This window comes from Embleya hyalina (genome assembly GCF_003967355.1).
In the GTDB taxonomy this organism is placed as follows: domain Bacteria; phylum Actinomycetota; class Actinomycetes; order Streptomycetales; family Streptomycetaceae; genus Embleya; species Embleya hyalina.
Map to the genome: position 1 here is coordinate 1 of NZ_BIFH01000050.1, position 55,038 is coordinate 55,038.

Annotated in this window: 65 protein-coding genes (1 of these 65 only partly in view); 41 read left to right on the plus strand and 24 right to left on the minus strand. The window is 71.6% G+C overall.

Annotated features, from left to right (window positions below; translation table 11 throughout):
- Both EMA17_RS45755 and EMA17_RS45765 read left to right on the plus strand, forming a co-directional pair.
- A partial coding sequence (locus tag EMA17_RS45755; protein WP_148112344.1) for a site-specific integrase occupies nt 1-550 on the plus strand: 550 nt, incomplete at its 5' end.
- Between the two features lie 1,472 nt (nt 551-2,022).
- On the plus strand, nt 2,023-2,229 hold the full coding sequence (locus tag EMA17_RS45765; protein ID WP_126643151.1) for a hypothetical protein: 207 nt from the start codon (nt 2,023-2,025) through the stop codon (nt 2,227-2,229).
- A 90-nt stretch (nt 2,230-2,319) separates the two neighbouring features.
- Here the strand turns inward: EMA17_RS45765 and EMA17_RS45770 are convergent, their stop codons facing one another.
- The gene (locus tag EMA17_RS45770) at nt 2,320-2,697 is read right to left on the minus strand and encodes a hypothetical protein (protein ID WP_126643152.1); all 378 of its coding nucleotides are present in this window, start codon (nt 2,695-2,697) and stop codon (nt 2,320-2,322) included.
- A 303-nt stretch (nt 2,698-3,000) separates the two neighbouring features.
- On the minus strand, nt 3,001-3,243 hold the full coding sequence (locus tag EMA17_RS45775) for a hypothetical protein (RefSeq protein ID WP_126643153.1): 243 nt from the start codon (nt 3,241-3,243) through the stop codon (nt 3,001-3,003).
- A gap of 377 nt (nt 3,244-3,620) precedes the next feature.
- Between EMA17_RS45775 and EMA17_RS45780 the strand changes: the two genes are divergently transcribed.
- A complete protein-coding gene (locus EMA17_RS45780; RefSeq protein ID WP_126643154.1) occupies nt 3,621-3,935 on the plus strand; it encodes a hypothetical protein in 315 nt (104 codons plus the stop codon).
- Nucleotides 3,936-4,142: 207 nt separating this feature from the next.
- On the opposite strand, the gene EMA17_RS52315 is transcribed toward EMA17_RS45780, so the two are convergent.
- Entirely contained in the window at nt 4,143-4,727 is a 585-nt protein-coding gene (locus tag EMA17_RS52315; protein ID WP_160161805.1) for a hypothetical protein, read from the minus strand.
- A gap of 319 nt (nt 4,728-5,046) precedes the next feature.
- On the opposite strand from EMA17_RS52315, the gene EMA17_RS45790 reads away from it, so the two are divergent.
- Nucleotides 5,047-5,241, plus strand: a complete 195-nt coding sequence (locus EMA17_RS45790) for a hypothetical protein (RefSeq protein WP_126643155.1) — start codon at nt 5,047-5,049, stop codon at nt 5,239-5,241.
- A 421-nt stretch (nt 5,242-5,662) separates the two neighbouring features.
- On the opposite strand, the gene EMA17_RS45795 is transcribed toward EMA17_RS45790, so the two are convergent.
- Nucleotides 5,663-5,956: a hypothetical protein gene (locus tag EMA17_RS45795; protein ID WP_126643156.1), complete on the minus strand. Its 294-nt coding sequence runs from the start codon at nt 5,954-5,956 to the stop codon at nt 5,663-5,665.
- An 874-nt stretch (nt 5,957-6,830) separates the two neighbouring features.
- On the minus strand, nt 6,831-10,745 hold the full coding sequence (gene mobF, locus EMA17_RS45800; RefSeq protein WP_218043263.1) for a MobF family relaxase: 3,915 nt from the start codon (nt 10,743-10,745) through the stop codon (nt 6,831-6,833).
- A 319-nt stretch (nt 10,746-11,064) separates the two neighbouring features.
- Between mobF and EMA17_RS45805 the strand changes: the two genes are divergently transcribed.
- From EMA17_RS45805 to EMA17_RS45815, 3 genes are all read left to right on the plus strand, one after another.
- Nucleotides 11,065-13,056, plus strand: a complete 1,992-nt coding sequence (locus EMA17_RS45805) for a pentapeptide repeat-containing protein (protein ID WP_126643158.1) — start codon at nt 11,065-11,067, stop codon at nt 13,054-13,056.
- Between the two features lie 150 nt (nt 13,057-13,206).
- Nucleotides 13,207-13,425 carry a hypothetical protein gene (locus EMA17_RS45810; RefSeq protein WP_126643159.1) on the plus strand — a complete coding sequence of 73 codons (219 nt, stop codon included), beginning with the start codon at nt 13,207-13,209 and terminating at the stop codon, nt 13,423-13,425.
- Between the two features lie 8 nt (nt 13,426-13,433).
- A complete protein-coding gene (locus EMA17_RS45815) occupies nt 13,434-13,760 on the plus strand; it encodes a hypothetical protein (RefSeq protein WP_126643160.1) in 327 nt (108 codons plus the stop codon).
- Nucleotides 13,761-15,008: 1,248 nt separating this feature from the next.
- Here EMA17_RS45815 and EMA17_RS45820 read toward each other — a convergent pair.
- Both EMA17_RS45820 and EMA17_RS45825 read right to left on the minus strand, forming a co-directional pair.
- Complete coding sequence (locus tag EMA17_RS45820) at nt 15,009-16,733, minus strand: hypothetical protein (RefSeq protein ID WP_126643161.1); 1,725 nt, start codon at nt 16,731-16,733, stop codon at nt 15,009-15,011.
- Nucleotides 16,734-17,481: 748 nt separating this feature from the next.
- The gene (locus EMA17_RS45825) at nt 17,482-17,910 is read right to left on the minus strand and encodes a hypothetical protein (RefSeq protein WP_160161807.1); all 429 of its coding nucleotides are present in this window, start codon (nt 17,908-17,910) and stop codon (nt 17,482-17,484) included.
- A 192-nt stretch (nt 17,911-18,102) separates the two neighbouring features.
- On the opposite strand from EMA17_RS45825, the gene EMA17_RS45830 reads away from it, so the two are divergent.
- Nucleotides 18,103-18,831: a GntR family transcriptional regulator gene (locus EMA17_RS45830; protein ID WP_160161808.1), complete on the plus strand. Its 729-nt coding sequence runs from the start codon at nt 18,103-18,105 to the stop codon at nt 18,829-18,831.
- A gap of 224 nt (nt 18,832-19,055) precedes the next feature.
- On the opposite strand, the gene dnaB is transcribed toward EMA17_RS45830, so the two are convergent.
- The 4 genes from dnaB to EMA17_RS45850 all read right to left on the minus strand — a co-directional run bounded on the left by dnaB (nt 19,056) and on the right by EMA17_RS45850 (nt 23,682).
- Nucleotides 19,056-20,510, minus strand: a complete 1,455-nt coding sequence (gene dnaB / locus EMA17_RS45835; RefSeq protein ID WP_126643164.1) for a replicative DNA helicase — start codon at nt 20,508-20,510, stop codon at nt 19,056-19,058.
- Nucleotides 20,511-20,524: 14 nt separating this feature from the next.
- The gene (locus tag EMA17_RS45840) at nt 20,525-21,898 is read right to left on the minus strand and encodes a hypothetical protein (RefSeq protein WP_126643165.1); all 1,374 of its coding nucleotides are present in this window, start codon (nt 21,896-21,898) and stop codon (nt 20,525-20,527) included.
- 483 nt (nt 21,899-22,381) lie between these two features.
- Nucleotides 22,382-22,918, minus strand: a complete 537-nt coding sequence (locus EMA17_RS45845; RefSeq protein ID WP_126643166.1) for a GNAT family N-acetyltransferase — start codon at nt 22,916-22,918, stop codon at nt 22,382-22,384.
- The gene (locus EMA17_RS45850) at nt 22,915-23,682 is read right to left on the minus strand and encodes a GntR family transcriptional regulator (protein ID WP_126643167.1); all 768 of its coding nucleotides are present in this window, start codon (nt 23,680-23,682) and stop codon (nt 22,915-22,917) included. The genes EMA17_RS45845 and EMA17_RS45850 overlap by 4 nt, the downstream gene beginning before the upstream one ends.
- 212 nt (nt 23,683-23,894) lie before the next feature.
- On the opposite strand from EMA17_RS45850, the gene EMA17_RS45855 reads away from it, so the two are divergent.
- The 29 genes from EMA17_RS45855 to EMA17_RS55660 all read left to right on the plus strand — a co-directional run bounded on the left by EMA17_RS45855 (nt 23,895) and on the right by EMA17_RS55660 (nt 40,429).
- The gene (locus EMA17_RS45855; protein ID WP_126643168.1) at nt 23,895-24,254 is read left to right on the plus strand and encodes a hypothetical protein; all 360 of its coding nucleotides are present in this window, start codon (nt 23,895-23,897) and stop codon (nt 24,252-24,254) included.
- Nucleotides 24,251-24,640, plus strand: a complete 390-nt coding sequence (locus EMA17_RS45860; RefSeq protein WP_126643169.1) for a phiSA1p31-related protein — start codon at nt 24,251-24,253, stop codon at nt 24,638-24,640. Before EMA17_RS45855 ends, EMA17_RS45860 begins: the two co-directional genes overlap by 4 nt.
- Nucleotides 24,637-24,915 (plus strand): hypothetical protein, encoded by a 279-nt coding sequence (locus tag EMA17_RS45865; protein ID WP_126643170.1) that lies wholly within the window; start codon nt 24,637-24,639, stop codon nt 24,913-24,915. Before EMA17_RS45860 ends, EMA17_RS45865 begins: the two co-directional genes overlap by 4 nt.
- Nucleotides 24,912-25,328: a hypothetical protein gene (locus EMA17_RS45870; RefSeq protein ID WP_126643171.1), complete on the plus strand. Its 417-nt coding sequence runs from the start codon at nt 24,912-24,914 to the stop codon at nt 25,326-25,328. The genes EMA17_RS45865 and EMA17_RS45870 overlap by 4 nt, the downstream gene beginning before the upstream one ends.
- On the plus strand, nt 25,325-25,960 hold the full coding sequence (locus EMA17_RS45875) for a hypothetical protein (RefSeq protein ID WP_126643172.1): 636 nt from the start codon (nt 25,325-25,327) through the stop codon (nt 25,958-25,960). The genes EMA17_RS45870 and EMA17_RS45875 overlap by 4 nt, the downstream gene beginning before the upstream one ends.
- Complete coding sequence (locus EMA17_RS45880) at nt 25,957-26,151, plus strand: hypothetical protein (protein ID WP_126643173.1); 195 nt, start codon at nt 25,957-25,959, stop codon at nt 26,149-26,151. Before EMA17_RS45875 ends, EMA17_RS45880 begins: the two co-directional genes overlap by 4 nt.
- Nucleotides 26,148-27,686, plus strand: coding sequence for a DUF2637 domain-containing protein (locus EMA17_RS45885; protein ID WP_126643174.1), 1,539 nt, complete (start codon nt 26,148-26,150; stop codon nt 27,684-27,686). The genes EMA17_RS45880 and EMA17_RS45885 overlap by 4 nt, the downstream gene beginning before the upstream one ends.
- Complete coding sequence (locus tag EMA17_RS45890; protein WP_126643175.1) at nt 27,686-27,925, plus strand: hypothetical protein; 240 nt, start codon at nt 27,686-27,688, stop codon at nt 27,923-27,925. Before EMA17_RS45885 ends, EMA17_RS45890 begins: the two co-directional genes overlap by 1 nt.
- Before the next feature lie 95 nt (nt 27,926-28,020).
- On the plus strand, nt 28,021-30,267 hold the full coding sequence (locus EMA17_RS45895; RefSeq protein ID WP_126643176.1) for a P-loop NTPase family protein: 2,247 nt from the start codon (nt 28,021-28,023) through the stop codon (nt 30,265-30,267).
- Between the two features lie 248 nt (nt 30,268-30,515).
- Entirely contained in the window at nt 30,516-31,253 is a 738-nt protein-coding gene (locus tag EMA17_RS45900) for a hypothetical protein (protein WP_126643177.1), read from the plus strand.
- Nucleotides 31,250-31,450 (plus strand): hypothetical protein, encoded by a 201-nt coding sequence (locus tag EMA17_RS45905; RefSeq protein WP_126643178.1) that lies wholly within the window; start codon nt 31,250-31,252, stop codon nt 31,448-31,450. Before EMA17_RS45900 ends, EMA17_RS45905 begins: the two co-directional genes overlap by 4 nt.
- Nucleotides 31,451-31,586: 136 nt before the next feature.
- Nucleotides 31,587-31,874 carry a hypothetical protein gene (locus EMA17_RS45910; protein ID WP_126643179.1) on the plus strand — a complete coding sequence of 96 codons (288 nt, stop codon included), beginning with the start codon at nt 31,587-31,589 and terminating at the stop codon, nt 31,872-31,874.
- Nucleotides 31,875-31,976: 102 nt separating this feature from the next.
- A complete protein-coding gene (locus EMA17_RS45915; protein WP_126643180.1) occupies nt 31,977-32,729 on the plus strand; it encodes a DUF4097 family beta strand repeat-containing protein in 753 nt (250 codons plus the stop codon).
- Nucleotides 32,730-32,845: 116 nt separating this feature from the next.
- Nucleotides 32,846-33,094, plus strand: coding sequence for a hypothetical protein (locus tag EMA17_RS45920; RefSeq protein WP_126643181.1), 249 nt, complete (start codon nt 32,846-32,848; stop codon nt 33,092-33,094).
- A gap of 289 nt (nt 33,095-33,383) precedes the next feature.
- The gene (locus tag EMA17_RS45925; RefSeq protein WP_126643182.1) at nt 33,384-33,593 is read left to right on the plus strand and encodes a hypothetical protein; all 210 of its coding nucleotides are present in this window, start codon (nt 33,384-33,386) and stop codon (nt 33,591-33,593) included.
- 2 nt (nt 33,594-33,595) lie between these two features.
- Nucleotides 33,596-34,297: an NUDIX domain-containing protein gene (locus EMA17_RS45930; protein WP_126643183.1), complete on the plus strand. Its 702-nt coding sequence runs from the start codon at nt 33,596-33,598 to the stop codon at nt 34,295-34,297.
- A 98-nt stretch (nt 34,298-34,395) separates the two neighbouring features.
- Entirely contained in the window at nt 34,396-34,605 is a 210-nt protein-coding gene (locus EMA17_RS45935; RefSeq protein ID WP_126643184.1) for a hypothetical protein, read from the plus strand.
- 167 nt (nt 34,606-34,772) lie between these two features.
- On the plus strand, nt 34,773-35,420 hold the full coding sequence (locus EMA17_RS45940) for a DUF6919 domain-containing protein (RefSeq protein WP_126643185.1): 648 nt from the start codon (nt 34,773-34,775) through the stop codon (nt 35,418-35,420).
- On the plus strand, nt 35,417-35,920 hold the full coding sequence (locus EMA17_RS45945; protein WP_126643186.1) for a hypothetical protein: 504 nt from the start codon (nt 35,417-35,419) through the stop codon (nt 35,918-35,920). The genes EMA17_RS45940 and EMA17_RS45945 overlap by 4 nt, the downstream gene beginning before the upstream one ends.
- On the plus strand, nt 35,917-36,402 hold the full coding sequence (locus EMA17_RS45950) for a hypothetical protein (RefSeq protein ID WP_126643187.1): 486 nt from the start codon (nt 35,917-35,919) through the stop codon (nt 36,400-36,402). The genes EMA17_RS45945 and EMA17_RS45950 overlap by 4 nt, the downstream gene beginning before the upstream one ends.
- Nucleotides 36,399-36,551 carry a hypothetical protein gene (locus tag EMA17_RS52320; RefSeq protein WP_160161809.1) on the plus strand — a complete coding sequence of 51 codons (153 nt, stop codon included), beginning with the start codon at nt 36,399-36,401 and terminating at the stop codon, nt 36,549-36,551. Before EMA17_RS45950 ends, EMA17_RS52320 begins: the two co-directional genes overlap by 4 nt.
- Nucleotides 36,552-36,562: 11 nt before the next feature.
- A complete protein-coding gene (locus tag EMA17_RS45955; RefSeq protein ID WP_126643188.1) occupies nt 36,563-37,051 on the plus strand; it encodes a hypothetical protein in 489 nt (162 codons plus the stop codon).
- A 491-nt stretch (nt 37,052-37,542) separates the two neighbouring features.
- Nucleotides 37,543-37,830 carry a WhiB family transcriptional regulator gene (locus EMA17_RS45960; RefSeq protein ID WP_170222366.1) on the plus strand — a complete coding sequence of 96 codons (288 nt, stop codon included), beginning with the start codon at nt 37,543-37,545 and terminating at the stop codon, nt 37,828-37,830.
- A gap of 13 nt (nt 37,831-37,843) precedes the next feature.
- Nucleotides 37,844-38,287 (plus strand): Lsr2 family DNA-binding protein, encoded by a 444-nt coding sequence (locus EMA17_RS45965; protein WP_126643189.1) that lies wholly within the window; start codon nt 37,844-37,846, stop codon nt 38,285-38,287.
- On the plus strand, nt 38,284-38,865 hold the full coding sequence (locus tag EMA17_RS45970; RefSeq protein ID WP_126643190.1) for a hypothetical protein: 582 nt from the start codon (nt 38,284-38,286) through the stop codon (nt 38,863-38,865). The genes EMA17_RS45965 and EMA17_RS45970 overlap by 4 nt, the downstream gene beginning before the upstream one ends.
- A gap of 57 nt (nt 38,866-38,922) precedes the next feature.
- Nucleotides 38,923-39,357, plus strand: a complete 435-nt coding sequence (locus EMA17_RS45975) for a Pycsar system effector family protein (RefSeq protein WP_126643191.1) — start codon at nt 38,923-38,925, stop codon at nt 39,355-39,357.
- A gap of 22 nt (nt 39,358-39,379) precedes the next feature.
- Nucleotides 39,380-40,036 carry a hypothetical protein gene (locus tag EMA17_RS45980; protein WP_126643192.1) on the plus strand — a complete coding sequence of 219 codons (657 nt, stop codon included), beginning with the start codon at nt 39,380-39,382 and terminating at the stop codon, nt 40,034-40,036.
- Nucleotides 40,033-40,236, plus strand: coding sequence for a hypothetical protein (locus EMA17_RS45985; RefSeq protein WP_126643193.1), 204 nt, complete (start codon nt 40,033-40,035; stop codon nt 40,234-40,236). The genes EMA17_RS45980 and EMA17_RS45985 overlap by 4 nt, the downstream gene beginning before the upstream one ends.
- 70 nt (nt 40,237-40,306) lie before the next feature.
- Complete coding sequence (locus EMA17_RS55660) at nt 40,307-40,429, plus strand: hypothetical protein (RefSeq protein WP_281290620.1); 123 nt, start codon at nt 40,307-40,309, stop codon at nt 40,427-40,429.
- Between the two features lie 140 nt (nt 40,430-40,569).
- On the opposite strand, the gene EMA17_RS45990 is transcribed toward EMA17_RS55660, so the two are convergent.
- The 8 genes from EMA17_RS45990 to EMA17_RS46025 form a co-directional block, all read right to left on the minus strand.
- Complete coding sequence (locus EMA17_RS45990; RefSeq protein ID WP_126643194.1) at nt 40,570-41,430, minus strand: hypothetical protein; 861 nt, start codon at nt 41,428-41,430, stop codon at nt 40,570-40,572.
- The gene (locus EMA17_RS45995) at nt 41,427-42,434 is read right to left on the minus strand and encodes a ParA family protein (protein ID WP_281290621.1); all 1,008 of its coding nucleotides are present in this window, start codon (nt 42,432-42,434) and stop codon (nt 41,427-41,429) included. The genes EMA17_RS45990 and EMA17_RS45995 overlap by 4 nt, the downstream gene beginning before the upstream one ends.
- A 12-nt stretch (nt 42,435-42,446) precedes the next feature.
- Nucleotides 42,447-42,695 (minus strand): type II toxin-antitoxin system RelE family toxin, encoded by a 249-nt coding sequence (locus EMA17_RS46000; RefSeq protein ID WP_126643195.1) that lies wholly within the window; start codon nt 42,693-42,695, stop codon nt 42,447-42,449.
- Complete coding sequence (locus EMA17_RS46005; RefSeq protein WP_126643196.1) at nt 42,692-42,979, minus strand: hypothetical protein; 288 nt, start codon at nt 42,977-42,979, stop codon at nt 42,692-42,694. The genes EMA17_RS46000 and EMA17_RS46005 overlap by 4 nt, the downstream gene beginning before the upstream one ends.
- Nucleotides 42,980-43,353: 374 nt before the next feature.
- Nucleotides 43,354-43,686: a hypothetical protein gene (locus EMA17_RS46010; RefSeq protein ID WP_126643197.1), complete on the minus strand. Its 333-nt coding sequence runs from the start codon at nt 43,684-43,686 to the stop codon at nt 43,354-43,356.
- A gap of 121 nt (nt 43,687-43,807) precedes the next feature.
- A complete protein-coding gene (locus EMA17_RS46015; protein ID WP_126643198.1) occupies nt 43,808-44,137 on the minus strand; it encodes a hypothetical protein in 330 nt (109 codons plus the stop codon).
- Entirely contained in the window at nt 44,134-44,505 is a 372-nt protein-coding gene (locus EMA17_RS46020) for a hypothetical protein (protein ID WP_126643199.1), read from the minus strand. Before EMA17_RS46020 ends, EMA17_RS46015 begins: the two co-directional genes overlap by 4 nt.
- 121 nt (nt 44,506-44,626) lie before the next feature.
- The gene (locus EMA17_RS46025) at nt 44,627-45,316 is read right to left on the minus strand and encodes a hypothetical protein (RefSeq protein WP_126643200.1); all 690 of its coding nucleotides are present in this window, start codon (nt 45,314-45,316) and stop codon (nt 44,627-44,629) included.
- Nucleotides 45,317-45,532: 216 nt separating this feature from the next.
- Between EMA17_RS46025 and EMA17_RS46030 the strand changes: the two genes are divergently transcribed.
- Nucleotides 45,533-45,943 carry a RapZ C-terminal domain-containing protein gene (locus tag EMA17_RS46030; RefSeq protein ID WP_126643201.1) on the plus strand — a complete coding sequence of 137 codons (411 nt, stop codon included), beginning with the start codon at nt 45,533-45,535 and terminating at the stop codon, nt 45,941-45,943.
- 64 nt (nt 45,944-46,007) lie between these two features.
- Here the strand turns inward: EMA17_RS46030 and EMA17_RS46035 are convergent, their stop codons facing one another.
- Complete coding sequence (locus EMA17_RS46035; RefSeq protein ID WP_126643202.1) at nt 46,008-47,585, minus strand: hypothetical protein; 1,578 nt, start codon at nt 47,583-47,585, stop codon at nt 46,008-46,010.
- 227 nt (nt 47,586-47,812) lie between these two features.
- On the opposite strand from EMA17_RS46035, the gene EMA17_RS46040 reads away from it, so the two are divergent.
- On the plus strand, nt 47,813-48,202 hold the full coding sequence (locus EMA17_RS46040) for a hypothetical protein (RefSeq protein WP_126643203.1): 390 nt from the start codon (nt 47,813-47,815) through the stop codon (nt 48,200-48,202).
- A gap of 132 nt (nt 48,203-48,334) precedes the next feature.
- On the opposite strand, the gene EMA17_RS46045 is transcribed toward EMA17_RS46040, so the two are convergent.
- Entirely contained in the window at nt 48,335-49,540 is a 1,206-nt protein-coding gene (locus EMA17_RS46045; protein WP_126643204.1) for a competence protein CoiA family protein, read from the minus strand.
- A 224-nt stretch (nt 49,541-49,764) separates the two neighbouring features.
- Between EMA17_RS46045 and EMA17_RS46050 the strand changes: the two genes are divergently transcribed.
- Nucleotides 49,765-51,306, plus strand: coding sequence for a UvrD-helicase domain-containing protein (locus tag EMA17_RS46050; protein ID WP_126643205.1), 1,542 nt, complete (start codon nt 49,765-49,767; stop codon nt 51,304-51,306).
- 1,017 nt (nt 51,307-52,323) lie between these two features.
- Nucleotides 52,324-52,455 (plus strand): hypothetical protein, encoded by a 132-nt coding sequence (locus EMA17_RS55665; RefSeq protein WP_281290623.1) that lies wholly within the window; start codon nt 52,324-52,326, stop codon nt 52,453-52,455.
- A 288-nt stretch (nt 52,456-52,743) separates the two neighbouring features.
- On the opposite strand, the gene EMA17_RS46055 is transcribed toward EMA17_RS55665, so the two are convergent.
- The 3 genes from EMA17_RS46055 to EMA17_RS46065 form a co-directional block, all read right to left on the minus strand.
- Nucleotides 52,744-53,253, minus strand: a complete 510-nt coding sequence (locus EMA17_RS46055) for a DUF4145 domain-containing protein (RefSeq protein WP_246127321.1) — start codon at nt 53,251-53,253, stop codon at nt 52,744-52,746.
- Between the two features lie 444 nt (nt 53,254-53,697).
- On the minus strand, nt 53,698-54,453 hold the full coding sequence (locus EMA17_RS46060) for a hypothetical protein (protein ID WP_126643207.1): 756 nt from the start codon (nt 54,451-54,453) through the stop codon (nt 53,698-53,700).
- Nucleotides 54,450-55,038, minus strand: partial view of an RNA polymerase sigma factor gene (locus tag EMA17_RS46065; RefSeq protein ID WP_126643208.1) — the 3' portion only. Its footprint extends 11 nt past the window's final position; only the last 589 of its 600 coding nucleotides appear in the window; the start codon falls outside the window, past its right edge; its stop codon occupies nt 54,450-54,452. Before EMA17_RS46065 ends, EMA17_RS46060 begins: the two co-directional genes overlap by 4 nt.

The window sequence follows — 55,038 nt, forward strand, 5'->3', positions numbered from 1 at the left end:
GCCGCGCACGCTGCCGGAGATCAGCCTGCAGCGCGACCGCGCCATCGCCGCGATGGCGTTCGCGATCGCCGGCCGCTCCTCCGAGGTCTCCGCGCTCACCGTCGCCGGCATCCGCCGGGTCGCCGAGGGCCTGGAGGTGCACGTGCCCTCGGTGAAGGGCCGGCCCGCCCGCGACGTGGCGGTCCACCACGGCGCCAACCCGCTCACCTGCCCGGTGCGTTGCTGGCTCGCCTGGCAGGCCGCCGCCGATCTCGTCGACGGCCCCGCGTTCCGCGCGGTCGACCAGGTCGGCCGCGTCGGCGCCGGCCCCCTGTCCCCGGACGGCTGTCGCATCGCCATCACCCGCGCCGCCGAACGCGCGGGCTTGGACGTGAAGTTGACCGGCCACTCCGCCCGGCGCGGACTGATCACCACCGGCCGCAAGCGCGGCAAGAAGCCCGAGAAGCTGCGCAAACAGTCCGGACACGCCGCGAACTCGCCGGTGTTCTGGTCCTACGTCGAGGAAGGCGAGATGTGGGAGGACGCCGCCACCGAGGACATCGGGCTGTAGGGCCGTCCGCGGGCCGTCGGTACCGAGCCCAGCGGTCACCGCTGGTCCTGCCGCTGTTTCCGGGTTCGGGACGCAGCGTCGAGGGTGGCCTTGGCAACGGCGGCGTAGATGGTGGTGACCGCGCCGACGAAGTCTTCAGTCGACTTCTCGCTCGCGCGCGAGTCGCACAAGATCGGGCGGGACAGCGGGAACGTCGCGTGAGACAGGACATCAGCAGGACCGACGCCAGATTTCGTCCGGGCGGGTGTGGTCGACGAGTTCGGCGATGCCGGGTCGCGGCGCCGGCGGCCTGCCCGTGGAGGAACCGGTGTGCCAGCGGGCCGGCCGCTTTCGGGTGAATCGGCGCCGGCGCCCGATGCCCGGGGCCATCCGTGTCGTTGGGCCCGGGGAAGGGATAGGGGCCGGCACGGGGTGGTGCCCGTGCCGGGTCGGCGTTCGGTCCTCGCGTGTACCTCCCGCGAGGATCCGGGCGTGTGGGTTGCCGCGGGGCCCATCGCGTGGGGGCGGGCCCCACGGCGACCCGTGGAACAACCGGGGTCGGCATGGCCGGTACCACTGCGAATCGCCGAGAAAGCGGTGGGCAGGCCCTGAGCCGCGGTGAACCGTTCCCACACCCGCCACGCCTTGGCGTAGGTGTCCGTCGTGTTGGCCGAGACGATCGCCTCGGCGACGGCGGTCGGCCGGGTCCTCAGTCTCGACCAGGCGGCGGGCGACATCGACGCGTGCCGGGCGGCCCACCGTGTCAGGAGTTCGCCACACGGGTCGGCCGGCTCGGGGCCGCCTTCGAGGACGTGTGTCGCCCTCGGGTGGTGACGCGTCCGGTTTGTCGCGTTGGGTAGGGGGAGGTTATCCGACGTGATGCCAACAGGGTTGGCACGACTCGGCGGCAACGACCCGTCGGGTCCCGACGTCCCGGGCGCCTCGCCGTTCGACCACACCTTCTACGCGATCGCCTCCGACGGCGACATGGCGGACGACGTGTACATCAGCCACGCGGGGACCGATGTATGCGTGGCGACGGCACCCGGCGACGGACGCGGAGCCGGCTCCTTCGGCCTGATCCACGAGTTCCTGCATACAAATGTGATGTCTTTTCGAGTGACTTCGACGGGCGTTGTCCACAGGCGCGTTCGCCCCTCGACCTGGGTGTTTCGACCGGGAAGGCCACGATCGCCTGTCCAGGATTGAACGCGCGGCGTGAGCGTCCGCCGCAGGTCGCGCCCCTGCGGCGTCCTCCGACCATGGACAGGGCGGGCCGGCTTTCAACGCCAGTGGGCGAATGTTCAACTCCACGGCGGACGCGTTCAACCCTGATCGGTGGTCCACAGAGGGTGCGGGATGCGGTGATCGCACGCGCGCGGCCGGCCTAGTCTGCTGTCGAGCTCATCGGGCCGCCGTCGGAAAACGGCGACGGCCCCCGGTGCCAGCCGGGAGCCGCCATATCGCAGATCCGTCCGATCGAGGAGGCAGCGTTGCCGCCCACCATCACCGACGAACCGCCCCCATGCTGTCACGCCGACCCACCGCCGGTCAGCCGGCCGTCCCGAAGCAGGTGGCGCCGACGCGCGTACACCGCGCTCGCCACCCTGCTCCTGGCCGTGCTGATGGGCATCGGTGAGGAGGCCGGCCACCACCTGGTGACCGACACCGTCCCCACCGTCGCGAGCATCGCGAAGTAGTCCCACACGGGCCCGGCGGCGTTCCCGACCAGGAATGCCTCCAGGCCCGTGTGGGCCGGCCGGAGAGGGCGCGGTCGCCGACGAGCCGACTCACCACCCCTTGGACAGCGTGGCGAGAATCGCCTTCATGTCCCGGTCGGAGACGGCCCGGACCGCCTGCCACAGGTTCACCCGATAGCGGGTGCTGCCGATCGACGCCGCCACGGCCAGTACGGCCACCTCGCTGGTGGACTGCGGCAGTCCCCGGTCGATCAGCTCGCCGACCGTGTCCCACTCGACCCACGGCCGGCCTTGGTCGTCCCGCGTTACCGCGGAGGCCAGGGCGCCGTCCCGGTCCAGCAACTCCCGCAGCCAAAAGCCCTTCCGGTGGCCGGCGAGCAGGCCCACGGCGGCGTGGACGGCCTCGTTGCCGACGTGCTGCAGGAGGATGCTCGCCGGATCGGACAGGGTGGCGTCGGTGGTGGTCATCGCGGTTCTCCGCTCGCTCGTTCGACTGCCCGGGTCAGGCCACCCGTTCGGGCCCGGCCGGGGAGGGGAAGCGGCCCGACGACCTCGGGGGATGGGCCGTCGGGCACACGGCGCCGGCCACGGGGAACGGACCGACCGCACACACGCACAACGACGCACGCACACGCCGGTGACGCACACACGGCCGTGCGTGTGTGCGGTCTTGTGCGTGCGCACGTTCTGTGTGTGCGCCTTCGATACACACGCACAGAACGTGTGAACACGGCTAAGCGCACGCCCTCGCCCGGAGCCGGCGTCAACGACTTACGCGATGCGTTCGGGTTCGTCGTCGTCCTCGGGCGCACAGGACGGGAGGGGACAGGTGCCCTCCTCTTCTCCGCAGCGGCCCAGCACGTTCAGAATCTCGTGGGCGAACGCGCGGGCCTCGATCCGGCCGTTGGGTGTGCCGGTCTCCGGGTCGTAGGTCGGCAGGTAGAAGCCCTCGCGGTTGATGACTCCCGTGCCGCGAAAGACCTGGAAGAGAGCCGAGTAGTCCTCGCCGTGCACGGTCGCCGCCTAGGTCCTGGTGGTCGGGTTCGTCTTCTTCAACATCGGTGCCGGTTCTCCCAGGCTCCACATGAATCCCCCGACGTCGACAACGAGCGCGGGTCCGACGGCGGCATGCGCCTTCCGGGTGACACGGCGCGGTTCGCCCCGCACCCTTCGCCGGCCGGCGCCCACCCCCTTAATCGGACCGGACATCGGCGCCGGATCGTGGAGACGAGCTGGGCGGCAACGGCGTCGGGCCTGTAGGTCGGGCCGTGGGGGCGGACCTACACCCGGACCTACAGCTCTACGTACGCGCGCGGGCGCGCGCGTAGAGCGGTCCGAATATTCCGAAAACCCCGTCACCGCCGGTCGACGGCGGCCGTAGCGTGCCGGGCATGACTTTCACGAACACCCGCGGGACGGACGCCTTTCCCGACGCGCAGCACGCGGCGATGGCGTTGGCCGACGCGTTCACCGAGCGGGATCGGGCGCGGTTCCTGACGTTGACCGCCGACGAGCGCGATGCCCAGCTCCTGGCTCGGCACGAACTCGCCTCCTACGTGGACGCGTTGTGGGAGGAGGCCAAGGCGGCCGGGCTGAACCCTGCGCTGGATTCCGCGTGGAAGGGCGTGGCTGGCATGCGGGACCTTCTGAGCGGCCTGAGCACCACCGCCGCGTTCCTGCTGCACGAGGGCCTGGACGACGAGTAGACGCGTCGGGCGTGGGCCGGCTCGCGCCTGTGCGGCCGCGCCGCGATCCGTACAGGCGACGACCCTCCTTTAGTCAAGATCCGGAACTTGACCAAAGGAGGGGCTCGTTCGCATCACCCCTGGTGGGGCGGGTTCGGGCCCTCGCGCGCGTACGCGCGCGAGGGTGGTCTCACAAGTCTCACAACCCGGGTCGGAAAGCGGGCTCGATCACGGCCGGGGCACGGGGCCGAAGTCGTGGCCGGGCGCCATCCACTCGTGCACTGCCATCCGCCGGTAGACGTTCGGCCCGACGACCCTGTCGTACTCCCCGGGGCCCGATCGGTCCAGGGCGTCGTTCCACTTGTGCATCCAGTAGCGGTCCGCGACCCAGTAGGCGGCCTCGGCGACGGACGACCCGTCGTAGAAGAGGAGGCTGTGGTCGCGGACCCGGCGCAGGGCCTCGGCGAGGACGGCCGGGGTGATCGGCACCCCCTTGCTGGCGGCGACGGCCGCGAGCCCGTCGTCGACCGCGTCCACCCCGTGTCCCAGGGCGTACTCCAAGGCCTCGATCGCGGCCTGGTGGCCGGCGACGAGGTATGCGGCGTACTTGGGGCCGCCGCGCTGCAGCCGGTCGGCGAACTGCTCGGCGGTGAACTCGGCACGGCAGCGGGCGACCAGCCCGGCCAGCATCGCGGGCCCGAGGGGATCGTCGGTGGTGTCGGTGGTCAGGCGCCGGCGGGCGGCGGTGTACGAGATGCCGTCGGCGGTGGCCAGTTCGCGGGCGGCCTTCTTGCGGTGCTTGTCGCTGGTCACGTCTCTCCCGAGTCCCGGGGACGGCGGCGACCCCACGCGTTGCCGCCGCGGGCACGTGGCCACGGACAGACGGATACCGGCGTGAGGCACTACCCCTTGTCCTCGGCGCCGTTCGCGGCGTGGGCGCGATACGGCTCGGAGTCGGGCCGACGCGAGGCGGCCGACCCTCACTGTAGGACGCCGCTGCTCCCGGCACCCACACCGCCGGGACCGGACCCGCCGTGTGTCGGCCGGCGGCGCACCGCCCCTTTTCGTCACGGCGCCGGGTGTGACGGTTTCTCGTCGTGCGGGGTGCCGGCCGGCGGGGTGTGCTGGAGGCATGGACGAGCATCCGATCGTGACCCTGACCCACCGTGTGATGGCGGCGACCGGCCTGGACCAGGCGGCCGCCGAGGCGCTGGTGCGGCAGGCGTGGGAGGCCGGTGTCGCCGAGGGCACACGGCGCCTGGCCGCCGATCTCGCGGCCGCACACCGCGAGATCGCCGAACTTCGCGTCGAAGCCGGCCACGACTGACCCGACCGGTCCCCGCGGTCCCACCTCCGGTACCGGCCTGGCGGCACCCCGCACCGTCCGAACGCGGGCGAACATGCTGGTAGGGGCCGCGTGGGGCGGATCCGGTGAGGGCGGGACACAAACGGGTGGGACCTGGCACGCGCACGCGGGCGCGCGTCGGTCGGTCCCATTGGTCCCACCTCACGGCGCCGGCGAACGCGGGCGAGCAGAGGCGGCGGCCTGGACCGGCGTCGCCCGACGGTGCCCACCGACGCGGGCCCGGGCGGCCGGTGCGGACACGCCGGGGATCGGGGCCGGCGGGAGAGGCCCCGATGCCGCCGAAGGTGGCATGGCGCCGTAGGCGAACACACAGCGCCGGCCGCGGAAGGCGCTACGGGCCGCCCTCGGTGACGCGCCAACGCGCATCGCATCGAGCGCGCTTCTAAGGGGTGTTGCTCTGGTCGCCCGGAGTCGGCGGTGGCGACTCCGGCGCGGGTGGTTCGGGGGCGTCCTGTATCCGCATCGCCTCGGTGATCGCGGCGGTGCGTTCCTGTGCGCTGAGGGAACTGGCGGCGTTCTCCAGCGCGGTGAAGTGACGTCGGCGATCCGCGCAGAGGTTCCGGGTGCGGGACCACGCGGTAAGGGCCGGAATGGCCGCGACGAGGATCCACAGGACGGCCAGGAGGAAGAAGGCCGCGACGATCCAGGCCGGCGCGTCGACGAGTACTGCGAGCACCGAGCCGACTCCGAGGCCGAGAGGTGGAATGGGGTTGGGGGCCTGCACTGGGCCGCCTTTCGGGCATGGCGGCAACCTCGCCGCCGATCTGGGCAACCGGGGTGTCCCGGTGGTGGCAGAGGTGGTGGGGCGGCGAGCGTCCGAGCGCGTCGCGGGGGGCGAGCGGCTTCGGCCGGACCCGAGCGGTCGTCGCGTCAACGTCGCGCTCTCGGCTGCGGGCATGAAGAAAGGCCCGAACCGGTGGTTCGAGCCTCGGAGTTGCGGGCGAGAAGATCGCCAGCCAACACGACGGTATGTTCGGTCCGCGCCGCCCGCAAGTCGGGACACGCTTTTCCACGGCGCCGACGTGGTAACCGCGTTCGTGGTCCGGGTCGGATGCGCCACCCGCCGCGCGCAACACAGGGGGACACGCGAAGACGCTGCCGACCCGGACCGCGCCCCGATACCCGGCCCCCGACCGGCACATGCGCGTTGTTGGGCTGTTCGGGCCGCAGTCGTTCAGGGCGTCGCCTGCCCCGTCGTTACGGGTGTCGCCTGCCCCGTCGTGCTTGGAGACGACGCCCCAGGCGCTGGCCGGATCGCAGGTCGGCGGGCTTTATGCACCCCCCGGGATGCGCAGTCTGTATATGGGTTCAGTCACGTGAACAACCCAATCCACCCTGCGCCGGCGGAGGTTGCCCTTCGTATTGCTTTTCACGTTGCTTTTCCTGTTGCCGTTCCTGTTGCCTTTCAGGTTGCTTTTCCTGTTGCCTGCCTCGTCCGTCCGCGGCCGGGAAACAGGCTGGTCAAGCCCCTTGTCCAGGGTCGGTCACGCTGCTGACTACTTCCCCTGGAGGGGGTGTCGGCCGGGGCGGGCCGCCCCGGCACCCCTCGACTACAGGGAGAACCCGTGCCCCGGCGCTGGCCCGGCGGGCGTCGGCGGCCGCCGATGCCGCTGCTGCTGTTGTTGGCGTTCGCGTTCCGCACGCTGCCGGCGGACCTGCTGCTCGCGGCGTTCGCGGTCGAGGTCGACGCGGAGGGCGTCCTCGGCGGCGGACCGCTCCGCGGGCATGTCGGCGCGCAGCGCGGCCTCTTCGCGCAGGCCTCGGGCGCGGTCGAGGTCGGCCTGCGCCTCGGTGCGGGCGGTCTCGGCGCCGGCGGCCGCGCGGGCGACCGCGTGGTGTGCGGTGGTGGTGTCGGCGGCGAGGGCGTCGGCGTGCAGGTGCGGCCAGTCGCGGTGCAGCGTCGCCAGCTCGGCGCGGGCGTCGATCGTGGCCGGGACCAGGCGGTGGGAGTCGCCGATCTCGCGGGCCCGGTGGCCGTGTTCGATGCCCGCGGCGTGGTCGGCCTGGTCGACCTCGGCGCGCACGGCCTCGATGCCGGCGGCGACCTGCGCGCGGGTGAGGCCGGCGTGCCACAGCCCGATCCTGCCGAGCCGACCGAGGCGTTCCAGCTCGCGCAACCGGGCGCGGGCGTCGTCCGCGCGGCGGCGGTGCTCGTCGGCCCACGCCTGGTGGTGGTCGGCGCGGTCGAGGTGGTCGGCGGCGGTCGCGGTCGTGCGGTACCGCTCCTCAAGGCGGCGCACGGCCGGACCCTGCCCGGCCTCGGCGGTGCGCAGGCCGGCGTCGGCCGCCAGGACCCGCTCGTGCGCGTCGTGTTCGGTGCGGGCGGCGCGGGCCTCGTGCTGCTGCGCGTGCGGGATGAGCACGTCGGTGGCGCGGCGGCCGAACGGGCGGGTGCGCATCGCGGCGAGAAGGTCGGCGCGTTCGCGGTCGGCGGCGAGGCGGGCCAGGGTCGCGCGGGCGCGGGCGAGCCGGTCCACCGCCGGCGCCGGTGCCGGCGCGGCGGGTTCCTGGAGTTCGTGGGTGGCGAGGGTGTCGGGTCGGTCGTGGGCGATCCGGTCGACGCAGGCGTCGACGGCGCGCACCAGGCGCTCCGCGTCGCCGCGCGGGGCACCGAGGCGGGCCCGGGTGGTGTCGTCCTCCAGCGGGGTCAGGGCGAGCCAGGTGTCGGTGCGCTCGCGGGCCCGAGTGATGCCCGGGTAGAGGGTGTGGGCGTCGGCGTCCACGCCGTAGGTGACGGCGCGGTCGCAGGTCAGGCCCTGGGCGGCGGCGATGGTCATCGCGTAGCCGTGGGACAGGTCGCCGCGGGCGATCCGCGCGGGGGCGATCCACGCCCGGGACAGGACGGGGCCGTCGGCGCCGTCGCGCCGCCACTCGATCCGCACACCCCGCTCGTCCTGGGCCAGGACGATGCCCCGGTAGCCGTTGAGGACGTCGGGGCCGGCTCCGCGCGACCAGGTGTTGCGGCGCACGCGGACGACGTCGCCCACGGCGAGGACCAGGTCGTCGCCGTCCGCGCGGCGGTACCGCACGTCGGGCCCGGCCAGTTCACCGCTGGTGCGGGCGTGTTTGCGGGCGAGGGCGTTGAGTTTTTCGGTGTCGGTGTTGCGGGCGGCGAGCATCAGCACCCGAGCGATGCGTTCGTGCGGGTCGGTGTCGATGTACTCGGTCCTGGCGTCGGCCCACGCGGTGACCATCTCGGCGTGGGCCTGCTCGGGCAGGTCGGTGGCGTGGATGCGGCTGGCGGCGGCGAGGGTGTGCAGGGCGCCGTGCCGGTCGCCCTCGCGCCACGCGGCCAACGCGTCGCGTTCGGCCGGGTCGCGTTGGCGGCGGTTCTCGGCGAGCGAGGGGCCTGCGGTGAGGCGGTGAACCTCGGCGAACAGGCCGCCGACGCCGATCGCGCGCAGCTGCAGCGGGTCGCCCACGAGGGCGATTTTCGTGTGGGAGCGGGCGGCCTCGACGCACAGGCGGGCGAGCATGCGGTCGTCGGACATCGCGGCCTCGTCGACGACCAGGACGTCGACGCCGTCGAACGCGTCACCGGCGTCCATGGCCATCGCCCACTGGGCGAGGTTGCGGGAGGCGATCCCGGCCTCGGAGTAAAGGTTCTCCGAGGCGACTGCGGCGGTGCTGGCGCCGCGCACGACCAGTCCGCGTGTCTCCCACGCCGCGCGGGCGGCCGTCATGAGCGTGGTCTTGCCCGCGCTGGCGGCGCCGGCGACGGCGTCGATCGCGTTCCCGCCGACCAACAGCCGGTCCAACGCTTCGACTTGTTCGGGGGAGTACTCCCAACCCTGGGCGACCTCGGCCACGCCCAGGGCGGCGGCGGCCGCGTCCGGGTCGACCTGCGCAAACCGCTCGCCCAGGCAGCCGGCGATGGTGTGGTCGATGACGGTCTGCTCGGCGGCGAGGATGTCGGCGGTGGTGTACCGGTCGGCGTGGGTCAGGCGGGTCGTACCCTCGTCGGGCAGGCGCACCGCGGCGTACAGGCCCGGCTCTCGCAGCACCGCGTCGACCAGGTCCTCGGCCTGGGCGACGTCGACCAGGCCGACGGGGATCGCGTCGATCACCGACGCCAACAGGTCCGCGCGCGTGAACGATTTGCGGTGCGCGGTCAGGCCGTTCTCCGGGTCCAGGACGATCGCGGCGATCTCGGTCGGCGTCGGCAGGATCGGCGGCGGCGTCCCGTACCCGGCCGGTGCGGGGCCGTCGGGTCCGCGCGGAATGGCGGCGCGGATCATCTCGTCGACGTCGACCAGGGCGGCGGCGCGCTCGCGCCACTCGGCGCGGACGTCCCGCTCGGCCGTCTCGTCGAGCTTGGCTTCCCGGCCCCGTGCTGCGGCGAGCTTCTTCTGCGCGGTCGAGGCGTCCTTCCCGGCTTCCTTGACCGCGTCGATCGAGCGGCGGCTGAACGCGGTGCGTACCGCCCGGTCGATGCCGACGACCTCCCACGCTCCGGTCGTCGCGTCCCGCTCCCACCGCATGCCGAAGCGTTCGCGGGTGAGGGTGCGCAGGCGGGCCTTGACCAGGCTGTCGGCCGCGCGGGCGTGCCGGTACAAGTCGCGGCCGCCGGAGCCGAAGACGCGCCATTTGCCGTCGACGGAGCGGACCATCGACGCCAGGTTCAGGTGGACGTGCAGGTGCGGATCCCCGGCGGTCGTGCCGATCGGGCGGGCGGAGCGGTGCACCGTCATCCACCCGAGCAGGCCCGAGGACTCAACCCGGTCCGGGGTGTGGCCGTCGCCGCTGTGGCCGCTGAGGGTGTACCCGACCCACGACTCCACGGCCGTCCCGGCCTCCCATGCGGCCTCCAGGAACGTCCGCTCCAGCGCGTCGGCCAGGTCGTCGGGGGCGAGGGCCACGGCCGCGCTGAACGACTTCGGCAGGTCCAGGACGAGGTCGGCGCCGCGGTTGCCGATGCGGACCCGGGCACCGGCGTGCTCGCGCGCGGTCGCCAGCTCGTCCGCCGGATACAGGTCGTCCAGCGTGGTGCCGGTGGCGTGTGCAGCCGCCGCCGCGATCTTCTCCAGGTCCTTCACCGGCACCCGGTAGGCATCGCCCTTGCGGCCGTTGATGCCGCGTTCGGCCCGTTCCACCCGCTCGACCAGGCGCGGGTCGCCCAGCACCTCGACCAGCGGCACGCCCGCCTCGGCGGCGGCCGCCCGGACCGCCTGCAGCAGCGGTCCGGGCGCGAGCTTGCCGGCCGGGTCGACGGCCATCTTCGGGGCCAGGAGCACGGTGCCGTCGCGGGGGTCCTTGCCCGACATCAGCAGCCGCGCGGCGTCCGGATCGACCTGGCTGCGGGCCTCGATGCCGACCTCGGCCAAGCCCTTGCCGAACCAGATGAGGTCGCCGGCCGCGCCGGCGGTGCGGTACGCGACGGGGGCGTCCTGGTCGCATCCGCACTCGGCGGTGAGGCGGTAGTCGACCTGGGCCATGTCGGGGCCGATGGCGGTCACCCATGCCATCCCCACCACCCCCGACCGGTCGCTTCGCCCCGATTCGTCACCCGGCGCGCATTGCGCATCGCGAGATGCCTTGGTACTTACCGATGTTGATCTTGATGCGCGACGTGGGTCGATCCTATGGTGTTGTCGTCGGCCATGAAAACGTCTGCGGGTTTTGCCAGTCGGTGTCAGCGGTTCCGCCATGAGGTTTGTCAGCGGCGGTGCCGTGGCCAGCGGCTGCGGTCGGTGAGCGGTAGCTCGCGGAGGTCGAGGCTGTAGAAGGCGGCCAGTCGGTCGTCTTTCCGCAACCGGCGGCTCACTCCGGGTCGTCCTCGACGGCATGACGTCGCCCCTGGCACCTTCGCCCACACCCCCACCGTGGCCGCACTGCGCCGAGGGAGCCACCCCGGGCGACCCGGTCGGCTGCCGAGGCATCCACGTCACCGGGCACACACGATGCCTCGCCCACCTCAACACCGCCGACCGGGCCACATACCTCGCGACCGTGACTCCCGGCTCCGACGTCGACCACCGCGGTACCACCTTCGACGAACCCCTGCTGATCGAACTTCTCGCCGCGCTCCGCGACCCGACCACCTACCGGCCGCACCTCGGCAACGCCCGGTTCGACCACGCGACGTTCTCCGCCCACGCCCGCTTCGACAGGGCGACGTTCTCCGCCGACGCCCGGTTCGACCGCGCGACGTTCTCCGCCTACGCCGGGTTCGGCGGCGCGACGTTCTCCGCCAACGTCCGGTTCGACCACGCGACGTTCTCCGCCAACGCCCGGTTCGACAGGGCGACCTTCTCCGCCCACGCCCGCTTCGACAGGGCGACGTTCTCCGCCAACGCCGGGTTCGGCAGCGCGACGTTCTCCACCAACGCCCGGTTCGAACACGCGACGTTCTCCGCCAACGCCGGGTTCGGCGGCGCGACGTTCTCCGCCCACGCCCGGTTCGATAAAGCGACCTTCTCCGCCGAGGCCGGGTTCGACGGCGCGATATTCGCCGCCGACGCTCGATTCGACAGCGCGGCGTTTTCCGCCCATGCCCGGTTCAACTACGCGACGTTCTTCACCCACGCCTGGTTCAACCACGCGACGTTCTCCGCCGACGCCCGGTTCGACCACGTGACGTTCTCCGCCCACGCCCGGTTCGAACACGCGACGTTCTCCACCAACGCCGGGTTCGGCTATGTGGTGGTGGGCGGGGATGCCGGTTTCCGGGGTGTCCGGTTCGAGTCTGCGTCGGTGTTGGGGCCGTTGTGGTGTTGGGGGGTGTTGGATCTGTCGGGAGCCGTGTTCGCCGCCCCGGTGGTGATCGAGGCCGCGGCCGCGAGGATGTGGTGTGTGCGGACGCGGTGGGAGGCGACCGCGACGTTGCGCCTGTGGCATGCCACTCTCGACATGAACGGCGCGGTCCTCAACTTCCCCTTGGCCGTCGTCTCGGCCGCCGGCGAGACCGACCCGGTGCGGGTGGAGACCATCGGCGGTGTCGACGCCGCGCACCTGGTCCTGACCGACACCGACCTCACCACCTGCCGATTCCTCGGCGCGTTCCACCTCGACCAACTCCGTCTGGAGGGCGACACCCGCTTCGCCCGCACACCCACCGGAACCGACCCACTCCGCGGAGTACCCCTACGCTGGACCGGCCGCCTGGTCCTTGCCGAGGAACACCACTGGCGCGCCCTGCCCTTGCCCGGCCGCCGCCCGCGACAACGCGCCGGCTGGACCCCCGCCCCACCGCACCCCACCGGCTCCGCGCCCACCATCCCGGGGCCGGCCGCGCTCGCCGCGCTGTACCGCCAACTCCGCAAAACCTTCGAGGACGGCAAGGACGAACCCGGCGCCGCCGACTTCTACATGGGCGAAATGGAAATGCGCCGCCTCGACCGCCGCCCCGGCCGCTCCCGCGCCGAACGAGGACTCCTCACCGCCTATTGGGCCCTGTCCGGCTACGGCCTGCGCGCCTCCCGCGCTCTCGCCTGGCTCGGCCTCGCCATGACCACCACCGTTCTCGCCATGATGCTGTGGGGTCTGCCCACCAGCGACCCGAAACCGAAGGTGACAGGCACGCTCCCCGCCGCGGGACAAGCGGTGGACCTGACCGTCGATACCGGCGACCCCACCCTCACCGGCACCACCCACGACCACCTGACCGGCATACGCGCCGAGAAGGCCACCCGCGTCGTCCTCAACTCCGTCGTCTTCCGCTCCAGCGGCCAAAACCTCACCACCGCAGGCACCTACATCGAGATGACGTCCCGCTTCCTCGAACCCGTCCTCCTCGGCCTCGCAGCCCTCGCCATCCGAGGCCGCGTCAAACGCTGAAACCACTGACATCTGGTCATGGCGGAAGGCACTGACAAGTTCATGTCCGACAACACCCGTGGTGCCGGTGGTAGGGCCGTGGCCGCGTGTCGGCGGGCCGGGATGCGGGGGTGTACGGGCGGTCGGAGGATGGTCGTAGAGGTGATCGCCATGGGCAAGTCGAGCAGCGGAAAAGGCGGCCACAAGGGTGGCGGCGGGCACGGCCGGTCCGGCGGGCACACGCCGATGACGTCGGCGGCCGCGTCCCGGATCCAGTCCTCGTCGGCGAAGAACCCGAGCAGCCGGTCGGCCGAGACCGACTTCGCGCCGCGCGCGCAGTCGGCGGCCGCGTCGAACGAGTCGGGCACCGGGGGCTCGGGGCGGAGGTGACCACGGCCGTGACGTCCGCCTCGCCGCGCCGATGCGTGCAGTGCGACGAACGGCTGCCGGTCGGGGCGCGGTCGGACGCGGTGTTCTGCTCGGCCGCGTGCGCGGCCAGGGCGCGGCGTCGGCGCCGGGCGTTCGACGAGTACGCCGCGATCCACGCCGCACTGACCGGCGGCGAACGCGACCGCGTGGCGGTGCGGTGCCCGGTGTGCGGTCGGCTGTTCATCCTGGGCCACCCTCGTCGGCGGGACGCGGTGTACGACCGGGACGCGTGTCGATCCGCGGCCTACCGGGCTCGGCACGGCCACGGAGTCCCTACGCGCACCCGTGACGGGTGACCTGGCCGACCGAGCCCCTACGCGCACCCGTGACGCACACGACCGGCCGGCGCACCGCACGGTGCGGTGCGCCGGTGACCGCACGGTGCGGTGGGCAGCGCACCGGTGCGCTGCAGGTCGGACCGGTGACCGCGCCGACCGGGTGGGCGGTGGGTGACCCGGTCGGTGCGGTGGCGACCGCACGGTGCGGTCGGTCGGTGCGGTCGGTGCGGTCACCGGGTGCGGTGGGGTGCGCGATGATCCGGGGGTACGCACCGGTGCGGTCGAGGGGTTGGGGTCGATGGTCGACGACGCGGGACGACGGCGACTCGGACGAGGACCGGCCGCGCCGCCGGACGGCGATCCGATCGACCGCGGGGACCATCGGCGCCCCGGTCCGTTCGAGCACCTGGCGGGCATCCGGCCAGCCGAGACGGCTCCACCGGCGCCCGAACCAACGAGTCGCCGGAGTCTGGGACGCGGCAGCAGCGGGCGGAACAACTAGCCGGCGCGTCGCGCAGCAAGTTGTCCCGAGAGCAATGCTCTCGGGGGCGGCCGACGTCGGCCGAGCAAGTTATGCCCAATGCAATGCACGCCGGCGGGCTGCATTGCTTTGGGCAGGCACGCCCCGGGGGTGGCGGGCTCGTCCGCGCCTTCGGGCGGCCGCCGCGCTGCCCCCGGCACGGCCTCCTTCGGACACTCCTCGCCCGCTTTGCGTGGCGTGGAGTTTCCGAAGGGACAGCTTGCTGTGCGAGCCGTCGCCGGACCTTCGGCGAGCGTTCGTCGAGGACTCGGCGAGGCCTCGGCGAGGGCTCGCCGACTTTCTGCGAGGGCTCGTCGAATTTGCCGCCTGTCCGGTGTTCTTGCTGGTCGGGCCGCATTCGTCGAGCCCTCGGCGAGGCCTCGCCGAGGGCTCGTGGAGGCCTCGCGGGGATGGGGCGCCTGGACCTAGGACCTAGGACCTAGGACCTATCCCTGCGGGGCCGCGCCTGTGGCACGAGCACCGGTGCGGACCGATGCCGACCTGTCACCTCAGCCTGCCGCCAGCACACCCGCTGCGGCGGCACAGCCGGGACTCGTCGGCGTCGACTTCGAGGACCAGGTGCTCCCGGTCCAGGCGTCCGGGCCGGCTGCATCCCGCGCTGGGTAGGGACCTGCCCTTCAACACCACCGCGCGGTGGAGTCGGCCCCCGGGGCGGCCCCACACGGGCCCGTACACCGGTGCTCGTCCGTCCAGCAGATACGCGTCGGCCACTCTCGAACCCCTCGTCAGTCGGCGTACAGCTCGCGGTAGGTCTCGGCGTGCTCGGCGTGGTGGGCCAGGCCCTCCTCGGTGGGCCACACGATCCACAGCCGTGCCCCGTCGTCGACGCTGTATCGGCGGCCGTTGAGGTCGGTGACCTCCCGCTCGGCGGCCAGCGCGACGCCGCGGTGGTCGAGCAACCGGTCCAGCGCGCCGGCCGACCGGGCGACGTGGGCGAGCGCGGCGCGGCTCGACCCGTGGGGCAGGTCCGCGATCGCGGGCGGGCGCGTCTCGTCCCGGTGGCTGCCGAACAGGTAATAGCGCAGATGGTTCTCACCGGCCGCGTGGCAGCCCACCAGGTGGTCCAGCGCCCGCCACGCGGTGCGGCCGAGCAGTCCGCGCGGGCGCGGCGGGGCCTTGTGGTCGACCAGGCCGGTGTGGGCGCCGTCGAGGCGGTGGGCCGGCTCGGGAGCGTCGACGCCGGGATGCAGTTCGCGGTAGCAGGCCCAGTGCGTCTCGTAGTGTTCGCGGCCGGCGTCGTTGATCCGGTGCGTGCCCCGGGGCCCGTCCTCGATCCACTCCTCGCCCCGCCGGTTGTACAGCTGCAGGCAGGCGTTCCAGCTCGGCTCGCGCAGCCCGCCGCGTTCGCTGGAGAACCCGCCGAGCAAATCCGCCCGGTAGAACGCACTCAGAGTGGACCACACCCACTCGCTGACCAGGCCGCGCGGCGGCGAGACCGGCGCGGTGATCCCCCGGCCAGCCCGGGCCGCCGCCCGCCCGGCCGGGGTGAGCCGCACCCGCACGCACGGGGTCGTGCCGAACAGACTCTGGATCCAGTCGTCCTGACGCTCGACCAGTCCGCGCGAGGCCAGAGCGGCGAGGGTGGAGCCGGCTCCGGGGTCGAGGTGGCCCCGGTAGGAGATCGTCGACTGGATGGTGGTGTGTCCCGAGTCCGCGCTCGCGACGGTGTACAGCAGCCACCGCCACTCCGACGCCGGCCGGGACGGAGCCCAATCCGTCGCGCTGCCCCGCGCGTTGCGCTCGGCCGCCTGGTCCGCGTCGTAGATCGTCGCGAGGTAGAGCCGCTGCCGGTCGTTGAGGCCGTTCCACGCCTCGGCGGCGCGGCGCCGGCGGGCGTCGACGTTCTCGGGCACCTCCACCGGCCCCGGCAACGCCGGCTCCCTCCGAGCCGAACGCGCGGGCCGCGCCGCGGGCTTCCGCTGCGCGGCCCGCGCGTTGGGCTCCGGGGCCGGCGCCGGGTCGGGCATCGGTGGCGGGTCCTCGACCGGTACCGGAGCGACCTCGGCCGCCGGCGCCGGGCCCGGCTCGACGTCGACGACGGCGGGCGGGACGGGCGGGGCCTCGGCCGGGTCGGTGTCGGGCGGGACCAGGCGGGCGAGCGCCCGCAGGCCGGCCAGGGCGCGCACTGCGGCGGCGGCCGCGACCGCCTGGCGGTGCGCGACGCGCAGCTGCTCGCCGGTCAGGCCCAGGCCCGACAGGTCGGCGGCCAGGGCGCCGTCGCGCAGGCCTGCCCGCACGTCGTCGAGCGCGACCGCCAGCTCGTCGCGCAGCTGCTGCTCGCCCGGCGCGTGCCGCTGCCGGTAGGCGGTCTGTTTGCACGCCGCGCTGCAGTGCCGGCGGGGCCGCCCACGCCGAGTCTTGCCGCCGAGTGTCGTCCCGCACACCTCGCACCGCCACGCGCCCGCCTCGGCGGCCGCGCGCTCCGGAGTCCCCGCACCGATTTTCGTCACAGGCACGATTGTTACCTAATCGGGGTGGGCGTGGGTTGGGGTTCACCCGATCGGTTCCGCCGTCGGATCGGTTCCAAGAATCCGACCGGCCGTGAGGCCGGCACCGGCCGCCAACCGGTCGGCCTGCACGAAGGTTGCGCGGAAGGTGCATGGGCTCGTGGTAAGGCCCGGCGCGGGTTGGCGGGTTGCTCCTGGGCGGCCGGTCGGACGCCGCCGGCCGACTCCGGACAAGGGGTGGGGAATTCGTGACGGTTTCCCCCTTGACCACCCCTTGTCCTCCCGGTTCGTCCACCTCGCGTGGCCACCCGCAGGCCCGCCGCACCGCCCAGGAGTTTCCCGGCGGGCGGGGCCGGGGTTTCGCGTTCCGACGCCCGACGGACCGGTGCGAGTCGGCGCCGGTGCCCGGCCGTTCGGGGTTCCATTCGGGGGCGCAATCGGGGGCGCGTTCGGGGGTCCGTTTTAGATCGGACCCCCTGGCCCGTGCGTCACCGCAGGTCACCGGGCCTGTATGCACCCTGATTCGGCGCAGACTGGTACGGGATATCGAGAATCGGTCCCGATCCACTGCGGCGGCGGTCTGCTGCGCGTTACCCCCCGCAATACGGGGTCCGTTACGAGGTCCGATACGGGGTCCGTTTTATATCGGATACCCCAGCGGATCCGTCGTCGCAGGTCACCGGCCCCGTATGCAACCTTGTTCGGCGCAGACTGGTATCGAATTCACGATGTGCAACCCGATCCACCCGGTTCAGCCGTGCGCCTCGGCGAACGCGTCGTCCGCCCACCGGACCGCGCGGGCCAGCTCGTCCGCTCCGGCCGGGCCGGGCAGGTCCTCGTCCCCGTCGACGTCGACCACGGCCACGATCCGCCGGCCGTCGGCGACCTCGGCGGCGACGCGTTCGGCGTACACCGCGACCGCCGCCGTGTCGTCGGGTACGCCGCTCGCGCCGGAGATTCCGTGCCACTCCCCCGGGTCCCAGACCACCAGGACCTCGCCCAGGTGCACGCCGCACCCGGGCGCGCTGTTCTCCGCGCCACCGCACGCGGCCACCCACCCGAGCAACGGCGTGCCGTCGTCGCCGGTCGGGCCGCCGCACGGATGCGTCGACCGGGCTCCGAGCGGGCACCGCCGACCGGCGGCCGGCTCCTGGTCCTGGTCGTGCTTGTTCGTCGTCATGCGTCCCAGCCTGGCCTTCACACGAGACGTGCCGCCGAAGATCGTGCGAAGTCTTCGCTCGGGCGCCGTCCTTGGGGCGGAACTCTGAGGATTCGCCCGACACGGTCCTTAGTCGCGTGTTCTGATCCTGATACCCAACGGCGACGAGGGGCGGGGATTGTGGGACGGATCGAGCGACCGGCTCCGCCATACATGCAAGTAGCCACCCATCTGCGCGACCGGATCCACTCCGGCGAGCTTCGACCGGGCGACCCGCTTCCCTCGGATCGCGATCTGTCCGAGCAGTGGAAGATCTCCCGGGTCACCGCGCAGAAGGCGCTGGTGTATCTGGCGGCCGAGGATCTGATCGAACGAAGGGTCGGTGTCGGCTCGTTCGTGAAGCGCCCGGCGCCCGGCGAGCCAGCGGCGGACGAGTCCTCACCGCCTCGCCGGGTCTTCCTCGGGTATGCGTTCGACGGTGCTTCGTCGAGCCACGTGATCGCGGCGAGCATGGCCCCGGCCACCAGCAGCGCGGCGGTCGCGTTCGGCGTCGAGGAAGGCACGCCGCTGTTCGCCCGGCGAACGGTCGTCCTCGGTGTGTCCGGGCCGGTGGCGCTCGTCACGACCTGGTGCCGCGAGACGGATGCGGACACGATCCCCGAGTTGGCGAAGAGGACGCCGCTTCCCGTACCGATCCAGGATCTCATCGCCGTCGACGGCCCGGCCGGGCGACAGGTACGGGAGACAACGGACGCTCGCGGCGCCACACCGGCCGAGGCGGCGGGCCTGAACATTCCCCCGGCTACGCCGGTTCTGACCGGCCACCTCGTTCACACCAGCCGCGAGGGCGCCACCGTCGTGTTCATCGAACACGTCACCACCAACACCGTGACCATCAGCTACGCCCTCGCCCGCAATGCCAGTCCCCCGGCCCGAACGTGACCTCCGATTCTCTTCGGGCGGGCAGGGCCGGTGTCCCCCGAGCGATCACCGCGCGGCCCCAAGCCCGGTACTCGCCGGGCTCTTGATTACGCCTGTGACTCGTGATGCCAATGGGTCACAGACGCCCTGTGTGGCGCGCTGTCGCGTCCAAATGCGGCCAGCGCACCCGAGTGGCCGGGCGCCCACGATCGCCACGGAGACGGCCGCAGGCCGCTCGGCCCGACTCACGCTCTGGGCATGTCCCGGAATCGGGAGTAATGCCCCTGGAACGCGAGGGTGATCGTGGGGGTGGCGCCGTTGCGGTGTTTGGCCACAATCACATCCGCCTCGCCCGCGCGGGGAGACTCCTTGGTGTAGGCGTCGTCGCGGTGCAGCAGGAAGACGACGTCCGAGTCCTGTTCGAGCGAACCCGATTCGCGCAGCTCAGCCAGGCGGGGCGTCTTGTCCTCGCGGTTCTCGGCGCCGCGGTTCAACTGGGACAGGGCCAGAACCGGGATCTCCAACTCCTTCGCCAGGAGTTTGGTGTTGCGGCTGATCTCCGACACCTCGGCCTGGCGGTTCTCTGCGCGGCCGCCGCTGCCGCCCAAGAGTTGCAGGTAGTCGATGACGATCAGGTCTAGGCCGCCGTGGCGCTGTTTGATCCGGCGGCACTCGGCCTTGATCTGGGTCAGGGTCGTGTTGGCCCCGTCGGTGATGAACAGGTTGTCCGAGCTGAGCTTGTTCATGGCGGCCGTGACGCGGTCCCAGTCGTGCGGGGTCATCTCAGTGCCGCGCAGGTGGTGCAATGCCACGCGGGCCTCGGCGGAGATAATGCGCTGCACCAACTCGTCGCGGTGCATCTCCAGGCTGAAGAACGCGACCTTGCGGCCACAGGCGAGAGCGGCATGGCGGGCGATATCGATCGCGAACGTTGTTTTCCCCATGCCCGGCCTGCCCGCGATGATGATCATCTGACCGGCCTGGAGGCCGTTGGTCAGGCCGTCCACGTCGGCGAACCCGGTCATCACGCCCTTGGTGCCGCCCTCGGTCTGGTTGCGCTCGATGTCGGCCAGAACACCGGGCAACAGCGCGCCCAAAGTGTTGGTGACGTCGCGTTGTTCGCCGCCCTGGCCGACCCTGGCCAGGTCGTCAGCTGCCCGGTCGAGGACCTGGTCGACGTCGTCCGGGGCGGAGTGCGCCATCTGGACGATGCGGGTGCCGACCTCGGCCAGGCGCTTCAGCGTCGCTTGCTCAACGACGATGCGCGCGTAGTACCCGGCACTGCCAGTCGTGGGCACGGACGAGATCAGCGTGTGCAGGTACGGCGCTCCGCCGACCCGGTCGATCTCGCCGCGTTTGGTCAGCTCGTCCCGCAGGAGGATCGCGTCCACGGGGTTGCCGCGGGCGTACAGGTCAACGATCGCGGCGTACACCAGCACGTGGGCGGGCCGATGGAACTGTTGGCCGCCGCGCCGGCCCAGGACCTCGACGACCTCCTCGATGGCGGCCTTGGACAACATCATCGAGCCGAGCACGGATTGCTCGGCCTCGATGTCGTTCGGGGGCATGGGGCCCAGGCCGCCGTCGTCGGACGCGTCGTGGCCGCCGGAACGGGGAGCGATTACGGTCATGGTGGAGGACTTCCGATCGCGAGAGGGTCGGGGGAACTCACGGGCGGCCCCCGGCACGGGGCCGCCCATCTGCGTCTTCGTGCTCAGGAGCCGGCCGACGGATCAAGCAGGAGTTCGGCGGCCCGCCGGTTGCGCGCCTCCTCGGCTTCGCGTTCGGCACGGCTCGGCCTGCGCGGCGGCTGCAACGTGCGGGTCGTCGACGGAGCGCCGGCGGACGCCTGCAACGCCCTGACGCGCTCCATGGTGATCGCCCGACGCGCGGCCGCCTCCTCCGGCGATTCGGCGGTGTCGGTTGGCGGAATCACCTCGTCGTCGATGCGGCAGGGCAGGCACTCGGCGACGGTGCGGTGCGGATGTTGCGGGCAGGCGTCGTCCACCGGGACACGCGGGCCGGGGATCTCATCGGTTGAGGCCGGGGCGGCGGCAATGCGGCGGGGCAGGTCGTTGACCCTGAACGTCAGAAAGTTGACGCGGTTCTTCAACGGCGACGGCGGGTTCTCCGTCAGCCGCGCGAACAGGTCGCCGTCCAGAGTCCACGACTTCTCGGCAATCCTGCGCGCCAACAACGGTGCGAGCTTGGTTGCGCTGACCTCGCCCAGGGTCCACGGCGAAGGCAGTGACTGGAGCCAATCCTCGGCCGCGACGATCCCCGGATCCCGAGTTGCGGGGGGTTGATTTTCGCCCGAAGGGCATCGCCCACCTCCCCCCTCCGAGACGGTGCCCACTTCGGACGTGGGGGGGAGGGGGGTGGGTGTACCACCCACCGGGGGGGTGTGGGGGGGGATGGTCGCATTGGGTACACGTGGTGCCACCTGCGGAAACGCCGGATCCACCTCGTTACCCCATCGCCACGTGGTCGCATTGGGTACACGTGGTGCCACCTGCGGAAACGCATTTTCGCCCCGCCACGTGCCCCCATTGGGTACATGTGGCGCCACCTGCGGAAACACCGAGTCGTCCGGAACGATCGGAATGCCTGACTGAGCCGGGCCCGGCCGGGTCGAGACCTCGTAGCGGATGCCGAGCAGACCGCCCTTGCGGACCCGGACCTCACCGGTCGCCGGATCGACCACGTCGGCGGTCGCGCGGATCCGGTGCGCGCGGACGTACCCGGCGTCGCGGACCAACTTGAGTTCGCCGCGGACCGCCTTGACACCGATCGGCTGACCGTTGCCGCTCTTCCAGCCCAGCCGCGCGAGCCAGGCCGTCAACTCCTCAACGGTGAACTGCGCGCCCGGCGGCAGGAACCACAACGCGCCGAGGAACGCGATCGTCAACGGCTGCCAGCCGTGACCGAAGAACGTCTCCTCCCGCAACGTGATCTGTGCGGGAGGCTCGACCGCCACACTCCAGGTCGAAGCGACCGAGGCGGCGGGAGGAACGGGAGGAACGTCGCCCTCGACGGCGGCGGCCTGGCTGCCAGCGGTGGAGGGAGGGCGGTGGGGTGCGACGTGCATGCGCTGTGGGAGTCCTCTCGGAGAGGTTCACTCCGGGTACGCCACGCTGACCAGGGGGATCTGTCGCTGGGGTATGTCGACAGGTACTCTGGGGTCAGCGCGCGGGGCCCGGAACTTTGGAGAGTTGGCGGGACAAGCGTTGAGGCAGGACGAAAGTCCAGTGCCTCCTTCGGAAGCGGCCGGTCTCAGGGGTGAGACTCAACGGCCGCTTTCGTCGTTTTTAGTTGTCAATCGGTCCTACGGAATCACAGGGATGACTCCAGGTTCACGGCATCATCCCATGAGCACTACCGTGGGTGAGCAGACCCCATCTGACCAGCCCGAACAGTGCAGGGGCATGCCTACACACCACGCCGTGCTTACGTCGCGCGCTCCGAGCCGATGCATCTGGGTCCATCTCGTTCGATACCAGTTGCGGATTATGATCTACGGATAATCCGAATGAGTCCAGTCATCTTGTGTTGGCGCATTGTTGGCGCATTTTCATGTCGAATGCGCGTCGATCGCTTCAGCGAAATCCGTCTGCGCGGGCTGTGAGCGTCGTTGGGCCACCCAGCCAGATACGACATCAGGAGACTTAACGGTCCTGACGTGCGCGAATCCGTGGTCTAGGTAGTAACGGTGAAGCCTGGGATTTGTGGTCCATGCATCGATGCGCAGCCAGTCATGCCCATGGCGGTAGGCGTAGTCGCCGGCCCAGTCGAGAATTTTCCCGCCGAGATCGACGCCCGCATATGCCCGATCTACAGACAGTTTGTGCAAATACAGCGCACTGTCTGATTGCTCGTTTTCGTCCCATAGTCGGGTGTCGATGTCATGGTCGAGCGTGACCGTGGCCGCAATGGTCTCGCCATCTTTGAACAGGTAGACCTCACCAGCCTCGATGCTGGCTGCTATGTGGTCCGGTGGAAACGGATTCGACCACTGGTCGATCCCCCGGGCACTCAGCCACTTTGCTGTGTCGCGCCTGAACTGAATCAAACGAGGAAGGGCATCCTGACCTGCACGTACGATGATCACTGATTACTTTCTGCTTGAGGCCGGATGCGTTCGTAGACGATGACGTGGCGGTCGCCAGCGAGGACGTTCACCACGCACTGGACCGGTCTTTCGTCACCGTCAAAACCTGTGACGATATGCACCGCCACGGGGGTCCCGGGCAGTAGTTGCAGGCGATGGGATTCGTCAGGGGTGGGCATCCGGACGTAGATCTCGTCCAAGCACTTGGCCTGTCCGATGCCCAGCTCATCCATTACTTGGTTGGTCCCGCGCTCAACGTTCGCCGGGTGCATGATCTCGCTGCCTTGAACATCGGACAGTCGAAAGTAGCTGTCGTTGATGTTGTAGGGCTCGCCCTCGACCTTCCGGACTCTCCGGCGAACTGCTGCGAGTTCTCCGTCGGCGAGTTGAAGGCGTTGCCGAACATCCGGGCTGCCCTCGACGATCGCCACGTCGATGTCCTGCGCGGCCATGCGACCGTCGTCGGCCATCAGGGTCATGAAGATGTCCAGCTCCGGCGGCTTGCGCTTGAACTCCGACTGGGGCCGGTACACCATCGGCCGCCGTTCACGCACGAAGTGTCCCCGGGGCCGCCGGCTGATCACCAGCCCTTCCTGGACTAGGTGGGCGATCGCGGTTCGAGCAGTGTGCCGAGAGGTGTCGTACCGCTCCTGCAGCTCGGCCTCGGTGGGCAATTGGTCCCCCGCGACCAGGGTCCCGTCCGCGATCTGTGCACGGATGTCATCGGCGATCTGTTGGTACAGATGCCTGCTGCTGCTGGTCATGGCCCATGTCTACCGGCGCAGTCGATCTATTGTCCAGCCAATGCGGACGATGTCCTTGACGTGTCGCCACGCTCGGTGCAAGAGTCCTCGCAGCGGGCATTGTCCGGTCAATCCGAACCATGGATGAGCGGTCGATCCATGCCTGAAACAGGTGAGGCCCGGCGGTAGGACGCCGGGCCTCGCATGGCCGCACCTCTTAGGGAAGGCACGCCATGAGAACCATTGTTGCTGGTCAGTTCGTGTACACCGAGACCGACGTCGTCGAACTCGCGATGGGCGTCGTCGACGAGCTGCCGGTCCCGATCGACCCGATCGAGGCCGAGCTGGTCGTCGGCCCCGTCGGCGAGTCGCTCCTCGAGGCGGCCGCGCGGCGCGCCGCGCTCGTCGACATCACCGCCACGTACACCGCCGAGGGCCGCGAGGACCTGGCCGAGCTGGTCCGGATCCGGCTGGTGCAGGCGGGCCGCATGCCCGGCCTGGCCGCCGAGACCGGCTGGGAGCGGCGTCGCCGCCGCGCCGCGCAGCCGGCACGGGTCGTCACGCCGTCGATTCCGTGGGCGGTGGCGGCATGAGGAACCGGATCGAGTCGCTGGTCGAGCGGACGCGGGTGCGTGCCGCCGAGGCCGAGCGGCAGTGGCAGGACGACCCGACCACCCCGGAGTTCGCGACCGCCGTCGCGGCGAGGGTCCACCACTACCTGCACCACGAGGTCGACGGGATCGCCTACGACCTGCACGAGGTGATGGTCGACCGGCTCGGCCGCGAGTGGACCCACACCGGCCGCTGGACCGAGAACGAGACCGCGCCGCTGATGACGACCGAGGGCCCCTCGTGGGGCGCGCCGGTCCCGCTGCCGTCGGTGATCGCCGAGTTCGGCCCGATCTACCCGCTCGTCGTCGACCCGACCGACCCGGTCAGCTACCCGGCGGCGACCCGCCGGATCGGCGGTGTGTTGTGAGCGCGGCCGGGATGGCCCGGCTGATCACGATGCTCGCCCGGGTCCGCTACCTGCTGGGGATCGCTGGCGCGATGTGGCTGGTCGGCGTGACCGCCGGCACCGGTCTGCGCGTGGTCCTGGTCGTGCTCGCCGGACTGCTGCTCGGCCTGGACGCGGCGGTCGACGCGCACCGCCGCCCGGCCCGGCGCCCGGCGGCGGGCCCGCGCTACGTGACGTTGCCCGCGCCCCGCTCGGCAGCGCCGGTCGGATCGATCCCCACCGGAGGTGCCCGATGACGATCCGTGCGCTCGTACGGCTGTACCACGCCGACCTGAACGGCCTCCGGATGCTGGCCGGCGCGCTGGTGGGCGTGCTGATCGCGGTGGCGCTGGGCCTGTTCGACGCGGGCGACCCGTGGCTGTGGGGCGCCCTGGCCGGCGGCGTCGTCGGGTGGGCCGGCCTGAGCCGGGTGGCGTGGCGGACGCACTGGTTCGCGACCGGCGGGGACGACGGTTGCGAGGTGTGCGCGGACCGCGAGTTCGAGGACCTGGTCGGGTACTGGCCGGCGATGTTCGACGCGGCCGCCCAGGCGTACCCGGACTCCCACGCCCGCCTGTTCGGCGCGGACGACGCGGACGACGAGGCATACCCGGAATCCCACGCGAGGGCGTTCGGTACGGACGCGTCCGAGGCCGGGGAGGCGCGGTGAACCCGGACGAGAGGCCCAGCGCCCCGGAGGGTCGCGTCGATGCCGCCGCGTCGGTGGCGTTGGCGGCGGCGATGTTCGAGCGGTTGTTGACGGAGGGCGTCACGGCCGGGGAGGAGGAGCCCGAGGGGTTCCGCATCCCGGAGGTGTCGTGGCGATCCCACGACGATCAGCAGCGGTGGACCTCCGTGTCGGTCCTGGCGATCGACGACCACGTCAGCCTCCGGTACTTCCCGGCTGACAGGTGGTGCTCCGAGGAGCGGCTGATGATCGGCATCCGTGGTCACCAGCAGTGGCACCGGATCACGACGCTGGGGGACCTCCAGGGTTGGTTGGGTCGGGTGAACCGCGGGCGCGAGGTGGGGCTGATCGGCCTGGGGCGGCCGGAGCCGACCCGCTACATGAGCGGCGGTGTCGTCTACCCGGTCGTGACCGGCCAGGTCTACGCCTCGGCCGACGGGACCCGGTGGGTGCATCGCGGCGTGTGGCGCCACGACGCGCCGGTGCTCTCGTGGGTCGAATCCCCGGACACCGACGCGGGTGTGTCGCTGGACGTGGTGGCCGAGTCGAACGGCCCGCTGGTCGCGGTCCCGGTGTGGTTCGTGCCGGTGCCCGGCCCGGAGGTGACGCCGTGAACCGGTACCCGAAGGTGTCGACGACCGCGCTGGCCGATCGCGCGCTGGCGCTGCCGTTGACTCCGAACACGGACGCCGAGCGGCGGGACGCGGTGGCCTGTGTGCGCCGTCGACTCGCGTACCCGCCGGACCGGTTGCTGGTGTTCGCCGCGCTGGGCCTGGACGACGTCGAGGAGGGGGAGCGGGGATGAGCGAGGAGATGAGCTGGGGAGCCCGCCGCCGCCTGGAGGCCGCCGCGACCGATAAGGCGAAGGCCGAGGCGGCGAAGACGGCCGCGCAGGCCGCGAAGGAGCAGGCCGAGGCCGAGATCGCCCAGGCCGAGGCCGAGGCGGCGAAGAAGCTCGCGGCTCTCAAGGTCGAGGAGGCGACGACCCGGGCCGAGGACCGTGCGGAGGATCGCGCGGAGACCAAGGCCGAGAAGAAGGACGAGAAGCGGAAGAAGCGCAAGGGCGAGCGCAAGGCCGCGCGGGCGAAGCGGCGCGGCGAGATCGCCGCCTGGATCAGCACGCGGCGCGCGTTGCTGGCGACGATCGCGGTGGTGACGGCCAGCGTGGTGATCGCCTGGCCCGCACAACAGAAGTCGTTCGCGCACATGGGCCCGTTGACCTCGTTCGGGATCCCGGTCCTCCTCGAGGGCCCGACCTGGCTGATGGCGATCCTGACCTACCTGGCGGTCACGGCCCGGCCGAAGCCGAGGCCGGCCACCGTCTACCGCGTGATGACGTGGGCGTTCGCGGGCACAGCGGCCGGGATCAACTTCGCGCACGGCTACTCCGACTACGGCGTGCTGGGCGGGGTCGTCCTGGCGCTGGCGTCGCTGGTGGGCGTGGCGGCGTGGGACCTGTACATGCACTCGCTGACCGCCCACGTCGAAGGGCGTTCGCTCGCCGAGGTCCGGTTCCGCCGCAAGCGCCGTCGCACGCACAAGACGGTGGCGAAGAAGGCGGACTGGATCCGGCGCGGGGCCGGCTGGGACCTGCCGGAGGAGATCGCGTGGGACCTGGCGTGGCGCGCGGAGTACGGCGCGGCGCCTGGCTTGTCGAAGGCGCTGCTGGAGCACCAGCAGCAGGCTGTGGCCGAGGTCGACGAACTGCTGTCGGAGCGCACGGTACCGGTGCGGCCGCGCCCGGACTTGACCGAACTCACCGCGTCGGCGGGCGGCCTGGACGTGCTCGCTCCGCCCGCCGAGATGACCGAGGGCGCGGCCGTACGGGCCATGCTCGAAGAGGCGTTGAACGCGGCCCGGCCGATCGTGGTCGAGCGCCGTACGGACGGCCCGGACGTACGGCCGCAGCCGCTGCCGCAGGGCGCTGTCCGGATCGTCGCCGGAGCCGGCGAAAAGGCATCGAAATCCGACCGTACCGACGCTGTTTCCGGTCAGAAAACGCGCAGGTCACTGCCTGTATCCCCCCCGTCCGCGCAGGGTCGCACAGGGCCCCGGAAAACACCCTCCAGCACGGCCGCCCGTACGGCCGCCAAGGAGACCGCGACGCTGTCGGTCGCGCAGAAGGCCGAACTCGAAAAGAAGCGCCTGGAAGCCCGTACGGAGGCGGCTCGGATCCTGCGTGACGGGGGTACTCCGCGCCCGTCCGAGATCGGCCGTACGCACGGGATGAGCCCCGAGTGGGGCGCCAAGCAGATCAAGGCCGCCCGCGACGAAGTGAACGCCGCCCGTGCAGGCCTGCACCTGGTCGACGGCGACGAGCCGAAGGCGGTGAACGACTGATGGCCGAGTACTGGGAGCCGGGGACGCTGCGGGTGTCGCTGGAGCTGACCTGGACCACGACCGGCCGCACGGAGCGGTTCAGCGCGGACGCGGTGATCACCGAGGTCACCGAGGCCGAAGACCTGATCCGCCAGGCCGCCGAGGCGGCCTACGAGGGGCGCGGCGGCAGCCGCCCCAAGCACCGCACGCCGGACGGCCACTACATGTACACCGGCCGGGTCGAGCGCCGACTGCGCTGACCCCGCCACCCACACACCACCACCGAACTGCGGGCCCCGGCCCACGCCTGGCAGCCGATGCCGGGGCCCGCCACTCCAACCAGGGAGCACAGTCAATGTCGCACAACATCGAGACCCCGCCCGCAGTGCGGGTGGAGTCCACGGACGTGGAAGTGCCGGCCCCCACGATGGGTGACGTCGTGGAGATCGAGCCGCGCCGCCGGGTCGTCGACCCGCTCGACGCGGAGGAGCTGCTGTTCACCAAGCCGGTGACCCTCCTGCCGGCGCAGGCCGGGCCGGACCGGGCCGACGACGAGGACCAGGAGGAGCCTGCGGACGCGGGTGACGGCGGGGACGACGACGGTTTCGACGACGACGCGGACGCCGGTGAGGACGAGGGCGACGACGAGGATCCGTCGTGGATGGCGCAGTTCGTCGTGCCGGACGCGGCCCCGGTGCCCGAGTGGCTGGTCAGCTCGGAGGTGCGCAAGGCCCAGGCCGAGCAGGTCAAGGTGTGGGCGGCGTGGCACGCGAAGTACCACGCCGCGCGGTTGCCGGTGTACGCGGCGCGGATGATCGGGATGGCGCTGCGCGGTCTGGGCCGGGGCATCGCGTGGACGTGGCGGTATGCCACGGCGGCCGATCACGCCCCGGAGATCCGCGACGCCCGCAAGGCGGGCGACTACCGGATGGTCAAGACGCTGGTGAAGGACCGTACGAAGACGGCCAAGAAGCGGTTGATCACCACCGGGATCGTGGCCGGCGCCGGAGTCGTCGGGGTGATCGTCACCGCCGCGCTCGCGGGGCTGATCGCAGTGACCGCGCTGGGCGCGGCGGCGATCACGGCGGCCGTGCTCGGCGGCCGGACGACCCGCGACGGCGAGATCGCGCCGATCGTGGACACCCCCGCCGTGCCGGTCGAGGTCGAGCTGGGCGCCGACATGCTCCGGGCGGCGATGGTCGACGCGACCATGATCAAGCCGACGCAGGAGATTCGGCTGGTGGGCCCGATCCGCCCGGACGGCGACGGGTGGGCCGCGACGGTCGATCTGCCCAGCGGTGTCGCCGGTGAGGACGTGGTCGGGAAGGTCACCAAGTTGGCGGCGGCGCTCAACGTGTCGGCGGCCCGGGTGGTGCTCACCGCGCTCGTCGAGGCGGACGGCGAGGACGTGCCCGAGGGGCGGGTGGAGATCTGGGTCGCCAAGCGCGACCCCTACGCGAAGACGTACGCCTCGCCGCTGGTCGACCGCATCGAGCCGACCGACATGTGGGGCAAGGTCCCGCTGCTGCGCGGCGTCAAGGGCCAGTTGATCGAGGTCGAGACGTTCGAGAAGAGCTTCCTCTTCGCGGGCGAGCCGGGCGCGGGCAAGAGCATGACGGCGGCGTCGTTGCTGATGGCGATCGGCCTGGACCCGCACGCCGAGTTGTGGCTGGCGCCCGCGAAGCAGGGCGTGGACACGCAGGACTGGGAGCCGATCTGCGCGCGGATGTGCGAGCCGGACGACCCGGAGTCCTTCCACGAGATGCTGCAGGAGCTGCGGGCGGAGATGGACGACCGCTACGCGCTGATCCGCAGCCGTCGGGCGAAGAAGCTGCACCGCTCGATGGGCAAGCCGTTGTTGTTCCTGTGGTGTGACGAACTCGCCTTCTTCATTCAGGACGAGGACTGGGGCAAGAAGATCCACAAGGCGCTCCGGGACATCCTGGCCCGGGGGCGCGCGTCGGGGATCGTGCCGGTGCTGGCGACGCAGAAGCCCGCCGCGACGGTGATCCCGACCGACCTGCGCGACCTGATCGCCTACCGGTGGGGCGGGCGCTGCGCGACCTCGCAGGCCTCGGACACGATCCTGGGCCAGGGCATGGCGTCGCTGGGGTACAACGCGGCCCGGATCCGCCGCCGTCACCGGGGCGTGGGCTGGTGGTTCGCCGAGGAGGCGGCGCCCGAACTCAGCCGCGGGCAGCTGGTGGAGGACGACGAGCAGAAGGCGGTCGCCGAGCGCGCATACGAACTCCGCCGGGCGGCGGGCACGTTGCCGGAGGCCCCGGAAGAGGTCGCCACGCCGACGCTGGACCTGGTGCGCGCGGCGCTCGCGGACGCGGGCGACCCGGTGGGCCTGGCCACGGCCGAGGTGCTGGAGTACCTGGCCAAGGTCGACCCCGACACCTGGGACCTGTCGCACTTCGAGGGCAAGCCGCTGCGGGCCGCGAACCAGCTCTCCACCCGCCTGGCGGCCGAACTCGCGCCCTTCGGGACCGAGTTGAAGCCGGAGAAGTTCCGCCCCGGAACGGGCGCGGCGTCGGTGCGCGGCTACCGCCTGGAGGACGTGCTCGCGGTCCTCGACGAGGAACCCGCCGCTGTCTGAAACATCCCGGTTTGCACCCGGAACGCCGACCGGAACCGCCGGCGAAAGCCCAGGTCGGCATCCGGAACGGCTGCGGAACACGAGCCCTTGGGCCGGAACGCTGTTCCGGCCCAAGGGGCCCTGTTCCGGCCCTGTTCCGGCCCTTCGCGCCGCTCTGACCTGCACGTTTGCTGATCGTTCCACTCCTGTACCGGTCCGAAAGATCCTTTTTGGCCGAACCGGAACAGGCCTTCCCCAGGGAGATCCCGATGCCTGCGAAGCAGTCCAGGATTCCGTACGACCCCCGGTTCACCGTCGACCAGCTCGCCGAGGCGGTGAAACACCGCAAGTCCCTCCCGGCTGCGCCGAAGCCCGCGAAGACCGCCTCCGGCAGGCCGGCCCGCAGGCCCGCGCCGGCCACCCCGGCCGCGGCGGTCGTCCGCAAGGCGGTGACCCGCGAGCAGGCCGCCGCCAAGCGCGCGGCGGCGAAGAAGACGACGAAGACCGCGCCGAAGCAAACCCGGAAGGCCACCGTCGCGAAGACTCCGGCGAAGAAGGCCGCGGCCGCCAGGTCGGCGCCCCGGGCGACTCGTCCCGCGAGCCCACGCCCCGCCGCGCCGACCGCGTCGGCGAAGTCGCCCGCGAGGAAGGCGGGTTCGGCGAAGGCGGTGGTCACCGCCCGGTCGAGCCGGGCGCGGGCGAACGCGAAGTGGGTGCGCAAGCACCCGGTGTTGGCCACCGTCGTGGTCCTGGTCGTCGTCGGCCGGCTCTCCGCCCGCGCCGCCCGCGCGATCCACCACCAGGTCGTCCGCCGCGTTCGCGCCGCACAGGCCCGCCGCACGTCCCGCATCGCCACCGCGGCGAAGAACAGGAACGTCGGTGCGCACGCGGGCTGCTCGGCCTGCGGCGGCACCGGCACCGTCGCGGTGCACGCCTCCGACGGCTCGTTCGCCGGGTCCCGTAGCTGCCCGCGCCCGCGCCGGGCCCCGGTCGGAGCGGCCGCGTGAGCGCCGCCGACCTGTGGACCCTCGACACCTCGCACCTGCTGAGCGCGGCGAACGCCGCGCGCGTCGCCGGGGTCGCCGTCGCGCTGTGGCTCGCGGGCGCGATGGGACGCGCCGCCCGCCGCGCGTTCGGCCCCGGGACGGCGGTGGTGTCGGGGCTCCTGGTCGCCCTCGTGGTCGGCCTGATCCTCCGGGGCTGACGGCCCCGAGAGGTCGGCGGAGGGATCACCTCCACATAAATGCCAAATTAGATTTGGCCAAGTCTTGCTAGGCCAAATTGGATCTGTCACCTTGGAAATGCGGGACACCGAACACACCGAATCGCGAGGGAATCCGATGAACCTGCACCTCGTCACCATCGCCGCGGCCGGTCCGGCCGAGGGCGTACCCGCCCAAACGCCGAACGGAGTGACCGTGAACGGCACGGTCACCATGTCGATGGGCGTGCTGTTCCTGCTCCTGGGCGCGTGGGCCTGGAAGAGCAACAAGCACAACGCCGGCCTGGCCCTGCTGATGACGGCGTCCGTGCTGCTCGGCAGCGGCGCGATCGGCCGCCTCGTCGCACAGCTCGGCAGCCAGCTGGGCACGAGCGCCGTCCAGGCCGCGAACGACGTCGTCGCCTGAATTCCGATGACACTCCCTGTCCTCATGATCCGGCTGCCCCTGCCCGGGGCGGTCCGGGTCACGGGCGCAGGGCCCGACCACACCGCACCCAAAGGAGTTCGCATGATTCGCAAGTTCGTCGCCGAGACGGCCGGCCCGTTGTGGGTCGACCTGCACTGCCCGATCGGGACGGTCCTTGTCGCCGCCGGCGCCGACCTGGAGTACGCCGAGGTCACCGTGTCCACCACCGACGAGACGGGACCCCTGGCCGAGGCCGTGCGCAACACCACCGGCATCACCCGACAGGAGCCCGGCGTCCGCGCGCTGCAGGTGCGGGTGCCGGAGACATCCGGCGGCGGCGTCACCGCGATGAACATGGGCGACGTCACCATCTCGGCCAGCGGCGGTGGCGTCGCCGCGATGAACATCTCGGGCGGTGTGAGCATCGTCAACGGCCGGGTCCACGTCGGAGGGCATGTGGTCTCGGGTAATCAGGTCCTCGTCGATTCCCGGGCGACCGTCTCGGTGTTGGTGCTGGTGCCCGCGCGGTCGGCGATTCGCCTGACCACACGCAGCGCGGACCTGGATACGAGCGGCGCCCCGCTGCGGGCGGTGGAGGCCACGTCCGTGTCCGGTGACGTCCGGGTCGGATCCGTGCAGGCCCTGACGGTGCACACCACGTCGGGCCACGTGAGCGCGGACCACGTCACCGACCTGGTCCAGGTGGTCTCGGTGGCCGGCGACGTCGACATCGACCGCTACGAGGGCACGCGGTGCACGGTGAGCAGCACCTCGGGCGACGTGCGGATGCGCGCGTACCCGACGGCGACCGGCACCATCACCGCGCGCAGCGTCTCCGGCGACGTCCGCCGATGACCCCGCCCCGGGACGGCCGCCACAGCCGGCAAGCGTCGTCGGCCGCCCCGGGCCCGAAACCGCCCCGGACGGGGCGATGGGACATCCATCGTCCCAGCCCCCGAAGGAGCACCGACATGAGCCCTGGCCGACCCACCCCCGACGAGACCACCCGCACCGCCGGTATCGAGCGGATCCGCGCGGCGAAGGCCAAGCGCGACCGCGACCGCGAGGCCGCGATCGAGCGCATCGAGCGCGAGTTCTGGGTCGCCGTCGCTGCCGAGATCGACGGCGGCGTCCTCCAGGGCGACGCCGCCCAGGCCGCCGGCTACACGCGCGAGACCGTTCGCACCTCGATCAAGAAGTACACCGCCCCCGCCGAATAGGCCCCCGTTCCCTGTCCCCATGTTCCGGCCGCCCCGCGCGGGGCGGCCCGGTTCACGGGCACACGGCCCGGCACCCGACTACCGGGAGACGCAGCAGTGGATTTGAACCGCAGCCCCTACGAGATCGCCGACGACGCGGAACAGGCGATGCGCGCCCTGGAACGCCGCGTTCGCGACACAGGCGCATGGACCTCGACCGGCGACATGGCCGACACGGTGCAGGCACTCGACACCGTCGTCACCCCGCCTGCCCGCGATCCTCACGGCCCTGGGCACCCGCCTCGAGGACATGGCCCGCAGGGGCCACCTGCGCCCGTCCGCCGCCGGACGCACCGTCAATGGCCTCGTCGAGGACGCCCGCCGGGCGCTCACCGAGGCCGACTGCGCCACCCGCGGACTGCACGAGGACCTGCGTGGCGTGCACCAGGCCCTCGACGGCCTCGGCCACGACCCGAGCACGACCCTCCTGTCGGCTCCGACCGCCCCCTTCGAGAGGTAGCGATGACTCCCGCACAGCACCCGTTCACCGCCGTCACGAGCGAGTACACGCCCGAGGACGTCACGCCGCCCGAGCTGCGGCCGTCCGCACTGGCCACCCACGTGCCCGCCTGGGCGGAGGCGGCCCCTACCCCGGCCGACGTGCACGACTGGCCGGAGCGCCTGGCGAGTGCCCTCGTCCCGTTCCGGCTCGACGACCGGGGCTGGCCGATGCACCCGCACGGCCGCACCGGCAAGTGCGGCCGGAACCTGGGGAAGTGGGGCGAGAATGCCGCCGCGGACCCGATCGTCGTGGCTGGCACCGGTGACCGGCGCCGGGTGCTGCTGATCACCCGGGACGACATCGCCGTCGAGGCGATCCCCGGCGGCATGGTCGACCCGGGCGAGACTGCCCCGGCAGCACTCGTCCGCGAGTTGCGCGAGGAGACCGGTGTCGACCTGGCCGACCACCGGCCGATCATCCTCGGCCGGGAGATCGTGGACGACTGGCGCGCCAGCGATCACGCGTGGGTCGCGACCACCAGCGCGCTGTACCTGCTGCCCGCCACCGTGACCGCCGTCGCGGGCGACGACGCGGCCGACGCCGCTTGGTGGCCATTCGGCGACCTGGACCAGCTCGACGCCGCGATCACCGCCGCCGGACGCACCCTCTACACCGCGCATCGCCCTCTGCTGCGTCGCGCCCTGGACCACCTCGCCGAGTAGTCCGCTCCCTGTCCCCATGATCCGGCTGCCCCGTCTCGTGGCGGTCCGGGTCACGGGCACACGGCCCGGATCCGCAACTCCCGCCGAGAGGTATTGAGATGACCCCCGCACAGCGCCTGTCCACCGCCCGCGAGATCGACCCCGGCGCCACTGACAAGACCGATGCCGTGTTCGGCCACCTGATCAAGTGCGCCGACGCGGCCACGGCCTCCCGGGTCGCCGACCTCCTGCGTGCGCGGGGCGAGACCCGGACCTGGTACTCGCCGCGCATCAACCAGGACCGCGTGTTCTTCGACATCAAGGGCTGACCCGACGCCCTCTCCGGTCCCGGTGACCATCCGCCCCCACAGGGCCGCGGTCACCGGGGCACGGGGAGGACGCCGGGACGGCCCCGGGTCCCCGAAGAACCAGACACCGCGCGGTGGTCCACCCGCTGCGGCCGGTTCTTTCGACATCTCCCGAATGGAGTTTCTCCATGCACCTGCGCTTACGCCTGCCCTGGATGAGCCGGAGCGACCGTCGCCGCTGGGGGGCTGCCCGAACCCTCGGCGATCTGTGCGGCCTGACGGCCCTGTGGCTGACCGGGCACATCCGGTCCGTGCCCGGGACCGTACCCAACTACGGGCCCGACGAGGAGACCGCGGCGATTACTCCGGCCCTGGTCGCGCTCTGCCACGCGGGCGTGCTGACGACCTGGTCGCAGCCCGGCCTGTCGGAGACCGTCGGCGGCGCGCCGTGGGACCAGCGCGCGGTTCTCGAGGGGTTCGTGCGCCCCGGCGTGGTCGACCGGCTGGTCGACGCGGCGACGGCGGCCGGCCTCATCGTGATCGTCCAACCGCCCGCCGGGGGTCCCCCGCTCGGCGCCAGGGTCGACGTCACCCTCTACGACGGCGACCCGTACACGATGGTCGGTCACCAGCTCGACCGCGACCTTTTGCGCGGGGAGTGGTCGGTGGTGTCCGACGCCGCCTACGCGGAGCTGGCCACCGCCGTCCAACTGACCCTTATCAGCCCCGAGTTCGGGCCCGGCGGAAACCGCCTCTGGCCCATCCTGCTCACCGCCGTCGGCGTCGACCCGGCAACGGTCGGCATGCACGCGGAACCGGTGGGGAGTTCGCGGTGAGCGTCACCGTCACCGGGTCGGACCGGGTCGCCGCACTGGCACCGCACGTTGCCGCCGCAGTCACCGCGACGGTCGGCCCGCTGCCCCACCGCACCTGGCTGATCGTTGCCTCGCCGCGCGAGTTGCGCGCGCACCACCGCTCGGTGGTCCGAGTGGTGTGCGGCGGGACCGCTCCGCAACGGCGCCGGATCCGCCTCGCGTTCCCCGGCGACCAGGCCGCGCTGGCCATGCCGGGCCCCGACGGCGACGTCGTGGTGCTGCTGCGGGCCCGGACCTGCGCCCGCGCCCGCCCCGACGACCTGGTGCGCCTGATCGGCGGCGCGCTGGTGTACGCCGCCCAGTTCGCCCGCCCCGGCGTGCGGGACCTGGTGCTCGCCGGGATCCGGCACAACCACGACACCCACGAAGCCGAGGCGGACGCCGCCGAGGCCGCCCTGCTCGCGCACGTGCGCACCACCACCACCACCACCACCACCACCACCACCGGAGAGCACCTGTGAATCCCCCCACCACCACCCTGGGCGAGGTGATGCGGCTGCGGGCCGACCTCGCCGCCACCCGCGCCGCCTGGGAGGCCGCAACCACCTCCCGTCGTCGGATCGCCCACACCCCCACCTGCTACGGCGCCACCCTCGTCGACGACGGACTTTGCGCCGACTGCCGGGCGACGGAACGCAAGGGCGTCCGCCCGGCCGACCTCACCCGACTCGTCCACTGCGTCTACACCGACGAGGGCTTCGCCGGCCACGTCGCCTCGCTCACCCGCAAGCACGGCCCGAGCGACGGCGTCGGCGCCGCTCTCCTGGACGACCTCGCCGGCGGCCGCCGGGAACGCATGACGTCCTGCGAGGCGGACGCGATGGTCACCGCGATGCGGGCCGCGATCGCCTCGGAAAGCATCGACGACTACTACCGCCCCCACCTGGAGAGCGGCCTCGCCGAACTGCTCGGCGTGCTCCGCCGGAACCGGGACGCCGCGTGAACCACGACCGCGACGAGGACGTGACGATCACCATCGTGCTGCCCGACGACTCGGGCGCCCGCCTGCCGAACTGCACCCGCACGAGCGGGTGCCTGCTGCCGCAGGGCCACCCGTCCCCCCGCTGCATGGTCCCGAACACCCGCCGATAGGAGCAGAGACAGTGAACGAAACCACCACCACCGACGTCGACATCCGCACCCCGATCGAGACGCCGACGCTGACGTGGACGCGGATCGACACCGCGACCGGCGCCGAGAAGGGCGTCTACGCCACGCCCGACGAGGCCCTGGTCGCCGCGATGGGCACCCACACCCGAGTGCAGTTGCGCCTGGACGTCACCGGCGCGGTGTACCTCGTCGAGGCGCTGGACCGCATGACCGGGAACACGGAACCGATCGGCGAAGAGATCGCCCCGACCGCGCTCGCCCTGTGCGGCAGCGGCGTGGAGTACTCCGGCCCCGAGGTCCTGCCTACGCCGGTGGACGCGATGAGCGTGACCGAGCTGCGGATGGTCGTGCTGCAGCTGCGGGGCGAGGTCGACGCGTACCAGCAGTGGGCGAGCGACCAGATCACCGAGGGCTGCACGCCGGGCTGCTACGGCGCCCGCACCAGCGACACCTGCGGCGAGTGCCACCGCCGCTGGACCTGAGCACACCCCGGGACGGCCGCCAGCGCCGCCAAGCAGAAGTCGGCCGTCCCGGGCCCCACCACCCGATCTCTCAGGAGAGGGAGTCTCCATCGTGGGTCCCGTCACCGCCTCCCGTCCACCGACTCGACCGACCCCGCCCCGCCCGACGCAGCCCGCGCCCAGGACCAGGCCCTGCCGGGCCTGCCTGCCGAGCAACCCCGGCCGGGTCACCGTCAAGGGCGAACTCGCCGCGTGCCCGACCTGCCACGGCACGGGGGTCATCCCCTGCTGACGCCGCCGATCGCCTCGCCGTGTCCGGGCCCGCCCCCGGTGGTCCCGGACACGGCGAGGGGACCGGACGGCCCCGAGACCCACATCGACCTCCGTGTCGAAAGGACCGATCTCGTGAGCAGGAAGACCAGCCGCGAATGCCGCTCGTGCAACAACGGCTACAACATCCGCAAGAACCAGAAGTGCGTCCACTGCGGCGGCGACGGACGGGTGGGCGGCCAGTGATCGTCACCGCCCCCGCGCCCACGACCAGGCCCGTCCTCGTCGTGCCGTACCCGCCGACCACCGGCACCGAGCCCTGCCGCACCGACCCCGAGGACTGGTTCCCCGAGAAGAACCCGGCCGCGCTCGCTCGGGCGCAACTGGGCTGCGCGGAGTGCCCGATCCGGATTGCGTGCCTGGCCTGGGCCCTCGCCCACCCCCGGGACGCCGCCCACGGCGTGTGGGGCGGCCTCACCCCGGAGGATCGCACCTCCCTGATCGCAACCCTCGCCGCACCCGCGGCCTGACCCGAGGAACCCGATGACGAACCACACGACCGCGACGGCGGCCGAGGTGATCGACCTGGCCACCCGAGCCGTGCGCGAATCCAACGCCCAGCCCGACCCGCGACCGCTGCTGACGTGGGCCCGCGGACACGAGTCGGCGTCCGTGCGCGCGCTCGCCGACCGGGCCGACGCCGCAATCGAGGCCGTCGCCGAACGGCGGCGCCGCGAGAAGGACATCGTCGCCGCCGAACAGCGGGTGAAGGAGGCCGAGAAGGAGCTGGCCGCCGCCCGCCGCAAGCTCCAGGCCAACAAATCCGGCAAGGCGGCGGCCCAGGCCCGGCTCACCGAGGCGGCCCGCGAGGAGGGCCGACGCGCCCGCGCCTGGGCCGTGGCCCACGACATCCCGGTGCCCGACCGGGGCCGCGTCTCCACCGAGATCATCACCAAGTACCGCGCCGCGACCGGCGGCACCCCATGAGCCGCACCACGACCACGACCGCCACCCGCCCGGGACGCATCACCTACGTCGGCCGCGACCGCCGGATCCGCGCCCTCCTGCCGCGCGTAATCGCCGCCGTCCGCGCCCAAGACCTGGTCCTGCCCGACACCGTCATCTCGACGGCGATCGGCCCGGCCAACGTCGACCGGGCCATGCTGACCGCGATGCGGCGGGCCACCGACTGCCACGACCCGAAGGACAACGAACTGGACCCGGCCCCGATCGGGCCCTGGCCCGCGGACCGGGCGGCCGGCGCGGTCACCACCCCGGCCTGGCGGGGCAACGCGGAAATCGTCCTCGACCGCGACATCGTCGGCCGCACCCCCGAGGACGACCTCATCCGCCTGCTCGGCCACCACCTGGTGCACGCCGCACAACTCCACGCCGCCAGCCCGGTCTGGATCGCGGTGGCCTCGCACCACACCGGGATCCGGAAGCTCGCGCCGCAATGGCTGTCCCGCAGGCGGGACCAACTCGCCGCCGACGAGAGAGCCGCCCACACCCTGGCCCCCACGATCCTCGCCGCGGTTCGTCACCGCCTGCCGACCCTCTTCTGAACCCACCCACGGAAGAACCGGCACGGTCCGGCCGCCACGCCCTCGAGGAGGAGAACGATGACCGACACCATCACCCCGGCGACCGCGTCGGTCGCCGCCCTGCACCGCCACATCGACGACCTGATCGCCAACATCCGCGCCGCCGACGCCAAGGCCTCGCTCGTCCTGGTCGGCGTCGGCGTCGGGGCGGGAGCCCTCGACCGCCTCCCGACCACGGCCGCCTGGGTCGCCGCGGCCGGTCTCGCCGCGACCGCGACCCTCCTGGGCCTGGTCCTGCTCCCACGCGTGGCCGGCTGGCTGGACGACGACCCCGATCCCGACACGATCCTGCGTCGGATCGCCGATGCCGACCACCCCCGGGCGCTCGCCACCCACTACGCGACGCTGCGCGTCCTCGTGCACCGCAAATACCGGCTCATCCGCGGCGCGCTCCTCACCCTCGCGGCCACCGTCGCCGCCACAGCCCCGCTCACCGTCGCAACCACCCGCTGATCCCACCGATCGGAGCGCGTTCGTGACCACCGCACCCCCCGCCACCGACCACGCCCTGGTGCTCGACCTGGTCGGGCAACTGCTCGACACGATCCCGCACACCACCCACCACGACCACCCCACCTCGGCACTGCCGCTGTGCGGCGTGCACCTGGAGGCCACCGGCCACACCCTCTACGCGATCGGCACCGACCTCCACACCCTGGCCGCCACCCGACGCTACGCCGGCGGCATCGGCACCTGGGAGTGCTTCCTGCCCGCCGAGGACGTCCGCGCGCTCCTGGCCCTGGCCCGCGCGTGCGACGTCCGCAACGGCCGCGTGCGGTTTGAGGAAACCGCCGGCCCCGGGCCCGACCGACTGCACGTACGCCTGGCCGGCCACACGCTCGCGCTCCCCGCGTGCGGACCGCTGCGCTTCGACTGGCGCGCCAAAATCGCCGAGGCCCTGGCCGTTGACCCCGCCCCCGTGGACGCCCAGTCCATCCCCGTCGACCAGTTGCGGCGGTGGACTCGTCAACCCGCCGGCACCCGCCTGCACATCTGGGACGCCGACGGCACCGCCGTGATCACCCGCTACGACGACCCCAACTACATCGGCCTGCACGGCCTCGCCCGAACCGCCGTCTCGAACGTGCCGCACCCGCGCACCGCCGCCCTCGACGCCTGGACGCACCGGTGACCGCCGACGAGTTCAACGAAGAACATCCCGTGGGCACCGAGGTGACGGCGTATCCGGGTGTCCGCGGCCAGGAGCCCGCGCTGATCACGCGCACACGGACGCGAGCGTGGACCTTGGGACACGGCGCGGCCGTGGTGGCCGTCGACGGTCACGTCGGCGGCATTGCACTCACGCACGTGGACGTCCGTCGCGACTGCTGATCTCAACCAGAACACCGAGAACCACGCGATGCCCGGAACACCCGACCACTCCCGGAGACGAGAACACGACATGGGCCAAACCATCCTGATCGAGACCTGCCACTGCGGGCACACGGTCTCGGGCTCACCGAACGGCTGGACCACCTGCCCCGCCGGACACAGGATCCAGCTCAGCCCCGGAACCGGCACCTGACAACCCCGACCAACGGCGGGCCTGATCACGAGGATCGGGCCCGCCGTCGTCGTGCCCGGCGAAGACCAGGAAGGGGCGCCCAGACGGGGGCGCCCCTTCGGTGTGCAGGGCGTCCCCGGCGGCCGTTGTGTCAGAAGGCTCTAGGCATCGAGAGTCGGATCGTCGCCGAGAGGGCTGCCGTTCCTGGAAACGGTCAGGCCCAGGGCGTTTGCGATCGAGACGAGATCGTCGGTGAGATCCAGGACTAGGCGCCGGGCATGAGCGGGATGTTCGGCATTGGCGTCGTGCACCGCTGTGCGGGTCACTGCGGCGGACACCCGGGTGAGGCGTTCCTGAGCGAGCTGCAGGCGCTCGAAGACCGACGAGCGGGGATTCGAGGAGGCGGCCCGGGGCGACGGCTCCGGGGCGAACCCGGCCGCCTTGCGCGCGTCCCGCAACGATGCGCCGGTGACCTTCCCGGCTTCCTGGGCCTTCGCCACGACAGCCTTGGCGGCCTCGATGCCGTGCTGTTCCATCACCGGTGCCAGGATCCGGCCGTGGGACTCGGCGAGCGGCGTGTCAAAAATTTTTGTCAACGCGAACATGACGGGAGCGGCTTCGAGGATCTGATAGGCGCGTTGTCGGCTGAGCTGGAACCGCTGCTCGACGTACGACTCGAACGTCGCGTGCGTGACCTTGTACAGGTCGCGGGAACGGATCTCCTGAAGTGCCATCCCGATCTCGACGGTCACCCGCGCCTTCGCCGCCGCCATCGAGTTGCGATGGTTCTCGGCGGCCGCGTCGATCGCCGCCTCGTAGAAGCGCAGTTGCTCGGCCGGTGTGCCGGTCACTCCGGCGGGATCGACGACCTGGGCCTGACGGGCGCCGGGAACCAGCGCGGCCGCGCTCGACGCCGCCGCCGCGATCTGATCGCCGACGAGGATCTGCGTCCTGCTCGGGGCGGGAGCCTGCGGCGTGGGCCGGCGCCGCGTGGCGCGTGGAGATTTCCCGCCGCCGCTCACGACGTCGCCTTGATCAGACGCTCGGCAAGCTGCCCGAACCACGCACGAGCCTCGCGGCCGCCCTCAGACTTTTGCGCGACGAGCGGCAGTTGCGACTCGTCCGCGTCCTGGATGGCGGTGCGCACCGGGATGACGGGCTCCCACAACAACGGTCCGAACGTCTCGGGCAGCGTCTCCAGTTGGCCGACGTGCGCCGGCTTGCGGACGTCGTACCCCGCCACGATCACACCGATCAGGTGCAGCTCCGGGTTCGACAGGTTCGTCCCCTGCGCCTCCACGAACGCCCGGAACCGCAGCGCGCCCTCGATCGAGTAGTACTCGGGCTCCGTGACGGCCACCGCGTTCGGTCCCGCGGCCAAGGCCAGCTGCGTCAGGTGGAACAGGCTGGGCGGGCAGTCGAAAAGCGTGAAGTCGTAGCCGTCGTCGGCACCGTCCAAGGCGATCGCGAGGCGGCGGTACGCACCGATGACGCCCGCCTCGCTCATCCGGTCCTCCAGGTCCAGAGTGGACGGACACACCGAGATCCGCGACGCGTACTCGGCATCCCACCCGCAAGGCCAGATCGAATCCGCCACCGCACCGCGGCGGTTCTCCTTGATGGCCTCCGAGACGGTCCGTGCGCCCAGGTCGCCGACAACGCCCAGCCGGCCCGAAGAGTTGCCCTGCGGGTCGAGGTCCATCACCAGAACCCGCTTGCCCAGGACCGCCAGCGCCTCGGCCACGCGGACCGTCACGGTGGTCTTGCCCACCCCGCCCTTGTTGTTGCCCATCGCGACCCGCGTCGCCATTTCCGCTCCCGTCCGTCTCTGCCGGCCCTCGCGGCCGCCAAGGGGCACCGTAGCGGGACGGAGTGGATCGTCTTGCCCGACATGCCCCAAACCGGCGTCCTTCACCGGCAGGAAACCATCGAGGCCCGCCAGAAGCGTGTCCGGCGGGCCTCGATGCGATACGTCACGCCGAGAGACTGTGACGAAAATCGGCGCCGCGCTCTCGGCGATCGGCACGTCGGGTCGTGTCTACGGCGGTCCCTGGAGTCGGACCACGGTGATCTGCAGAATGCCCCGGCTCACGTAGAAGACGATCAGGCAGTCCCCTGCCAGGGCCTGGCGACGGTCGGGCTCGGAGGAGCTGATGGCCTGGGACCCGCCGTAGGGGTCGTCGGCGAGCCGGTCGACCGCCCGGTCGAGGCGGGTTCGTATGTCGGCGCGTAACGCGTTGCGGGACGAGGCGGCCACCGGGGCGTACTCGACGCGGTAGCGGCTCACCCCGTGTACCCGTCCAGCTCCTCGGCAGGGATCATCCCGGAGTGGTCACCGGCCTCCAGGCGCCGGAAGATTGCCTCGTCCTCGTCGATCGCCTCCTGCGGCAGACCCCACCGGGCCGCGATCAGCGGGACCTGCGTCAGCGGGGCCGCGTCGATCTCCGCGTCGAACGCCTCACGCGCTGCATCGTCCGGAAGCCCGGCTCTGATTCCCCCCAGGCTCCCCGGGAGTTCGACCAGCTCGCCGCCGATGTGGGTGATCAGTACCGGGTCGCCGTGCTCGGCCATGATGGGTGTCCCCTCCGGGTCGGGTCCGGGTCGTCGCCCACCAGTGTGCGCTTCCACCTCGAGGTGCCGGCAGTGGCGCACGGCGGCGCTCGGGCGCGCGGCCCGCCGCAGGCAGAGTCGGGGGGCCGGGGAACCACGACAAACGCCTTACCCCCGTAGAGAAGTAGTCGGCTGTTTCTTCACCCCTGTCTACGCCCCTGATCAGGCGCTTTACCGCGAAGGTCCTCGGGCCCGACGGGACCCGAGCTGGGACGTGAGGCAAGCTCCGACGCGAGTCCCGAACCGGGACCCGGATCGGGACTCAAGCCGGGACCTCGGCCTCGCACGCGGGGCGTGACGGCGGTAACGGACACCCGCCGCAGGTCACAGGCGGTCTAACTGTCCGAATCGGCGGTAGCGGTGGTGGGGAACAACTCCAGCGGAGCGACGTCGACGAGCGCCTGGTCCCGCTCGCCGCGTTCCTCCGGGCCGGCGTCGGCGGGTTCGGCAGGCGCGAAATCGGCGAGCGGGAGCAGATCGAGTTGGCGCGGGCCGTCGACGTCCGGAGCCTCGGTCGCGGGGGTCCACGAACCTCTGCAGGAGATGGGTGCGCCGGCGAGGCGGCGGGCGTGGGTCGGGTCGTCGTGGCGCCACACGTCGTGCGACTCGGTGAGCGCGACCCGGCGGCCGCACACACCGCACGTGCCCCGAGGTCGCTGCATGCTCATGCCCTCCATCATGCGGGCCGGGGTCCGGCCGGGACGGGCGAACGGCCGCCTCCCCGTCGTATCGCGGGGTGGCGGCCGTTCGCGGTTCGTCGAAGTGGAAGGTGTCAGGAAGTGGAAGGTGTCAGGGCTGGTGGGTGATGCGGGCGCGGAGGTCGCGCGCGAGGGCGGCGAGGTGTTCGGAGTCCGACACCGCGACGCCGTTCAACAACTGGGCCAGGCTCGCGGCGATGCTCGGGATCTCGGGGACGACGTCCAGGCCGCCGTGGTCGAGGAGGGTGAGGGTCTGGCCGGGGATCGCGGCGGTCCACGAACCGCCCGGGCGCCCGTCCCGGAGGTACAGCAGCACGGACCCGTCGTCGGCGGACAGGGGCGCGATCCTCCAGTCCGTGTCGGCGAGCCACGTCTGCAACTCGGCGCGGCCGCCGCGGACGACCTCGAACTCGTTGCTCATCCTTCGCGCCCTTCGGTGGTGGGGCCGGTCCACGAGAGCAGGGACAGAGCGCCGTGGGCTCGGGCGATCGCGGCATGGGCCTGCCCGAGGGCGGCCGCGGTGTCGGTCAACGCGAGGTCGGCGCCGGCGAGCCGGCCGTCGGTGTCGCCGTCGTCGGCCTTGACGTTGCCGGTGGCGGCCATGCGTGCCAGGTGGGAGCGGAGCTGCTCCAAGGCCTGCGGCAGGCTGGCCAGGAGGTCGTTCACACCGCCGACGGTGTCGTACACCTGCGACGGGTACGCGAAGGCGTCGCCGACCAGGGTGCGGTGGTTGAGTTCGCGGATCGCCTCGGCGGCGGTGTCGGCGATCTCGGACGGGGTGCGGGTCATCGGTGGTCCCTTCAACGGTGTTCGGGTCGCGCGCTGACGTCGTGCGTGGTCGTGGCCTGCCGCGCGGATGTGGGGTCGCGGGTCGGCGCGAGGATCACGGGCACCTCGAACAGTGCGGTTTTCATTCGCGGTTCGCGCGCAGCTCGGCGGCGCGGGCCCGGTTCGCGGCGGCCTCCTCGGCGGCGCCGGGGTTGTCGCCGAGCGCGGCCGCGCGATCCCAGGCGTCGGCGCGGCGGTCGTACACCGCCGCCAGGCGCTCGCCGGTCCACCCGGCCTCGACCGCGGAGGCGGTCAGGCCGATCAGGGCCGCGATCTCGTGGGAGGGGTGGGCCTCCGTCGGGGCCCGTAGGTCGATGCGGTGGTCGGCCGTCCATTCGCCGATCGTGGCCAGGATGTCGGCGGGGGAGCGGCCGGGCCGGTCGGGGTCGAGCGCGGCCAGGGCGTTGTCGCGGATCGCGGCCCAGGTGCGTGCCTGGTCGCCGTAGGCGCCCTCGACGGACTGGGCGGTGACGCCGATGCGGCCGGTGCGGGCGTTGGGCAGTTCGTCGCCGATGCGGCGCCAACTGGTGCCGGCCTCCCGTTCGGCGAGGACCGCGGCGGTCAGGACCTCCTGGGCGAGTTCCGTGAGCCACACCGCGCGGGCGACCAGGTCCCCGGGCTCCTCGTCCGCGTCGACCAGGAACACGTGCGCGGCCGAGGACGCGTGGACGGCGGCCTGCTGCAGGAGCAGACGCCGAAGGGCGATGCGCCCGTACCGGGCGCGGTCGAGCAGGGCCCGGTCGGCGGGCTCGGCTCCGGTGGTGTTCGTCATGGACGCACCGTGCCCCCGACACCATGGTCAACTCAACCTCAATCTGAAGATTGAACACTTTCAGGATGGGATTGATAGATCGGTCTTTGGTCACGATCGATTCCGGGACGAAAAGACGCGGACCCGCCAGGCGTTCGCACCCGGTGCGACACACGCCCTTCGTGGGCAACGGGCAACTCCTCCCGGTGCCGCCCGGTGCCGGCCAGGGTGGGATCCATGACGACACACACAGGGCTCGTACGCGTCGTGATCAGCAGCATCGGCACCCTTCACCCGGGCGCGATCGGCGAGGTCGGCGACGGCGGCCTGTACTTCGACGTGCAGCGATTCCGCGACCCGTTGCACGACCCCGCGCTGCGGGAGTTGACCGGACTCGACGCGCCGGTGAGGGCACACGTGCTCGCCACCCCGGGCGTGACCGCGCTCGTGGCGCGGATCGTCGGACGGGTGCAGGCGCTCGTGAACGCCGAACCGGACCATCGGCTGGTGCGGGTCACGATCGCGTGCCGGGGCGGCCGGCACCGATCGACAGCGATCTCGGAACGGGTCGCCGAGTGCCTGCGGGTGTGCGGGATCGGCGTCGAGGTCGACCATCGGCACATCGATCGCCCGGTGGTGACCGTCTGATCCGAGCGCAACGCCCCGGGCAATGCCGGGGCGTTGCGTCGTTTCGCGGGATCGCGCCGTGCGATCAGGGGGTGCGGGCGCGGCCGTACTTGAGTCGGTCGAACAGGCCGAGCCTGTCCCGGCCGTTCGCGCGGACGTTCTCCAGGAGGCGCCGGGGCAGGCGTGTGCCGCGCGGGTGCTTCAGCTGCAGGAACGCCTCCAGGTTGGATTCGTCCCGGGCGCGGCCGTCGCGGTAGGTCACGGCGGGGGCCGCGCCGTCGTCCAGGAGCGCGCCGACGAGGGTGGCCAGGGTTCCGGGTCCGGATCCGCTGTATCCCCAGGACACACCCGGCGCGTCCAGGACAGGGGCCGGGTGCACGACGCCGTCCTGGGTGCGGACCCAGATCGGGTCGTCGAGGACGACCTCGGTGATCCGGCTGCCCTCGGGCAGGCGGCGCGGGGCGTAGGAGTGGAAGCTGACCTCGTCGGCGGGCCGGCCCATGTACGCGCCGTCCTTGGTGACGACCGGGCTGTTCGTGACGGGGTCGACGAACGTCCCGGTGACCTCCTTGCGGGACTTCGAGCCCTCCCAGAGGAGGTGGATCGCCGTCGGCTCGACCCGCCGCAACCGGCCGATCCACTCGCCGGCGGCGGCGGTGGTGTTCAGGGCGGTCACCGAGAACGAACCGGCGAACGGCATGTAGCGGCCGCTCCACATGCCGATGTGCTCCAGGCACTCCACGGCCAGGTCGTCCGTGCGCCCGCACAACACGGCGACGCCCGCCCTGATCGCCTCCTCGTCGTCCACCGCCTCCGACCCGGCCGGGTCGCTGTCGTCGGGGAAGGCCGGGATGACCATCGAGGCCCGCTGCGTCGCCTGGCGCCGGGCATAGCCGTCGGAGCCGCCCGGTTCCGCGAGTTCGTTCATGTGGTCCAGCTCCCACCGGGCGTACTCGACCGCGCCGGCGCGGATCTCGTGCCCGATGGAGATGCAGGCGATCCGCACCGGTGTGCCCTTGGCCTCGCGGTAGGCCATGTCGTACAGCGGCTCCCACTTCGGCCAGGACACCGCCTGCACCGCCTCCGGGGCGTGGGCCGGGAACCACGCGGTCAGGTGCCCGGGACGGCGCAACGCCGAGGGCCACCATGGAACTTCGGTTCCGATGTGCGCGGCGACCTCCGACCAGCGCGGTTCGTACACCAGGTTCGGGCGGTCCCGGTCGGCCGCGTCGAGGTTGGGCAGGCCGTAGAGGTTCCAGTCGTTCTGGACCACGACGACGATCGCGGCTCCCGGCACCTGCTCCAGGACGACGGCGGGGGAGAACGCCTGCTCGCGCGGATAGGCGATGACCAGGCGGCCGAGGTCGGTACGCCAATGGCCGGCGAAGTACTCCGGATAGTCCTCGTTGTGGTACACGCCCCCGTGGTACTGCGCCGCCACCCTCCCGGCCGGGCGCAACAGACACGGGGTACTGCCGGCCAGCTCCGGATGACGGGCGGCGAGCCACCGCACGAAACCCGGGACCGGCCACTTGGTCACGCCCTGGGTGTCCTTCGGATCCAACGGCTCGAACATCCCCGGGTCGGCCGTGATCCGCCGCCAGTCCGCCCGGCTGATCGCGAACCTCTCCTGCAACTCCGCGGCCGTCATGCTGTCCAACAAGACGAATCACCCCTTCCGTGACGATGCCCGTGGCCCGAGGGGAGCGGCCGGTTTCATGGTGATGGGACGCCGTCGACGACCGCCGGGAAGTCTCGGATTTCGTCTCAAAGGCATTCGCCGAGTCGAAAAAGAGGGGCCGGGGAGCACCTGCGCCGCCCCGCGAACTTCACGCCCTGATAGTGGGATTACCGGGGCGGGTGGCCTACCGGGTGGGCAGGATCGAGTACATGACCTTCAACTGGACGACCCCACCGTGGCTCCGGCACGAGGACTGCACACACATGGCGACGACGCTCACCCACGTGGGCGACGGGGAGATCAACCCCCTCTCGGAGGGCGTGCGAGGCGTCGACGCCACCGAGGCGCTCGCCGACCTGATCATGGGCCCCGGCGGCCGGGGCGGCATGCTGATTCACCCCGGCCTGGTGGGCGTGGTGATCCGGCGCGGCATCGACGTGATGTGGATGGCGAAGCCTCCCGTGCGAATCGGGCTCGGCGACCGCGAGGGCGAGTGGAGGATCGACGTCGACGCGGACGACGCCGAGGTGACCGTGTTCTCCGCGCCCGAGGTCCGCGAGTTGTCCGCGCGCCTGCGGGAGGCATACGGCACCACATAGCCGACCGGGACATGGACCGACGAGCGGCAGGGCCCGGTCGGTCCTGCCGCTCGTCGGTCCGGACGCAAGTGCTTCCGCTAAGGCGTCTCGTCGGGGTGTCGTTGTACCTCCGGCTCGCCACCGCCCGGGAGATCAAGGCCCACCGCCGAGTTGCAGGTCGCGGCGTTGACCGTTCACCACGGCGATCCGCTGTCCGGGGGCCGCATGGCCGGCCAGGACGTCGACGTCCTTGTCCGCCAATACGTAGAGCACGACCGATGCCAGCCGGTCCAAAACCGCAGGAACGGCAGTGGGATCCGGGCAGATCACCGCCCGCACCCGCCCACCGATGGACACCGGCACGCCCCACGCCCACCGTGCGTGTGGCGGGTCGAACACCGCGGGCTCCCCGGTCTGCCGAGGCGCCTCCTCGGCGACCAGTTGCGCGATCCCCGCCTGATGGAGTCGGCGGCGCCGCACATCCGGTGGTGGAGGCGCCGGAGGAAGACCGCGCCGGTAGGCCGCGAGCGCCGCAGCCTGCGCGGCCTCCGCCACCTCCGTCGCCGCCACCTGTTCGGCTTCCAGCGCGGCGTACGCGGCGGTCGTCCACCGCACCACCCGGTCCTGCTCCCGCCACGCCTGGTGAACACCGCTGCGCAGGCGTAGCGGCCGGGTCGTGTCGTCGCGTATCGCGGCCGCGAAGTGCACCAGCGGCAACGGCTCCACCTGCTCCCAGTGCCCATGTCCGGGACACGGGCCCACCGCGGCCAGGCGGCTGCACTTGTGCCGCTTCGGGCACCATTTCGGCACGAACCGGGCCAGCCCGTCGACGACCATCAAGGTGCCGTCGTCCGCCCGTTCGACGCGGATCGACGGGGCCTGGCCCAGCCACGGCGGGTTGCGGTCGCTCACCCAGCACACCCCGACGCCGTCCTTGTGCATCCGGCGGCTGCGTTCGTCGACGTCCTCGATGGTGATCGCCGCCAACTGCGCCTCCCACGCCAGTGCGCGTCCTTGCGTGGGGTGGGTGGACAGGACGTCGGCCCGCCAGCCGTTGCCGGCCACCTCCAGCGCGCACACCCACCCCGCTTCCCGGGCGGCGCCGGCGAGTTCGGCCTTGAGCAGGTGGTGGGCCAGGCTCTCGCCGTTGTGCGGGCAGTCGGGCGTGACGACGTCGTGGGCGAAGAACCGCAGTTTCTTCGATGACCGCTTCGCGCGCACCGCCCCCGTACACCCCGGGCAGGTCAGCGGAGCCCGCGGCCGCACTCGGTGAATGTCCTCCCAGCGCGCGCCGCACCCCAGGTCCGGCAACGTCGCGTCCACCGGCCCCAGATCGGCATGCACCGCCGTCAACGGCACGGAACGCCCACCTCCCTCCACACGGCAGGGCACCCGCCCGGATTCTCACCCGGCCCCTGTACGCACCAACCCCACCGACCGGAAGAGACCGCCCCACCACCACATTCGGGCCGGCCTCGTTCCGAACCGGACCGAATGCCTCAAACCCCGGACGTACCGGGCCCGGGGCTGCAACCGTTCGGGTGCGCCTTCGAGGCGCACCCACCCCATCGAGGAGTGTGACCATGCCGAAGCCCACGGCCGAACAGGCAGCCGCCGTCGACGCGTTCAGCACCCGAGACGACCTCGTCCTGCAGGCCGGCGCCGGAACGGGTAAGACGACCACGCTCACCATGCTCGCCGCCGGCGACCGGCGGCCCGGCAAATACCTGGCGTTCAACCGCTCGATCGCGCACGCCGCCAAGCGCGTGTTCCCGCAACAGGTCGACTGCCGCACCGCGCACTCCCTGGCGTTCGCCGGCGTCGGCCACCGCTACGCCCACCGCCTCGGCGGCGCCCGTGTCCCCAGCTGGAAGATCGGCGAAAGGCTCGGCATGCGGCCGATGAGCATCGCCATGGGCGCCCGCAAGGTGACCCACAAGGCGGTCTCCTACACCGCGCTGCAGACCGTCATCCGGTTCTGCCAGTCCAGCGCGGACGAGATCGGCCGCCACCACGTCCCCCACCTGCGCGGCCTCGACCCCGACTGGCACCACCACCTCGTCGACCTCGCCCTGCCGTACGCGCACAGGGCCTGGGCCGATGTCCAGAACCCCGAGAGCGACATCGTGAAGTTCGGCCACGACCACTACCTGAAGATCTGGGCACTGCAACGCCCCCACATCCCGGGCGACTTCCTCCTCCTCGACGAGGCCCAGGACACCAACCCCGTCGTGGAGCGCGTCTTCCTCGATCAACGCCACCACGCCCAGCTCGTCATGGTCGGCGACTCCGCCCAGGCCATCTACGGCTGGCGCGGCGCCCGCGACGTCATGACCGACTTCGACGGCAACCAGCTCACCCTGTCCCGGTCCTTCCGTTTCGGCCCGGCCCTGGCCACCGAAGCCAACCGCTGGCTGCGGATCGTCGACGCGCCCCTGCGGCTGACCGGAACCACCGCGCTCAACACCGAACTCGGACCGGTGGACAGGCCCGACGCCATCCTGTGCCGGACCAACGCGGGCTCCATCCTCGAAATCATGCAACTGCTCGAACAGGGCACGCGGGTCGGTCTCGTCGGCGGCGGCGGGCCGCTCAAGTCCCTCGCCCTCGCCGCCCAGGACCTCAAGGCCGGCCGACGCACCAGCCACCACGAACTGTTCCTGTTCGAGTCCTGGGGCGAGGTCCAGGAGTACGCCGAGGAAGACCCCGGCGGCCGCGACCTCAAACCCTTCGTCGACCTCATCGACGACGTCGGCCCCGAAGCCGTCCTCGCCGCCGTCGACGCGCTCACCGACGAGAAGCGGGCCGACATCCTCGTGTCCACGGCCCACAAGGCCAAGGGCCGCGAATGGGACACCGTCCGCATCGGCGACGACTTCGCCGACTGCGAACCCGAAGACATCGAAGCCGACGACGGCCACGCCTACCCCGGCTACATCCCCGACACCGAAGCCCGCCTCGCGTACGTCGCCGTCACCCGCGCCCGCCACCGACTCGACCTCGGCGGCCTGAACTGGATCAACCAACACCCCGACGGCCAACCCGACACCGGCGAAGCAGGCCCCGGCCACCAACCACCGGACGACGCATCCCCCTGGGACTCTCTCGGACACCCACCCGCCTGACCGACCGACGATGCGCCTGCCGGTTTCCGTAGCAGTCGTCCAGGCGTATGGCCATACGCAGGCTGTATACAGCCTGCGTATGGGTTCGCGGCTCTCGGTGGCGCAGGATCGCAACAAGCGCGGAGCAGACGCACCGCAACGATCCGGAAGGCCTTGATGGGCAGGCACCAGACCCGCCTCGGCGGTCTCAGCGGTGGACATGGGCCAGGATCCAGTCCACGGCGGCGCGGACGAGGGCGGAGACGACACCGCCCGCCACGAGCTGCAGCAGACGCGGACCTTCGGAAGTACGCGGGGGCCGGGCATGCGGCATCAACGAAAGTCCCTCCCAACCCCCAGCTCGCCCTGGAGAGCGGCAACACCGCCTGGCGCTCGCTTCCCGAGTCCTATCGCCACGGGGAACTGCAGGCGCTGCGGGCGATGAACGCCGCCGGACGCCTGGCTTGTCTCGATGCCACGAACGTGGAGGCCCTGAAGGTGCTGGAGACGCAATCGGGCCACCTGTGCGAACCCGCCCGCAGCATCCTGGAATCGGTGCCCACCCCGCGAGGTTCAGTCGAGCCGACCCCGGCGATCGACACCGAGGGGAACCGTCGATGAGCCCGCAGGAAACCCCGGTCCCGTCCATCGTCCGGATCAACTGACCACCGCCCGCGGCCTGTAGTGAACCGTGCCGTTGTGCTACCCAACCGGGGTGGCACGGACGAGGGCGGAGACCTTCGTACCAGGCGATATACCACCGTGGTATGGGATCGGCTGCCGGGGGCGTGCAGAATCGTCGGGTACTGCAAAAAAAGATCGAATGAGATGAACAAAAAGCCGAAAAATTTGGCCAGTTCGATGATCAGCCGATCCCGGTAGTGCTCTGACCTGCGGAAACGCTCGCGCGAATATCGGGTCGGGTGCTCGCGCCTGTACGATTCGCCATGGTGCAACTCCCCTCCGTCGACCGGGCGTCCGTGGACATCCGATCGGGCCCACGGAATCGAGATCGGGCTCGGGGGAGGGGGTGATCCCATGTCGTTGTCCACCCGGACTCGGCAGCGGGATCTGCGCAGGCGAGCTGGGCGGCTCGGGGAGCCGATCCGCCGGTGGGGCCCGACGGCCTACACGCTGTTGCGTGTGGTCTGGGACCTCTTCAACAGCTAGGCCCCGGTAGCGACAACTACCAGGGCCCGCCCGCACAACCGCACGTAGGTCCCGTCGTCTTGGTCTGCAGCCGAGGATGGCGGGGCCTTCGTGTTCTCCTCGGCATCCACATGTGGACGCCGAACACGTCCGCAGGCGACGCGCCGAGGCGTCCCATTGCATACGTGCAATTCCTCCATCATGACGTACGCTAGCGCCGCCACAAAAGCGGAAGGACCCCACGGACCGTGCAACGGGTGCACCGTGGGGTGCGATTCCGGTGGCCGTGCCACGTCCCCGAACGACGCTTCAGGGGCCTTGCTGCGCGGCCTTGTGTGCCGCGCGGCGGGTACTCCGGGCTTGGCGCATCCGTGCCCGGTCGGCCGGCTGGACGTACAACACCTCCGTCGCCTCCTGGATGAGTTCGGCGACGTCCGCCACCTCGTCCGGGGCGTAGGCCAGGCCGTCGTGCAGGCTGTCGTTGCCCAGGTACCGGGCCTCGTCGAAGGCGTCGGCCAGGTCCTGGGCAATCACCCCGCGCGTGCCGAGGTCCTTGATCTTGGCGAACAGGTTGTTGCCCTGCGCGCCCTGGTCCTTGCATATCTCCTCGACGGTCGCCCGGTAGCCCGCCCCGGCCAAGCGATAGGCACCGACGTCCTCGGCCCGGGAGGACTCGACGAACAGGCCGCGGATTTTCTCGGGGACGTCGGTAGAGAGTTCGCGAGGACTCTTCGCGGGCCACGTCAGGCGGCCCTCGACCACCTCCGGAACTTGGGCACCCTCCGGGATTTCGTCCGCGTAGGTGACGATCTCGGCCATGGTCCGCTTGCAGTACTCGCAACGCCACATCTGGATCTCGGTCCCACCCGGGGCGATGGACCCGACAACGCCTTGCGCAAAAACGGGGGCGAGCCGAGACGTGCCGACGTGTTGCATCGACACGCCCACGGCGCACTCGGGATGAGGGCACGTGTCCTGGCGCCAGCCGGACCTGGAATCGATTCTGGGGAAGCTTCTCACCATGGCCCGGACGCTACCCGCAGTACGTCTCACGGTCCGCGCGTTTTCCCCCGTTCCGGAGGCACGTGCTTCCGCTTCCGGCCAACCGCCTCGGATAAGACCCGGATATCCGAGGCGATGGCGAGCCCGGTCAGGGGCGGGGCAAATAGCCAGGAGCACCCGGCTGTCGGGCGACGACGGTCCTTAGTCCGTGCCCCGAGCGCGGCTCCCGACACGGTCGGTGTCGAGAACCGCGCTGAGGGGTTACACGCACAGGTGATCGCGATCGTGGGGGCTCTCCCCTAGGACCTGGTAGACGCCTGCGGCGATGCGCCGAGAGCGCATCACGACCATGTCGTAGGCCCGTGGGGACCAGCGGGTCGCGTCCGTCCACACCACGTTCTCCAGCAGCCAGGGGCCCTCGAACGTCATGTGGGACAGGTCCTCGCCGGAGACGTCCATCGTCATCTCGAACAGTCCGCGTTCGTGGGCGATTGCGGCGGCCATCGCGCCTTGGGCGACCCTCCGTAGACGTTCCTCGCAAGCGCCCAGGGAGGTGAGGACCGACGCCAGGTTCGTCTCGTTCAGTCGTTGGCGCTGCAGGATGATGAATTGAACCGCCCACTGGCACTCGTTCATCCATCTCTTGTCCGTGGGCACGTGTTCGTTGACGTAGCGGGTACGGAGCCTGCCGAGGTTGGATCCGCACGAGGCGAGGACGGGCGCCAGACGGTCGAGGGACACCTCGTTGAACACGCCGGCCACGAGTCCCTCGGACGCCTTGGCCAGGTAACGCAGCTTCACCGCACGCCGCCGGCGCTCGAACGCTTCCCTGGTCACGACGCTGGGCGGCGAGGGGGAGTCGGTGCGGCGACGCTGGCCCAGGCCGGCGTGCAGGATCCTGATGGTGTCGAAGGGGTCGGTGACGGCCCGTGCGTGGGCCAGGAGTTCGGCGTCTGCGGCCTCCAGCATGGCGTCCAGCGCGTCGTCGTCGAGGGAGCGTCGGAAGAAGGCGGTCACAGGGTCCTCCCCTCCGGGGACGGCTGCTCGGATGCGAGTGTTCGGCGCAGGCGTCGGCGGGCCTTCTTCAGCAGGTCGCGCGCCTGTTGGTCGGTGACGCCAAGGATCTGCGCGCTCTCGGCCGAGGTGAAGCCGTCCATCTTCAGGGCCAGTGCGATGCCCTCGTTGCCGGGCAGACTCGCCAGCGCGGATCTGGTGGCCAGGGTGGCGAGGGTCAACTCCGATCCGTCACTCGGGCGGGCGTGTGGTTCGGGCACCTCCGCCGTCGGGATCTCGCGGTCGCGGCGGCGGCACCCGTTGGGGCGCTGCCACGACCGCAACGCGACGTGGCGGATCCAGCCGCGCGGCTCGCGGACCTTGAACCACAGTCCCCGGTTCAGCATCTGCCACGCCCGGATGAACGCCTCCTGTGCGGCGTCCTCCGCGTCCGACGACGTGGCGCCGAGACGCATGAGGAACCTGACGACGAACGGCTGTTCCGCGACGAGGAATTCCACGAACACGTCGCGCTCGTGGATGGATGCCTGCGGGAGGATGAGCGCCGCTCGTAATTGTTCGAGCCCCGAGGCATCGCCCCCGTGTTGG

Bases quoted from the DNA above. Each gene is read 5' to 3' on its own strand.
- EMA17_RS45770 (WP_126643152.1), bottom strand. From the start codon at position 2,697: ATGACCACCACCGACGCCACCCTGTCCGATCCGGCGAGCATCCTCCTG.
- EMA17_RS45780 (WP_126643154.1), top strand. From the start codon at position 3,621: ATGACTTTCACGAACACCCGCGGGACGGACGCCTTTCCCGACGCGCAG.
- EMA17_RS45790 (WP_126643155.1), top strand. From the start codon at position 5,047: ATGGACGAGCATCCGATCGTGACCCTGACCCACCGTGTGATGGCGGCG.
- mobF (WP_218043263.1), bottom strand. From the start codon at position 10,745: ATGGCATGGGTGACCGCCATCGGCCCCGACATGGCCCAGGTCGACTAC.
- EMA17_RS45805 (WP_126643158.1), top strand. From the start codon at position 11,065: ATGACGTCGCCCCTGGCACCTTCGCCCACACCCCCACCGTGGCCGCAC.
- EMA17_RS45810 (WP_126643159.1), top strand. From the start codon at position 13,207: ATGGGCAAGTCGAGCAGCGGAAAAGGCGGCCACAAGGGTGGCGGCGGG.
- EMA17_RS45825 (WP_160161807.1), bottom strand. From the start codon at position 17,910: ATGACGACGAACAAGCACGACCAGGACCAGGAGCCGGCCGCCGGTCGG.
- EMA17_RS45830 (WP_160161808.1), top strand. From the start codon at position 18,103: ATGCAAGTAGCCACCCATCTGCGCGACCGGATCCACTCCGGCGAGCTT.
- dnaB (WP_126643164.1), bottom strand. From the start codon at position 20,510: ATGGGCGGCCCCGTGCCGGGGGCCGCCCGTGAGTTCCCCCGACCCTCT.
- EMA17_RS45840 (WP_126643165.1), bottom strand. From the start codon at position 21,898: ATGCACGTCGCACCCCACCGCCCTCCCTCCACCGCTGGCAGCCAGGCC.
- EMA17_RS45850 (WP_126643167.1), bottom strand. From the start codon at position 23,682: ATGACCAGCAGCAGCAGGCATCTGTACCAACAGATCGCCGATGACATC.
- EMA17_RS45855 (WP_126643168.1), top strand. From the start codon at position 23,895: ATGAGAACCATTGTTGCTGGTCAGTTCGTGTACACCGAGACCGACGTC.
- EMA17_RS45860 (WP_126643169.1), top strand. From the start codon at position 24,251: ATGAGGAACCGGATCGAGTCGCTGGTCGAGCGGACGCGGGTGCGTGCC.
- EMA17_RS45870 (WP_126643171.1), top strand. From the start codon at position 24,912: ATGACGATCCGTGCGCTCGTACGGCTGTACCACGCCGACCTGAACGGC.
- EMA17_RS45885 (WP_126643174.1), top strand. From the start codon at position 26,148: ATGAGCGAGGAGATGAGCTGGGGAGCCCGCCGCCGCCTGGAGGCCGCC.
- EMA17_RS45890 (WP_126643175.1), top strand. From the start codon at position 27,686: ATGGCCGAGTACTGGGAGCCGGGGACGCTGCGGGTGTCGCTGGAGCTG.
- EMA17_RS45895 (WP_126643176.1), top strand. From the start codon at position 28,021: ATGTCGCACAACATCGAGACCCCGCCCGCAGTGCGGGTGGAGTCCACG.
- EMA17_RS45900 (WP_126643177.1), top strand. From the start codon at position 30,516: ATGCCTGCGAAGCAGTCCAGGATTCCGTACGACCCCCGGTTCACCGTC.
- EMA17_RS45910 (WP_126643179.1), top strand. From the start codon at position 31,587: ATGAACCTGCACCTCGTCACCATCGCCGCGGCCGGTCCGGCCGAGGGC.
- EMA17_RS45915 (WP_126643180.1), top strand. From the start codon at position 31,977: ATGATTCGCAAGTTCGTCGCCGAGACGGCCGGCCCGTTGTGGGTCGAC.
- EMA17_RS45920 (WP_126643181.1), top strand. From the start codon at position 32,846: ATGAGCCCTGGCCGACCCACCCCCGACGAGACCACCCGCACCGCCGGT.
- EMA17_RS45925 (WP_126643182.1), top strand. From the start codon at position 33,384: ATGGCCCGCAGGGGCCACCTGCGCCCGTCCGCCGCCGGACGCACCGTC.
- EMA17_RS45930 (WP_126643183.1), top strand. From the start codon at position 33,596: ATGACTCCCGCACAGCACCCGTTCACCGCCGTCACGAGCGAGTACACG.
- EMA17_RS45935 (WP_126643184.1), top strand. From the start codon at position 34,396: ATGACCCCCGCACAGCGCCTGTCCACCGCCCGCGAGATCGACCCCGGC.
- EMA17_RS45940 (WP_126643185.1), top strand. From the start codon at position 34,773: ATGCACCTGCGCTTACGCCTGCCCTGGATGAGCCGGAGCGACCGTCGC.
- EMA17_RS45965 (WP_126643189.1), top strand. From the start codon at position 37,844: ATGACGAACCACACGACCGCGACGGCGGCCGAGGTGATCGACCTGGCC.
- EMA17_RS45970 (WP_126643190.1), top strand. From the start codon at position 38,284: ATGAGCCGCACCACGACCACGACCGCCACCCGCCCGGGACGCATCACC.
- EMA17_RS45975 (WP_126643191.1), top strand. From the start codon at position 38,923: ATGACCGACACCATCACCCCGGCGACCGCGTCGGTCGCCGCCCTGCAC.
- EMA17_RS55660 (WP_281290620.1), top strand. From the start codon at position 40,307: ATGGGCCAAACCATCCTGATCGAGACCTGCCACTGCGGGCACACGGTC.
- EMA17_RS46005 (WP_126643196.1), bottom strand. From the start codon at position 42,979: ATGGCCGAGCACGGCGACCCGGTACTGATCACCCACATCGGCGGCGAG.
- EMA17_RS46010 (WP_126643197.1), bottom strand. From the start codon at position 43,686: ATGAGCATGCAGCGACCTCGGGGCACGTGCGGTGTGTGCGGCCGCCGG.
- EMA17_RS46015 (WP_126643198.1), bottom strand. From the start codon at position 44,137: ATGAGCAACGAGTTCGAGGTCGTCCGCGGCGGCCGCGCCGAGTTGCAG.
- EMA17_RS46020 (WP_126643199.1), bottom strand. From the start codon at position 44,505: ATGACCCGCACCCCGTCCGAGATCGCCGACACCGCCGCCGAGGCGATC.
- EMA17_RS46025 (WP_126643200.1), bottom strand. From the start codon at position 45,316: ATGACGAACACCACCGGAGCCGAGCCCGCCGACCGGGCCCTGCTCGAC.
- EMA17_RS46030 (WP_126643201.1), top strand. From the start codon at position 45,533: ATGACGACACACACAGGGCTCGTACGCGTCGTGATCAGCAGCATCGGC.
- EMA17_RS46040 (WP_126643203.1), top strand. From the start codon at position 47,813: ATGACCTTCAACTGGACGACCCCACCGTGGCTCCGGCACGAGGACTGC.
- EMA17_RS46050 (WP_126643205.1), top strand. From the start codon at position 49,765: ATGCCGAAGCCCACGGCCGAACAGGCAGCCGCCGTCGACGCGTTCAGC.
- EMA17_RS55665 (WP_281290623.1), top strand. From the start codon at position 52,324: ATGTCGTTGTCCACCCGGACTCGGCAGCGGGATCTGCGCAGGCGAGCT.
- EMA17_RS46055 (WP_246127321.1), bottom strand. From the start codon at position 53,253: ATGGCCGAGATCGTCACCTACGCGGACGAAATCCCGGAGGGTGCCCAA.